Source organism: Achromobacter sp. SLBN-14, from assembly GCF_006715415.1.
Taxonomy (GTDB): domain Bacteria; phylum Pseudomonadota; class Gammaproteobacteria; order Burkholderiales; family Burkholderiaceae_B; genus Achromobacter; species Achromobacter mucicolens.
The window spans coordinates 398490-455695 of record NZ_VFNE01000001.1; the positions used below are offsets into that span (position 1 = coordinate 398490).

Genomic DNA, 57206 nt, shown 5'->3' on the forward strand with positions numbered 1-57206 from the left:
GGTCCCGGTGCGTGCGGCCATGCCCCCGAGCGCGCGGGCGACCAGGCTGATGCGATCGGCCACCTGAACCAGCAGCGCCTGATCTTCACCGGCCCGCAGCATGGCGCTGATCTGGGCATAGTGTTCGAAGCTGACGAGAAAAAAGGCGCCGCGCCGGGTCGTGCCCTGCGGCTGGCCCAGCCAGGCGCGCACGCGACGATGCAGCTCCTGCTGGCTAAGGAGGCCGGTCAGTTCATCCCGCGTCAGGCGTCGGCGCAGCGCGCGCTCGCGGCGGAAGAACAGCAGACTGATCGCTGCAAGTGCGCCCGCGAGCGTCAGGCACAGTGCGAGCAGGTAACTCTCACGCACGGAGCCCCCTATCCATAAGCCCCCGGCGTTGCGGCCCGACCACGGGCCCGGGGGCTGTAACATATTTTAAATTATGCATTGTTTTCGCAAAAAAACGCCACATTTCGGAGGCAACGCGCCCCTTTTATCCTGACTTTCCTTGGATCCTTGTTGCTCGCTTCGGGCATGGCGGCCCCCTGGAAGGCGATCGCCGGCCGGTTCTTTCGCCACGCCTCGGTCCATCTACGACACTGAAACCCGAAAAATTAATACGCAGTGTCTCAATAGTTCTCAACCGGTCCATTCTCACGAGCGAAATAATTACACACCTTGTCTGATATGACCGAGGATTTCGTAATATTCTGTGCGTTCTGTGACAACCTCTGTTTCCTGCATCCGCGTCGTTGACGGTCGTTTCGTAACGTGTGTCACGTTTGATATCCAGGTTTTTTTATCCCGCGCAGGCGCCCTTGCCGCCTGATGCCCGTTGAAGCCGCAGTGGACACCTGTCCGCGTCCGCTGCCGCGTATACCCAGACAGGGACTCGCAAGTACATGTCCACATTACGCCGGCTGCTTTTCTGCTCTGCCCTTCTGATCGGCTTCATCCTGCTCGGCGCGCAAGCCCTGGGGATGCTGGCGGCGCATCGCTATCTGAATACCCAGCTTGCCCAGCAAAGCGAATCGGGCGCCAACGCGCTCGCCTGGGCGCTGTCGCACAGCACGGGCAGCCATCGAGAGCAGATCGAACTTGCCGATCAGCTGTTTGGACAAGGCCTGTATTCGCTGGTCAATATCACGAACGAAGGAAACGCGATCCGCGTGGAGCGCCGCACTGGACCCGCAGCCGGCACCGGCCAAGAGTCCGACTGGCGCGCCGCGTGGCTGAACATGGAGGCGCCCGCCGTTTCGCGGCCCTTCGTCATTCCGGGCGGCCAGGCCAAGGGCGTCCTGACGGTGCAGGCCGATGCGCGGATGGCGCGCGACACCCTGTGGCAAGGTGGCGTGCGGGTGCTGGGCCTGGTGCTGGCGGCCGCCGCATTCTGGGCGCTCTTCGCGACGAACCTTGTCCGCTGGATCGAAGCCCGCACCTCCCGCGACATCTGCGAGCGCGTGCGCGCCCTGGCGCCGGGCGCGGACGCGCAGTTGACCGGTTCATGCGAAGTGCCGGGCGTGGACCAGGCGCTTGTCGATGCGCAACGCCGCGTCGCCGCCACGGTCGAGGAACAGAATGCCCGCATCGAATCGCTGCAAAGCGAGATCTACCGGGATCCCATCTCCCGCCTGTCCAACCGCAAGCATTTCGTCGACCAGTTCCGGCTGGCGCTGGCCGACAAATCCGATGAGGCCGGCGGCCATCTGCTCATGTTCCGCCAACGCGACCTGGCGCAGATCAACCGCCACCTGTCGCGCGCCTTCACCGACCAGTGGCTGCGCTCCTCGTCGGATCGCCTGCGCAAGCTGGTGCAGGAATTCGGCGGCCCCGGGACGCTGATTGCGCGCATCAGCGGATCGGATTTCGCCTTGCTGCTGCCGCGCACCTCGGCGCCGCAAGCCAGCGTGCTGGCCGAGCGCGTGCGCCGCGAACTGAGGTCGCTGCGCGTGCCCATGGACAAGTTCGGCTGGTGCCGCTGGGCGTTGGCCATGGCCGCATTCGCGCCGGGCGACAACATGAGCGACATCCTGGCCCGCCTGGACCACGCGCTCATGTGCGCCGAAAGCGCCGATGACGACCAGATCACCCCGGCGAGCCAGGCCGCCGACAGCACCCGCATCGGCGAATACAGCTGGCACGACGCGTTGATCACGGCGCTGGAGCAGCACCGGTTCTCGCTGTCGGCCCAACCCTTGCACGACCTGTCCGGCGCGCTGCTCCAGCACGAGGCCAGCCTGACGCTGCATGACCTGTCCGGCACCGATCCCGTGCCTGCCTCGATCTTCATGCCGCCCGCCGTGCGCCTGGGGCTGTCCGCCGAATGCGATATCCAGGCGATTCGCCTGGGCCTGGACTGGCTGTTCACGCATGAAGGCGCGCTGACCGTGCCGGTGTCGCTTGCCACGCTTGCTCAAGGATCGTTTTTCGGACGCCTGGAACGCATGCTGGCAGACCGGTCCACGCTGTCGAGCCGGCTGATCCTGGAAGTCGAAGCCGCGGGCCTCGTCGAACAAGGCGCCGACGTGCGCCAGCTCTGCGATATCGTCACCGGCGCCGGCGGGCGGGTCGGCGTATCGCGGCTGTCGCAGCAGTTTGGCGCCATGGAACACCTGCACGAATTCCCGGTTTCGTACGTGACGCTGAGCGGCAGCTTCATCAGCGGCCTGCTCCATAGTCCCGGCAGCCAGCATCTGGCCGCCACCGTCGTCGCCACCGCGATGACGCTCGGCATGTCGGTCCATGCCGCCGACGTGCCGGACGCCGCCACGCAGCTCATCTTGGAGGGAATCGGCGTCCGCGCGATAAGCGGCGCTGTCGTAAACTCCGCCCACGCGCAAGACCTCGCGCACGATCATCAATGGGTTCCTAGTTGACGGAAGGACTGTTTCTTCGCACCCGCTGGCATTGTCGCCACCTGCGCCCCAGCCGTCCCGGCGTGTTCCGGACATCCGTCTGGCCGGGATTCGGCCTGCTGCTATGCGCCCTTTTCTGGCCTGCCCATGCGCTTGCCTACGGACTGAATGCCGGCTACGACGGTCTGCACGCCGGCCTGACTGCGGGCGTCGCGATCGCCTGCGCGGTGACGTGCGGCGTGGCCTGGGCGCACACCCGCAACGCATTGTTCGCGGCGGGCATGATCTTCGCGCTGCTCGAAGGACTGTTCCGCTCCCTGCCCGAGCTGATGCCGCCCGGCGCGCTGCAGGCCGCGTCCTACGCCGCCTTGCTTGCCCTGACCGCGCCGCTGTTGCAGGGATCACGCCTTGCGGCCGGTCTGGGCGCCGCATGCCGGTGGATCAGCATCTTGTTGTCCGGGGTGGCCGCCCTGGCGCTGATCTTTGTGTACGAAACCGAATCCGGCGTGCTACCCGCCTCCATCGCCGGCGTGTGCGCCGCGCTCAGCGTGCCGCTGGCGATTTGGTTTCTGGCCAGCGCGATCCGGCAGCGCGCCGGCCGCCCGGCCAGCCTGACGCTGGCGCTTGCCTATGCCGTATCGGCCTGGGTTCTGGGACACGACGCCTGGCACGCCGGCGGCGCGGACGCCGCGGACGCCGGCATGGAAGTGCTGAGGCTGATGCTGGTGTCGGGCGCGCTGCTCTGGGTTGCCCTGGACGCCTCCAATACCGCCGCGTCCGCCCGCAAGACAGGCGCCGGCTCGGACGCCGAACATCTGGCGCAAGGCGAACTGCGGCTGGCGGAACTGGCCGGCGCGCTGGACGCGCAGCGGCAAATGAACGCACTGATCTCGCACGAGCTGCGCGCGCCGCTCGCCACCATCAGCGCCGCCGCGCAATCCCTGGACATGATTCTGTCGGACAGCGGCGAAACCGTGGACACGCGGCTGGCGCGCATTCACCGCTCGGTCGGAAGGATGACCGAACTGATGGACCAGTTGTTGAACCAGGACCGCCTCGAGGAACACGCCTGGAGCCCCCGCGGCGAACAGACCGACATGGCCGATCTGGTGCGCGACGTGGTGAACGCCATGCGGCCGGATACCGCGCACGCGCTGGTGCTTGAAGCGCAAGCGCCGCAACCGGTCTTTTGCGATCGGCCGCTCACCAGCGTGGTCGTACGCAACCTGATCCACAACGCCATCAAGTATTCGCCGGCCAACGAGCCCGTGCGGATCGAAACGGGGCACACGCGCATCGGCGAAACACCCATGACCTGGGCGGCCGTCGTGGACCGTGGGCCCGGCATCGGAGAAGAAGAACAGGCCCGAATCTTCGAGCCGCGCTTTCGGCGGTCCGCGCATCGCGAAACCCAAGGCATGGGGATCGGGCTGTATCTGGCCCGGCGCATCTGTCAAAGCCAGGGCGGATCACTGACGATGCAGAGCAAGGTGGGCGTGGGCACGCGCTTTGTCATCACCCTGCCCTCAAACGGCCCGACGGCCTAGACGCCGCCCGGGCGGCGGCCTGGATCAGGCCGCGAACACGTAGCCCTGGCCGCGCACCGACAACACCGGCAGCTTCAAGCCCGCGCTTTGCGCCTTGGCGCGCAGACGGCTCACCAGCACGTCGATACGCCGCAACTCAAACCCGCCCGGGCTGTCCGGCAGGAAGAGTTCGGCCAGCGCCTGGCGGCTGACGGCGCTGCCTGCGGCGTCCATCAACGCCACCAGGAACGTCCGTTCCTGCGCGCTCAGGTGCAGCGAGGCGCCGTCCGGCGCCACCAGAATCCATCCGCCGTCCTGCAACGACCAGTTCGTGTCCGCCGACGCGCGCGTTTCGGCATCGGCCGGCCGCGGCGCCTTGGCCAGACGCATGCGGCGCGCCAGGCTGCGAATGACGGAGCTTAGCTCCAAGAGGTCCACCGGCTTGGTCATGTAGACGTCGGCGCCGCCTTCCAGGCCGCGGACGCGGTCCTCAAGGGCGCTGCGGCCCGTCAGCATGACGATGCCCACGGGGCTCAGGGCTCGCAGGCGGGTCGCGACGGAAAAACCGTCTTCGCCGGGAAGATGGGCGTCCAGGATGACGATGTCGCAGGGCTGCTCTTGCAGCCGGCGGTAGAACGCGACCGCATTGTCGCAAGCAAACGCCACGCGAAAGCCATAGCCGCCCAGGCCCAACGCCAGTTCCTCGCGGAAATCGGCGTCGTCCTCAAGCAGACCAATACATAGCAAACCATCTGCACCAGGCATATTCAGAGTGCTTTACCTTGAAATTGTCGACGAAAACCCTGGAGCGCCCACGCAAGAAAAAATGCCCCCGAGCCGGCAATCTTACGACTTTTACAATAGAAACGAATGATTGCAGCGAAAAAAACGGCGATATTTCACCTTTTTACCCAGGCTTTTTCTTAATGCCGGGCTTCCAGCCAGATTAATGCCACCGACAATATCGCAAAATCGCCCTCAGGACGAACAGCTCACTTCGATTCCGCCGGCCCAATCCGGCGGCAAACCGGCGTAGCGTTCATAGCCATCCTGCGCCACATAGGGATTGCGCAGCAGTTTGATGAGGGTATCGATTTCGCTGGCATCGCCGGCCTTGGCCGCGCGAATCGCTTGTTCGGCCAAATGATTGCGCAGGACATACAGCGGATTGACGCCATTCATGGCGGCCGCCGTGTCCGCGGCCGACCTGTCCTGCCGGCCATGGCGGGAAATCAGCCGGTCAAGCCAGGCGCCGGCAGCGGGCCGATCAATAAATAAATCCTCAAATCCGCTGCGCTGGCCTTGTATCGCATCGGCCAGGCGCCGCCACGTCAGCGTGAAATCCGCCTGATTCGCGTCCATCAGTTTGAGCAGATCATCCAACAGCGCCTCGTCGTCGGGCTGCCAAGCCGCCAATCCCATCTTGGCGCCCATTTTGTCGTGGAAGGCGCGCGTGAAAATGGCTTCGTATTCATCCAGCACGGCACGCAACGCATCGGCGTCCTGCACCAGCATATGCAGGCTGCCGCCCAGCCGATACAGATTCCAAAGCGCCACGGAGGGTTGCCGGTTCCAGGAATAACGTCCTTCGGCATCCGAGTGGTTGCAGATATGCCCCAGCCGGAAACCGTCCATGAAACCAAACGGGCCGTAATCCAGCGTAAGTCCCAGGATGGACATATTGTCGGTATTCATGACGCCGTGGCAAAACCCGACGGCCTGCCAATCCGCCATCAGCAACGCCGTGCGCCGGGTGACTTCCCGCAGCAGATTCACATATGGCGCCGTCTCGGATGCGGGCTCGCCCGCCTGCACGTCGCGGCACTCGGGGTAGTAACGGTCAATCACATAATCGGCCAGCGTCTTGAGCAGGTCGGGCTGACGCCGCGACGACCAGTGCTCGAACGACCCGAACCGGACGAAACTGGGCGACATCCGGGTCACGATGGCTGCCGTCTCGACGGTCTCGCGCATGACCGGATCATCGGACACGACCAATGCCAGGGCGCGCGTGGTCGGCACGCCCAGCCCGAACATGGCCTCGCTGGCCAGGTACTCGCGCACCGACGATCGCAACACCGCTCGGCCGTCGCCCATCCGGGAATACGGCGTCATGCCGGAGCCCTTGAGCTGCAGTTCCCAGGCGCCCGCGGGCCCCTGGATTTCACCCAGCAGATGAGCCCGTCCGTCTCCCAATTGCCCCGCCCACACGCCGAACTGGTGGCCGCTATAGACGGCAGCCAGCGTATCGCCGCCCGGTAATGGCTGGGCGCCGGAAAAAACCTGCAGGAACTCGGGGGTGGTCAGCACCGACGGATCCAGGCCGATCAGGGCGGCGGCCTGCGAATTGGCGTGCAGCAGGCGGGGATTGTTCAGCCCCCGCGGCGCCAGCCGGGTGTAGAAGGTCTCGGGCAGGGCCGCAAACGAGTTGACGGCTTGCAGTTCGGACAGGGACAGGGCGGTCATGCGCGTTGCCTCCGGGCGGCGCGCTTGGCGGGCCGCACATAGAAAATGGCGCTGAGGAAAAACGTGGTGGACAGGATGATTTCGCCCCACGCCATCAGGACGGACAGCGGCGCCGGATCCGACATGGCGCGCACCACGCCTTCCATCAGATACAGCAGCGACAGCATGGCCGCCCACTGGTAGGTGTAGAGATTGCCGCGCACGATGCCGCGCAGCGGAAACGCCAGCGGCAAGGCTTTGAGCAGCATCCAGGAACCGCCCGGCCGCACAGGCGCCACCACGGTTTCCCAGGCGACGCACAGCACGATCAGGGCAAACAATGAAACCGAGGCCACGAGGCGCAGGCGGGGGTTGAGTTCGGGATTCATGCTGCTATTATCGCCTGATGAATCGCCCCGCCGAGCCCGCCGCCGCTACGCCGGCGGTCAAAGAACGACCAACCTCGCGCATTTCCCGGGTCGCGAGGACCGGACGCGTATTTCGTTTCGTCGTCCAGCGCGCCAACGAAGAAAAGCTGCTGCAGGTCGCCTCCAGCCTGACCTTCACCACCGTCCTCGCCATCGTTCCCATGCTTGCGGTGGTGCTGTCGCTATTCACGGCTTTTCCCGTGTTCCAGGAGTTCAGGGTCGCCCTCGAGGACTTCCTCACCACCAGCCTGATGCCGCCGTCCGTCTCGGACAACATCATGGACTACCTGAACCAGTTCGCGCACCAGGCCTCACGCCTGACCGCCATTGGCGGGGCATTCCTGCTGGTCACGTCCCTGCTGCTCATCATGACGATCGACCAGGCGTTCAATGACATCTGGCGCGTCTCGCGCCAGCGCCCCCTGCCGCAACGGGCGCTGGTGTACTGGGCGATCATCACGCTGGGCCCCGTGCTGGCCGGCGCCAGCCTGTGGGCCACCTCGTTCGTCGCGCGCGAATCGCTGGGGCTGATCAATGACGTGCCCGAAGTCATCAGCGTGGCCGTCTCGTTCATCCCCCTGGTGCTCACCGGCCTGGGCTTTGCGGCGCTCTTCGTCGTCGTGCCCAACCGCGAGGTGCTGTGGCGCGATGCGCTGATCGGAGGCTGCGTCACGGCCATCGTGCTGGAAATCATGAAGTCCGCGTTCGCCTTCTACCTGACTCGGTTTCCCACCTACACGGTCATCTACGGCGCCTTCGCCACCCTCCCGATCTTCCTGCTGTGGATTTACCTGTCCTGGCTGGCCGTCTTGCTGGGCGCAACGCTTGCCTCCAGCGCGCCGCTCATCCGGCTGGGCCGCTGGCACATCAATCGCTACCCCGGCGCTTCGTTCGTCGATGCGCTGGACGCCCTGCGCGCGCTGCGCCGAGCGCAGCTTTCCACGCCAGGCGGGGTGTCCGCCAGCTTGCTGGCCTCGGAGTTGCGGCTGCACCAGGACGAGCTCAACGAAGTCCTGGAAACGCTGAGCGCGATGGGGCTGGCCACCCGCAGCCCGGAAGACAACTGGATGCTGACGTGCGATGCGCGCGAGACCTCGCTGGCGCCGGTCGTGGATCGCTTCCTGCTGGACCGCAGCCAGCCGCGCGTGCGAAACGACCCCGACATCCTGCGCATCGCATCGTCCGTAAATTCGCCGCAAACCACGCCAACGCTGGAAGAACTCTGCGGAGAAGCGCAAAATACCGGAAATGGCGTCGCACCAGTGCTGCAACTGGAAGCGAACAAGAAATAGCAAAGCATAGGGCGCAGTCCGCCCCCAGGAGATACCGATGTTGAAGGTCAGTGAGATTTTGCGCGTCAAGGGCGATACGCTCTACACGGCGTCGCCGGACATGCCCGTGGCCCAGGCCGTGCAAACCATGAGCGAGCAGGATATCGGCTCCCTGGTCATCATGGAATTCGGCACGTTGACCGGCATGCTCACGTTCCGCGAAATCATTCGCCACATGCACGCGCATGGCGGCGCCGGCGATACCACCATCAGATCCATCATGGACGACGCGCCGGTCAGCGTTTCGCCCAACACCAGCGCCGACGAAGTCCAGCGCCTGATGCTGGAAAAACACGCCCGCTATATCCCCGTCATGGACGGTCCCACCCTGATGGGCGTCATTTCGTTCTACGACATGGCGCAGGCCATCGTGGCGGCCCAGCAATTCGAAAACAACATGCTGAAGGCCTACATCCGCGATTGGCCCGCCGAAAGCGCGGAACCGGCCCAGTCCTGAACCTGCCGGCGCCCTTGCGGCGCCGGCTGCGGATCTACATCCCGGCGGGCGCGGCCTCGCGCGTGGCATCACGCGCGCCCGGCGCATGACGCTGGCTGCGCCACGCGTCATAAATCAGTTCCGGATTATTCGCGGCCAGAAGGGCCGGATCCGACAGCATCCGCCGCCAGCGCCTTGCGCCCGACTGCCCATTCACCAGCCCCAGCATCGGACGCGTCATCACCCGCAGCGGCACGCCCTTGGCCACCTGCCGCGCGGCGTATTCCGTCATGGCATCCACCACCTGCGCATCGCTGGGCAGCCGCACCGACGGCCACAGCTGCATGGAAACCTCGGACAACACGCGCGGCGTATGCCAGGCGGCGCGGCCCAGCATCACGCCGTCAAAGGTTTCGGCCGCCTGTACCGACTGCCCGGCATCGGCCAGTCCGCCATTGAGCACGAACGTGCAATCCGGAAAATCACGCTTCAATTGCGCGACCACGTCGTAGCGCAGCGGCGGAATCTCGCGATTGTCCTTGGGCGACAAGCCCTTGAGCACCGCGTTGCGCGCATGCGCAATGAACACGCGGCAACCCGTGTCGTAGACCTTGCCGACAAAGTCGCGCACGAACTCGTAGGATTCGTCGTAGTCCAGCCCGAGGCGGTGCTTGACCGTGACTGGAATATCCACGGCGTCCTGCATGGCCTTCATGCAGTCGGCCACCAGCGCCGGCTCGGCCATCAGGCAGGCGCCAAACGCGCCCTTCTGCACGCGCTCGGACGGGCAGCCGCAATTCAGGTTGATTTCGTCATAGCCCCACTGCTTGCCAAGCTTGGCCGCATGCGCCAACGCATCGGGCTCGCTGCCGCCAAGCTGCAAGGCGACCGGATGCTCGGCTTCGTCAAAGTCCAGGTGGCGGGCCACATTGCCATGCAGCAGCGCACCGGTGGTGATCATTTCGGTGTACAGGCGGGCACGGGGCGCCAGCAGCCGGTGAAAGTACCGGCAATGGCGGTCGGTGACGTCGATCATCGGGGCGACGCAGAGCCGCCAGTCGGGGGAGTCCAAGAATCACTCTACAAAACAAGGGGATGCGGTATTTTACGGTGCTTGGCGACATTGTGCCCGCCGGGCCCGGGCACCCGTGACCGAATCGCTGCCGAAGGCCGCCCGCCATGTGGTCTAAAATTGCGGCGCCGCAACCCTGCACGCCTGTGCGCGCGTCCGTTCAACCCTCATACCGAAGATCCATGGCCGTATTCACCCCCGTATCCGATGACGACGCGCGCGCCCTGCTGGCGCATTTCGATCTGGGCGAGTTTGTCTCGCTTCGAGGCATTACGGCGGGTATCGAGAACACCAATTATTTCCTGCACACGACGCGTGGCGAATATGTCCTGACGCTGTTCGAGGTGCTGACGCACGCCCAACTGCCCTTCTACATAGAACTGATGTATCACCTGGCGGAACGCGGCATCCCGGTGCCGCAGCCGCAGACCCTGCGCGACGGCACCCGCCTGACCACCCTGCACGGCAAGCCTTGCGCCATCGTGTCGCGCCTGCCGGGCGGCTACGAGCCCGCCCCGGGGCCCGCCCACTGCGCGCTCGCCGGCGCCACGCTGGCCCGCGCCCACGTCGCGGCGCAGGACTTCCCGATCCACCAGCCCAACCTGCGCGGGCTTTCCTGGTGGCTGGAAACGGCGCCGAAGGTCATGCCCTTTCTCAGCCCGGCCCAGGCCGAGCTGCTGACCTCGGAACTGGCCGCGCAGCAGGCTGCCGTCAAGACGCCCGCCTGGCAGGCCCTGCAAAGCGGGCCGGCCCACTGCGACCTGTTCCGCGACAACGTCCTGTTTGCCGGCACGTTCGAGAATCCGCTCATGGGCGGCATCATCGACTTCTACTTCGCGGGCTGCGACACCTGGCTGTTCGACGTGGCAGTCAGCGTCAACGACTGGTGCATCGAGCGCGACACCGGCGAATTCATCCCGGAGCTGGTGCAGGCCTGGCTGGCCACCTACGCCTCGGTTCGCCCCTTCACCGACGCCGAGCGCGAAGTCTGGCCCCAGATGCTCAGGGCGGCAGCCTTGCGCTTCTGGCTGTCCCGGCTGTATGACTTCTTCCTGCCCCGCCCCGCGCAGACGCTCAAGCCGCACGACCCGCGCCACTTCGAAAGAGTGTTGCAAGCGCGCCACCGCTCGGAACTGCCCGTCTTGCCGTAATCGCTACGCCCCCCATAATGGGAATAGCGCCCCCTTTTTGAAAGATCTCCCCCTTCAGAGAGCCATGCAAGCAGCATTTCTACCCGCGACGTCCGGCTGGCTTTGGGTCCGCGACGGATTCCGCCTGTTCCGCAAGCAGCCCCTTGCCATGTTCACCTGGGCCATGGCCATCAGCCTGCTGGTCGTCTTCGCGTCGGCCACGCCGCCAGTCGGCCCGATGCTCGTCGTGGCCCTGATGCCCATCATCACGCTGATGACATTGTCCGCGTGCAAACATGTCGAGGCCGATCGCATCATGCTGCCCTCCATGTGGGGCAAGCCGCTGAAGCAGCCGGGCGTATTCCGCAAGCTCTTCCTGATGGGCGTGCTGTATGCCGGCCTTTGCCTGGTGATGGGCCTGGTCATCTTCCTGCCCTTCTCTGAGGCCATGATGGAAGGCATGCGCATCGCCTCCGTCGAAAAAAGCATGGAACCGATCCTGTCAGCCATGGCCGTGCCGCTGATGCTGTTTGCGATCTGCTACGTGGTGATCGCGGCGCTGTTCTGGCATGCACCCGTGCTGGTCGCCTGGCACGGCCTGCGCCTGACCCAGGCCCTGTTCTTCTCCGGCATTGCCTGCTGGCGCAACAAGCTGCCGTTCCTGGTCTACGGGGTCTGCTGGATCATGGTTTTTCTGTTCATCGATCTGTGCGCCGGGCTGCTGGTCGCCGTCGGCTTGTCGCCGCAGATGGCCGGCACGCTGCAGATTCCGTTCAACATTGCCGCCGGTGGCGTGCTTTACTGCAGCTTCTATCCGGCCTACACCTCCGTGTTCGGCATCAATAGTTCCAGCACGCATCTCGACAACGGCAACGGCGCGCAGGCATAACGCCACCCGCCACGGCGCAAGCGCCCGGCGCAATCGCACAACCCGGCCGTCCCGGCCGATGAACGCCACGTCGATGGCATAACGCATGCCGAAGGTATGCACCGCGGCACAGGGAATCAGCATCACCCCTGTGCGCGGCCCGGGCGGGGCCCGCCCCAGCAACCCGCGCATCCGCCCCCACCACCGCTTTACCGTCAACAGCCGCAAGCGTCCCTGGCGCAATCGCGCGGGGCGGCTCATTGCACGCTCTGCAGCAACTGCATCGCGATGGGAAACGCCAGCACGATGAACGTGCAAGGGAAAATGCAGCCGATCAACGGCAGCAGCATCTTCACCGGCGCCTGCATCGCCAGTTGCTCGGCCCGCGTATGGCGGTCGCTGCGGCACTGCGCCGCCTGCGCGCGCAAGACCGGCCCCAGGCTCGCTCCCAGTGCCTCGGCCTGCGCCAGGGCCGCCGCCCAATTGCGCGCCAATGGGCTGTTGCTGCGCTCGGCCAAGGTCTTGATCGCCGCGGTTCGGGAAACGCCGGCGCGCATCTCGGCCAGCGCATCCGCCAGTGCGTCGCGCAGCACGCCAGGCGGCCCGCTCTGCGCCGCCAAATGCAGCGCGCCCTGAACGCTCAGTCCGGCCTCGACGCACAACGTCATCATGTCGAACACGAAGGGCAAGTCGCGTTCGATGGCGCGGCGCCGCTGCGTGCCCAGGCCTTTCAACCACGCCGCCGGCGCCACCCCGGCGGCCAGCGCCGCCGCAGCCGTCCAGAGCACCCACGACGCGGAGCCGGGTGCAGCAAGCGCCACCGCCACGGCGCTGGCCACGCCACCGGCAGCGGCGGCCGCGCTACCGCACAACGCCGCGATGTGCGCATACCCGACTCCTGGCGGCAAGGCCGCCCGCTCTATTGCCCGGTTCAGCCACAGCCGCCAGCGCCAGGCGCAAAGGGGACCCGCCAACGGGGCCACCGCCACGATCCACGGCCATGCGGCGCGCCACCACCACGGCATCGCACGCTCTGCGTTCTGTTCCTGCCGCAGCAACGGACACAACAGCACCCACGCAAGCCAGGCCGTTCCCGCCGCCGTCGCCGCCATGCCCACATAAAGCCACATCCCGCCCCCTTTCAGATATCGATCCGCATGATCCGCCGGATCAGCAGCACGCCCGCCGCCTCCAGCACCGCCACGATGGCCAGGACACCCCATCCCATCGGCGTATGCCACAACAGACTCATGATGTCGGGCTCCAGCCGGTCCAGCACCGCCAGCAGCAGCAAGGGCAGCGCGCCCACGATCCAGGCTTGCAGCCGCCCCTGCGAGGTCAGCGCCAGCAGCTTCGCTTGCAATTGCAGGCGAGCCCGCAGTGTCTGCGCGATGCTCTCAAGGGCCTCGGCCAGGTTGCCGCCGGTTGTTGCCGCGATGCGCATGGCAGCCACCACCAGCGAGGTCGAATCGGCCGGCATCCTGGCCTGCAGGTTGCCAAGCGCAACCTCCCACGGCACGCCAAGCCGCTGTTCGCGCAGCATCAGGCCGAACTCCTGCGCCAGCGGCGCGCTGCTCTGCTCCACCACGTGGCGCAGGCCAGTCGTCATGGCCACGCCAGCCCGCAGCGCGGACGCCAGCATCAACAGCGCCATCGGTAATTGCGTTTCAAAGCGCCGCGCACGCCGACGCCGCAGTCCGTCAACGACCGACCTTGGCAGGCGCGAAGCCGCCAGCGCGAACAAGGCCGCGAGCAACGCGCTTCCGGTGGCCGAGAACGCGGCCGCCGCGGCGGCAACCCCGCAGATGATGGCGCCCGCCCACAGTTGGCGCGGGTCGATGAAGAGGAACACCTCGCTCAACCGCACGCCCGCATCCTGCGTGTAGACCTCGCGGTATCGCCGCAGCGCAGGCGCAAACCAGTTCTGTGCGCGCCACGCCAGCAACCCCGCGCACAGCATCGCGGCCGCCGCCGCAAGCCAGATCATGGCAAGCCCTGCGCAAAGGACGCAACGCCCGGCGCCTGGCCCGCCAAATCCGAAAACCAGGTGGCGTCCAGGCTCACGCCCTTATCGGCCCAATCGCGCGCAAAGCCGGGCAGCGCGCCGCATCCCCGAAATCCGTGGCTGCGGTCAAACCCAAACAAGTCCTGCAATTGGATGCGGCCGCTTTCCATGCCCGCCACTTCGACGATCGACGTGACCACGCGGCGACCGTCCGCCAGTCGTGCCTGCTGCACGACCACGTCCACGCTGGCGGCAATGTGCTCGCGGACCGCGGACAGCGGCAGGTCAAGCCCTGCCATGAGAATCATGGACTCCAGCCGGGCCAACGCATCGCGCGGAGAGTTGGCATGCAGCGTCGTCAGGGAACCTTCGTGGCCCGTGTTCATGGCCGTCAGCATGTCGAACGCCTCGGCGCCGCGGCATTCGCCCACGACGATACGGTCAGGCCGCATGCGCAGCGCGTTGCGCACCAGTTCGCGGATGTCGATTCGGCCTCTGCCTTCCTGGTTGGCCGGCCGGGCCTCCAGCGCAACGAGATGCGCATGGTTGAGCCGCAATTCCGCAGCGTCTTCGATCGTGACCACGCGCTCGCCGTCCGGAATCTCGTTCGACAGGATGTTCAGCAGCGTGGTCTTGCCCGCCCCCGTCCCCCCGGAAACGACCAGATTCTTGCGCATCCGTACGCACAGGGCCAGAAACTGCGACATCGCGTCGCTCAGCGCGCCCAGCGCAATCAGATCGGGCATCTGCGGCCGACGCTGCGGAAACTTGCGTATGGTCAGGCTGGCGCCCTTCATCGCCACCGGCGGAATGATGGCGTGGACCCGCGAGCCATCGGGCAGCCGCGCATCCACCATCGGCGAGCTTTCGTCGATGCGGCGCCCCAAGGGCGTGACGATCCGTTCGATTACCCAGCGCACCGACTGTTCGCTGGTGAATGCGGCTTGCTCCCGCCACAGGCGCCCCGCACGCTCGACATAGATTTCGTCGTAGCGGTTGACCATGATTTCCGTGATGTCGGGGGCCGCAAGCAAGGGTTCCAACGGCCCGAGCCCAACCGCCTCATCGAGCACCTCGCGGCACAGCGCCGCCTTGTCCGCATGGGGCGGAAGTTCGGCGTCCGTGGCAACGATCTGGACCAGAAGGCGCTCGGCTTCGGCACGAAGCATCCCGTCGCTCATCCCCGCCACGTCGCGCCGTCTCAGGTCCAGTGCGCTCAGCAGGGCCGCGTGAAGACGTCGACGGTCGTGCAGCCGATGCGGGGTGCAGGGCGGAACAACTGGCGGCGCAATGCCCCGGTCATCGCCCATCGACCGGATTTCCGGTTGAACCGGGTCTGATGACATCGCATCTGCACCGTCAAGAGGCGAGGCGGCCTCGGCTTTCCGCATCGACACGCGCAGCCTGCAAGGCCCGATCAGGATCTCGTCTTGAGGCTGTACCGGCGCATGCCGCACGATCCGCGCCCCATTCACCATCGTGCCTGCCAACGTGCCCAGGTCTTCCAGGACGATTTGATCCGCTTCGCACAGAAGCTGCGCGTGCTGACGCCCGACTCTCCAGGTGGGAATCCGCAATCCGCACTGAACGCCCCTTCCGATCAGCACCGGCGCGCGCAGCGTGAGCTGCTGCTGCGCGGCGTCCTCGAAGGTCAGTTCAATGGTCAGTTCAACGTTGAGCATCGCGCCCCTCCGGAAAAGTTGAATCGGCCTCGGCAGACGTCAGTCCCCACTGCGAACCCGCGCCCGAGTAGGGATCCCAACCGATCGCGTCCGAAGGAACCGCCGTCCCGAGGCGGGGAGGATCGGGAAACGCCGCCTGCAGCGTCTCTCGCCCGCGACGTATGCGATCGGCCATGGCGGGCTCTGCTTGCGACACGATCTTGGGCGTCACGAAGATCGCCAGTTCGGTCTCGCGGCGTTGATAGCGGGTTGAGGAAAACAACGCGCCCAGGATCGGAATGTTGCGCAGCCCCGGCAGACCGCTGACATCGGTGCCCTGCTCACGCGAAAGAAACCCGCCGATGACGAGCGTGTTGCCCGACCGCACGTTGAACTCGGTGGACGCGCGGCGCGTGCGCAGCGCCGGGCCGCCGGGAAGGCTTAGCGACGTATCGACCGAACTGGCCTCCACCTCGATCAAGGACCGGATGACCCCATTGCGATCGATCCGCGGCGTGATGTTCAGTGACACGCCGTAGGGCTTGAACAGCGTGGTGGGATTGCCCCGTGCATCCGTGGAGGCATAGGGCACTTCCCCGCCCGCGAGAAACGTCGCACTGGCGCCGCTGCGCGCCAGCAGCTGCGGTTGCGCAAGCATCACGGCTTCACCCGTTTGCGCCAGCGCGGCAATACGCGCCGAAAGCAGCGCATTGACGCCGAAGTAGCCCGCGGCCGACGCAACCGGCGCGGCCGTCTCGATGATCTGCTCGCCAGGACGTGTCATGCGGCTGCGCGATCCCCCATCCCAAGCGAGTCCCGCATTGAGGCCACCCTGCGTCATGCCATCCCAGCGCACGCCGAACTCCTGCAGCCGCGATGTGGGAATCTCGACCACCTGCACGTCCAGCAGCACCATGCGGTCCCATCCGACCTGACCCGTGAAATCCACGACGTCCGGATACCGGTCAACCAGCGCCGCAATGCGCGCGCGATCATCGTCGGACAAGTCATCGCCTTCGATGACGATGCGGCCGCCCACGTTCGAGCTGCGCGCCCCCGGGATCCGGGAGAGCAGACTCTGGACCTCCTCGCGCAGTTGTGGCGTGCCGGCAGGGACCACACGCAATTCGTAGGCTGCCACGCGATCGCGTCCTGCCCACACATGCACGGACGACACGCCTTCGGCTCGAGCAAACACCACGACCTCGCGCCCTTCCGCCGCCACGGCGCTGGCTACCTGACTGTTGCCGATCGCGACGCGCCGCACGCCGGGGTGCGGCAACACGCGCGTTTCGCCGACTTGCAGTTCCAGCGTCTGCGTGTTGGACCATGCAGGCAGGCTGCACAGGCACAGCACGATGGCGAGCAAGCTATGAATTCGGTTCATGGCCGCTCCGCGTCAAAGCCTGCCTGTGCATCCAGGCGATCACCGTAAACGATGGCGACACCGGGCAAGGTCTTGGGTTCGGCGTCCAGCCCCATAAGGGAAGCCAGATCGCTTTGTGCAGCGGGGTTTATGGACGCGGCGTCGTCGCGATGACGCAGCATTGCGGTCAGCACCCCAGCCTGCCGCGCGGCAATGAACCGCATGGCTTGGTCAGGCGTCGCGGCCAAGGTGATGTTGCCCGCGCCGTCGTCGCTCATGGCGGTCAGGACTCGCATGCTCTGCAGCACCGGGACGGTGAGTTCGCGTTGGCGATGATTGAACGTCACGTAGATATCGATGGCATCGCCGCCTTTGAGCATGTCTGCAAGACCGCCAAGGTCCGCCGCGTTGACCGTGAACGCGCGCTGCCCCGCTTCAAGCCGCGCGGCCAGCGAAGGCTGCGGCGGGTCGTAAGTCATGAAGCTTCTCAGCAAGGGGTCTCCAAGCGCCAGATCGGCAAGTAGCGTTGCGCCCAGCACGCTGCCCAGTTCCATCGGGTCGACGCTGGCGCCAGGCGCCCAGGGCTGCGGGATCTTGCGGACGGCCAGATGCACCTCTTCGAGCAATGTGCCGGCCGGCAGGTCATAGGCCGCCACAAGACGGCTGACCAGCGGCGTCTGCGCCTCGGCTTCCAGCGCCTGCACGCGCTGCTGGACGTGCTCGCGCACGGCCCATGCGGCGACCAGGCCCGCCAGCACCGCCAATCCATACACGCCAGTGCGACGCAACCGCTCGGCGCCGCGGATGATCCAGGGCTTCATGGCGCCCACCCAAGGGCTCGCAGCCCGCTGCCGCCCTCCACAGGCACCAGCCAAAGCTTCATCCGCTCCCGTTCACGCGCCCACCATTGGCCAGCGCCTGCGGAGGGCGCGCCTCGCCCCGCGGGGGCCGCTGACGCCGCCATCGCGGCCCCCTCACTATCCGGGTCGCCCTGCGGCCTCCATCCCGTCCGCCGCAACGCGGCATCAAGCAGTTCAGCCAGCTTTTGAGGCGGCAATGCGTACTGCCAGATCCGGTCGGAAACCTTGACGCCGGATTCCATCACGGCAACGTCCGACCTGACGCGCGCGCCCTTTGGCAGCCACCCCGGCAGATGCGCGGAGGGAGCCGCACGCACAGAAATCGCCGAGAGGCTGCCGACGGTGCGATCCGCGCCCGCGTTTTCCAATTGGGCCACCCAACGCTCATCGCCGACGCGGCCGGACAGGATGAGTTGCCCCGGCAGCACGTGCAGATCCGCCAAAGCAGGTTGCTGCGCGGCCAGCGTTCTGGCCAGGGCCGATGGGCTCTGGGGCGCATCGAACACCCACACTTGCGCGGGCATGCCGTGCAGCCACAACTGATCCGCCATGCGTTCTCGCAAGGCCCCTTCGGGGAGCCGCAGACCCCCCAGGGTGGACACGCCGCCTGATGCGCCCGCGCGTTCGGGCAACAGCATCAACGCACCGCACAGCCCGATGCCGACCGCAAGCAAGGCAGGACGGATTCGCATGCCCTGCCCTTCGCACACTTTTCGGACAAGGTTCATTTTCCGCCCTCCGCACGCCCGCCAAGCCGATCACCAGGCAGCACATCCCCCCACGCGGAAAGCCAATCCCGCGACAGCGCCGGCCGCCCCCACGGCGCCTCTGCCTGGCTGACGGGTCGCTGCATCCTTGCCGCCTCAGCCTGCGAGGTGCGGCTCGCTTGCAACCAGCCCGTTGGCGAAGCCCCAATACGGCGTTGCGCATCCGCGTCGCCATGCGCATAGCCCGCGCCGTCTGCCACGCTGAGGTGACGCGAGACCGGCAGTCCAAACATGACATTGCCCGGAGGCGGCAGCGAACGCACTTGCACGGACAGCAGACGCATTGCCGCGCCAAACCATTCATCCTGCAACGCGCTGCCCCCCGCAACGGAAGATCCAAGCCAGCGTTGCGCGCTGCCTTCCACGTCCATCCGCGCCGGCGCGCGAAGCGTCGCGACCGGCTGCCCCAACGCCGCCGCCATGGCGGCCTGACGACTAACCTGGGTCGTGCGCTGTGCCGAAAACTGCATCGCGCCGATATCCGAGACCGCCCACAGCAACACGGTCAAGAGCGGCAACGTCAATAGCGCCTCGACCATCGCCTGTCCTTGTTCGTTTGATCCGCGTTGCATCACGGCAACCTCCTGGCCAATGCTTCCTCTTGCGGCGTGACTGCGGAAAGGCGAGCCTGCCAATAGGGCCGGAAAAGCGTGGCGAGCTCCAGGCGCCCGTCGGCGCGCCGCTCCGGCCGGGAAAAGTAGGTCTCGGCAGCCGTGCTGACCGTGATGGCGCCCGTTCGGCCCAGTGCGGCATATCGGAACTGACCGATCGGCGCCGACACAGCGCTGCTGGCGTCCGTCGTTTGGACGACGGACGATTGCAGACCGACCGCCACGGCAAAACGCAAGGGATCGGCAAGACGCTTGGGCGCGACTTCCCGGTAGGCCGGCAAGCCGCCGCCGGGCCACCGGCGCACCCCAGCCATTGCGTATGAGTTCGCCATGGGGTTGTTGGCTCCGTCGAAGATGTTCCAGGACGTGGCGTGTTCCACCCATCGCCAGAAGTCTTCCTGCGAAAAGTCTGCGGGCGGATCTTCGACGAATTCCACGTCGTGGGGCGCACGGCTTTTATTGCCCTGGACGGTGCCCCACCCCATCGCGTATTCGCGGAAGTAGCAGCCAATCCAGCGGTTCGAGCGCAGGGCATGGTAGGACTGCGTGTCCAACGCGCCCCAATGGCCATCCGGCCCAAGCCAGGTCGAGCCGCGCCGCCGGAGTTCGTGCCGAAGCCACGGACACCGGGTGCTGACCACCCAAGGGTTGCGTAGCGTCGTGTTGCGGCGGTCCAGGAAACCATAGCGAGCCGCTGCGCTTTCAATAGCCGGCCGCAGGCCGGCCTTGCGTGTGGCGGCTTGGCGCTCCGTGAAACCCGGCCAGCCGTCCGTCAACACACGCAGACCCAGCGGCGAAGCCCCGGATGCTGCGTCCTGGCCAGTCTTGCCAAACTCGGGATAGTTGGCAGCCAGCACCTCGCGCATGACACGATCCCGAGACATGATGAAATCGCCGGCGATCGCTCGCGCCGCGGCTTCCAGCACCTGATGCACGACGCGATCATGCTGCGCGAACGCGCGCGCCAGACGGCTTTCGGCGTCCGGAGGGGCCTGCGCCCCTTGGTAGGCCGCGCCGGCAGCCGGCCCGAAAAGCATCGCGATCAGGCTGGCTGGCGGATTGCCGCGCCGACGCTGTGATTGCAACGCATCGAGGTATTGCGCCGACGCCCCTAGCGTCACCAGATGCGCCATCGCAACCTGATGCGCGATCTGGCTGCGATTCACGTAGGCGATGGCATTGAGCGCGCGCGCCTGCATGAGCGCACCGCTGTAGGCCGCCGCATCCGCGGCATGGGTCAGGCGGCTGCGCGCCTCGACGGTCTGGCCAACGTTGTACAGGACGACGAGCGATGCCGCGCCGGCGGCCGCGACCATCAAACCCAGCACCAGGGCCTGGCCCCGTTGTTGATCGTCGAGCATGGATGGCGGCGCGTTCAATTCGCGATCTCGGCGTTGCCGGTAAATGACTTGAGCGACCGCGCCTTGGTCTGGGCCGCCGCCTTTTGGGCCGCCTGCTGAGCCGCTTTGGATTGCGTGCTGCCGTCTTCGCCGGCAAGCTCGCGAGCCATGGCTGCCGTCTGCGAACGCACGACCTGTCCGAAGTACTGATATACCGCGATCGCCGCCACGGCGACCAGCGCGACGACAACGATGTACTCCGTCATCCCCTGTCCCAGTTGGCGCTTTCGATGCCCCCACATATCTGCTCTCCCGTGCATTGAACGTGGAGGCCAGTGTCGCCAGCGGGCGGCGGGCGGACAATTCGTGGATGCCGAGACGGACAAATCCGCGCACGCCCCCTTGACGCATGTGCATGCCTCGAAGGTCCTGCGCCAATGACGTTCCCACCCCTTTTTTGGCAAGGGTTTCCCCTATTGCCGGGCTGAAGTCCCAGCAGTAGATTGGAGTCGCCGGGCTGTCTGACACCCATCGCGTGCGAAGCCGGGCAGGAGCGCCTCAGACTCATCTTGAGCTGGGGCGCTCTTCCATTTGGAGCCGCGTTCCTAGTAGGTGCGTTCCTGGTCGCGGGTGCTCGTTTCCCTGCCGGTCACGGTTCCAACACGACGTTGCGACCTCAGCTGGCCCCTACCATTGCACGCGAAAGCCGATCATGCCGCCCACGGAGTGGTTGTCGCTCATGTTGTTGGTCGCGCCGGCCACGCTCAGGTTTCCATAAACCCCGTAGCGCCCATTGTTCCATTGGTAGGTCCCGCCAACGCCAAGTTCGGCCCACAGCCGCTCGTCCCGGCTTCGAAAAGACACGCCCGCCACGTTGACGTTCGTGCCATTCATGAACTCGTTGTACAGATTGGCAATGGCGTACACATGCGTTTGACCGGCCGCCCCTTGCGCAACGGAGCGTTCAGGTTCGTAATCGAGCGACACGCCCAGACGTCCGATCAGACTGTCGCCATCGTCAAGCCGCACCTTGGCGCCGAACGGGTCCGTAAAGCTGTCGAAGTCGACGCGAGACCGAATCAACTGCGCCTGCGGCGTCAGCGAAAAGCCCTTGCCGATGTCATGGCGATAGCCTGTCTCCACCGAGATGGCGACGCCGTTTCCATTGTTTCCTTTCACCTCATCGCGCGCGATCGTGCGCGACGAGATGTCGCTGTCGAACCACATGGCCTGCAATTGTCCGTCCACGTAGAACCCGCTGGCGCCGTACCACGTCAGGCTGGCGCCCACGCCCGTGCCAGTCGTGTCGATCTTGCCCCGGCCATACGGAGACGCGATATCGGCCGACGCGTTGCCATGCGAAAGATTGACGCCAGCCACCAGCATCGAACCATCGGGCTGGCGGTTTGCGACGACGTCAATGCCCGTTTGCAGCTTCCACAGGTCGATATCCCGGCTCGACTTCGTCGCCGACTGTGCCGGCCGCACCGAACTGGTGGCGCCTTGGATGCGAGCCCACCCTCCGAATTTGTCCCCGGCCGCGGGCTGACCGTCCGTCCGCCAGAACCGGTTTCCGACGCGTTGCTGCAACGTCGGCAACGTATTGAGGGAAGCGAGCACCTGGGGATACTGCTCATAAAGCGGTATGCCCGGCTGATAGCGTGGCCCCTCTTCGGGACTTCCGGGAATTTCCTCCACCGGCGCGCCCGGCCCGGGTTCGGGTTCGGGTTCGGGCTCTGGATCAGGTCCCGGCCCTGGCTCCGGTTCGGGAGCCGTCTCCGGTTCCTTGAATTCGGATACGAGATACCAGTGACCGTCCGTGGGCGTATTGCTGCCGCCGTGTTGCAGCGTGTACGCATACGCGCCGGCAATCACGGCTTGCTGACCGTTTTCGGCCCGATAATCGCCCCGAAGGTTGAACGCGCTCGCAGGCGACGCGCCGCCGACCTCAATGACGCGAATGCCATTTACCGTCTGCGCCCCGCTGCCATTCAGATTGGTGACCTTGACGGCGGTATTGCCCACGACATTGCCCGTCACAACCAGTTTGTCGGTAGACGACGCGTCATTGCCAAGCACCGTCTCCAGCTGCAACAGCGAACCGCTGCTGCCCGTGTAGTTCCCGCTGATGGTCAGCGTGCCCAACGAGGCCCCGGGCGATACGGTGCCTGCATTGACGACACTGCCCACCCGTCCGCGCCCTTCCAACGTACCGCCAGAGAGAATCTGCATCGCCGCGCCGGACAGGTCACGATTGACCTGCAGAATGCCCGCGCCGCCTATTTGCGCAGCGCCCGAGAAGTCCCCGTGGTCCGCATTCAGGATGGTGCGACCCGCCATCGCCTCCAACCGCCCGCCCCCGACCAATCCGGTATTGGAGCCTGCTGCATTGTTGGCACCGTTGTTGATCGTCGCGTCGAACACATAACCGGAAGACGTGTGATTGAAAATCACGCGGCTGTCGCCAGGGCCAAATGAAACACGCGGGGTTTCCAGCGTGCCAGGCGCGACCGGCGCAGCGCCCACATCGCTGCCGATGACAAGTTTGCCGATCCCGGAAGCTGTCGCCCCCATCACCGCGCCCGGGGCAATCACCTGCCCGCCATCCGAGATCGTCAAGCTGCCAGTGCCGAGCGAGCCAATCTGAATGGGTGATCCGGAAAGCCACCGGGAATTGGCTCCGCGGACCGTGACGTCTCCCTTGCCGCCAACGACGCCAATGGATCCCGAGCCCGTCGAAACGTAGCCCCCGTCCAAGATGTTCAAACGTCCCTCGCCCGACATCCCGATGTAGAGCAGCTGGTTGTTGATCCATTGCGATCCGGCGCCAGTGATGTTCACAACGCCTACGCCGTCGTCGAATTCCCCGAGAACGGCGCGCTGACTCTGGACCACGCCACCGCTGGCAACCGTCAGTGTCCCTGCCGCGCTCCAGCCGACATTCAGCGTGCTCAGGCTGTTGGCGGACACCTCCCATCGCGCGTTTGGGCCGGTCACCGATACCACCCCGGCGCCACCGAAAACACCTCCCAGGTAAGCATCCGGGCTATTCACCAGACCGCCACTCAACACGTTCAGCGTGCCGGCTCCCGTATTTCCAACCAAGAGGGGGCCGTTCGTGTTCCAAGGCGAAGCCTGAGTTCCGGGAACGGATACCGTCTGCCCGCTCTCGATCGTGATCTGAGCGACCGATACCCAAGGAAATGCCAGGAGGGGGAGCAGCGACGAACGAGACAGTACGCCCGACGGCAGAGCGTTGTTTTTCATGAAACTTCCTCCGATCGAGCTTCGGTATCAGCACATGCCAAACATCAGACGGGGCGGGATGGGCCCTCCCCTCATCGCCCACAGCCACGAGCGGTTTCGAGGATTATTGGGGAATAGTCCTTTTGGATGAGGAAGTGTTACGCGGGGTTACCAATCAGGAATGGCACCGCGGCGCGGCTCGCGCAGCCTCACGCCCAACCGTGGCCTGGAAATGAAAACAGCCGCCATTGCCGGCGGCTGCGGTACCTGAGTGTCGTGACGCTGCCAGCCGCTGCCCACGCATCCCGGCGGACAGTTTTCTCCTGGCACCTGCTCTCCGGAAACAAAAAAACCGCCCGGAGGCGGCCGTCTGCGGCATAGCGTCGGCGTCAAAGTGTGACGTCAATCACTTTAGTGTGATTCATGCAATGCGCGTTGATCTTGTACAGGAAGATCAGATACCCGATGCCGAAAGTGACGATAGAGATAATCGCCCAGATGACGATATTTCCGATAATGCTGGCCAGATCGATGGTGCATTGCAGGCGGCCAACACGGCGTCCAGAATCATCGAGCACCGAAGTGCGGCTGATGATGAAACGCTGCATGTAATACGGAAACACGAAAAGCGCTAGGCCCAACGTGACGATACTCAGGAGGATCCAGATAATCCCGTGGCCGATGATGTCTCCGACGGTGAGATCCGACTTCAATTTCAACTGCTTCATGGTGTGCAACTTCCTGCGGCTTATATAACAGCCTTAGTTTTTACCATTTTTTTGCAGTTGTTTCAAAAAGAGACTTCAATGTACTCAGGCAAAGCCGAAGGATCGGCACGCCAGTGCGCCTCGGCTCCTACTTGTCCAAGGCGCAAGAGCCAGGGAGATTTGCCCCACTTCCCCCTGCGCGGCCTTTCTCGTGGCGTCTCGCTCGCGCGGCTCAAGCGTCCGGCTGCGGGGCACATGGCTCAACAACTCCAGCATACTGGGGCCACCTGCGCTTTCACAACCTGCGACACAGCACAGCGAGCCAGATGATCAACGCCAAGGTCGACCTATACACCGTGGGCGCCGTGATGGGGCACAAGTCAGCAGCCAGCGCCAAGCGCTACGCGCACTTGGCCACCGAAGCCATCAAAACGGCGCACAGCCAGATTGGCAAAAAAACCCACACACAAAAGAAAACGCGGGCTGCATGAACTTCATGCAAACCCGCGTCATTCTTGGTAGGCCCCCCGAGAGTCGAACTCGGCACCAACGGATTATGAGTCCGCTGCTCTAACCAGGCATGAGCTAGAGGCCCAGGAAATTTACTGCCCTTCCAGGAAGCTCTTCAGCTTGTCGGCCCGGCTGGGGTGACGCAGCTTGCGCAGCGCTTTAGCCTCTATTTGGCGGATGCGCTCGCGCGTGACGTCGAATTGCTTGCCCACTTCTTCCAGGGTCTGGTCGGTGCTCATTTCGATGCCGAAACGCATGCGCAGGACCTTGGCTTCACGCGGGGTGAGAGAGTCTAGCACTTCCTTGACGACATCGCGCATCGAACCATGCAGCGCCGCATCCGAAGGCGCCAGCGTGGACGTGTCTTCGATGAAATCGCCCAGGTGCGAATCGTCGTCGTCACCGATGGGCGTTTCCATGGAGATCGGTTCCTTGGCGATCTTCAGGATCTTGCGGATCTTGTCCTCAGGCATGTCCATCTTTTGCGCCAGGGTCGCGGGATCCGGCTCGGCGCCGGTTTCCTGCAGGATCTGGCGGCTAATGCGGTTCATCTTGTTGATCGTTTCGATCATGTGAACAGGAATACGGATGGTGCGCGCCTGGTCGGCGATGGAACGCGTGATGGCCTGACGGATCCACCACGTTGCGTAGGTCGAGAACTTGTAGCCGCGGCGGTATTCGAACTTGTCCACGGCCTTCATCAGGCCGATGTTGCCTTCCTGGATGAGGTCGAGGAACTGCAGGCCACGGTTCGTGTACTTCTTGGCGATCGAGATCACCAGACGCAGGTTGGCCTCGGTCATTTCGCGCTTGGCCTTGCGGGCCTTGGCTTCGCCGGTGGCCATGCGCTTGTTGACGTCCTTCAGGTCCTTCAGCGGCAGCACGACGCGCGTTTGCAGGTCGATCAGCTTTTGCTGCAGTTCCTGCACGGCGGGAATCTGGCGCTCCAGCGTTTCGGCGTACGGATGGCCGGCGGCCACTTCGTCGACGACCCACTGCAGGTTGGTTTCGTTACCGGGGAACACCTTGATGAAGTGCAGGCGCGGCATGCCGGCACGGTCCACACACGTGTGCAGGACAGCGCGCTCAAGCTGACGCACTTCTTCAACCTGGTTGCGCAGCGTGTCGGCCAGCTTTTCCACCATCTTGGCGGTGAAGCGGATGCCCATCAGTTCGTTCTGGATCGATTCCTGGGCGCGCACGTAGATGTCCGACTTGTAGCCGTCCTTCTCGTACGACAGGCGCATCTTGTCGAACTGCTTGCCCACTTCGTCGAACTTGGCCAGCGCCTTGACGCGCAGGTCTTCCAGCTGCTTGCTGGACATGCCGCCGGCGGGGCCGTCATCGCTTTCGTCTTCATCGGCGGTGACGCCGGCGCCGGCGTATTCTTCGCCGTCTTCCGGATCGACCAGGCCGTCGACGACTTCGTCGATCTGCGCCTGTCCCTCACGCACGCGCGTGATGTGGGCCAGGATTTCGTTGATGGTGGTCGGGCAGGCCGAGATGGCCATGACCATGTGCTTCAGGCCGTCTTCGATACGCTTGGCGATCTCGATTTCGCCTTCGCGGGTCAGCAGCTCGACCGAGCCCATTTCGCGCATGTACATGCGGACCGGGTCGGTGGTGCGGCCGAAATCGGAGTCCACGGTGGTGAGCGCGGCTTCGGCTTCGTCTTCGACGTCGTCGTCGTTGGACGCAACCGGCGCGTTCTCGCTCATCAGCAGGGTTTCGGCGTCGGGGGCCTGGTCATAGACCGCGATACCCATGTCGCTGAACGTGCTGATGATGCCGTCGATGGCTTCGGCATCGACCAGGTCGTCGGGCAGATGGTCGTTGATTTCGCCGTACGTCAGGTAGCCGCGATCCTTGCCCAGCTTGATCAGCTGCTTCAGGCGATTGCGGCGCGCTTCGTATTCTTCCGGCGTGACGGGGCCACGGGCGATCAGGTCCTTGGGATCGGCCTTGCCGCGCTTGCCGCCGCGCTTGGGCGGCTTCAGATCGGGCAGGACTTCGCCTTCGCCGTCCATCGGATCGTCGAAACCGTCGGAGTCGTTGTTGGCGTTCTTGGCGGGGCGGCCCGGACGGCGGCCGCTCGGCGCGGGACGCGCGCTGCCGACTAGGTCGGCCAGTTTGTCTTCGGCTTTCTTGGCGCGGGCCTTCGTCACCTTTTCGGGCTTGTCCGCGGCAACTGCCGTTTTGGCCGCCTTTTTGGCGGCCGTCTTGGCGGCGGGCTTGGCGACCTTCACCGCCGTCTTGGCGGGCGCTTTTTCCGCGGCCATGCTGACGGCGCGTTTGGCCGCCACAGCCTTGGTTTCGGCCGCATCAATTGCAGAGGAGGATTTGCCGGTGGATTTGGTCATAGTCGCTTCCGTGGTCGTCGCAACCCGTTCGGGCTTGTTGCACCGCATAACGCCGCGCCGGATACGGATCCGGTGCGGCATGGAATACGGGTAAATCTGGTGGATCGGCGAAGATCACGCGGCTGCGTTGTTCGCAGCACCGGCTCTTGCGAGCCCGTCTGGCGACGTCTCCGGTTCTTGACCGTTCTGACGCCCGACGTTCATGACCTCATTCAACAGCGGGTTCCGGACGTTGGGGGGGCTGCCTGCCTATAAATAGGCTTTGCTCGCTTATCGGGCCATTGCCCCAAGCAGCTACGTATACACAGCACCCAAACCACTCACGCCACGCGGAGTTACCGCCGCTGAACTGCTTTTGATCCACCGCTCAGCTATATTAATTAACGATGTAACAATTTTGACGCACGCGTCCCGTTTCTAACCTTTTTTAGTGGTTAGCGATGCCGCCTGGGCTCAATAACCGGGATGCCCGAGCTTCAGGCCGCTCTCGTCAAATTGGTACATAAATCATTAGATTCCCGCTTCCGGAATAGATTCCAGTTGCTGGACTTCGTGTCACGTTCCTGCTCTTGCTGCATCGATCTGGCGAACAATCCGCCACCAATCGACCTTGAATTTCCAGCGATCATGCAACAGTCGGGCACAGCTGGCAATGGCGGCATCCGCGCTTGGCCAAACTGCGCCGGCCCTGCGCTGGCCTCACAGGCCCCCGCATGAGCGGAAAACCTTTGATTTTAGCGTATTTAGCGTATCCCGGCACCTTTCAGCACGGTCATGCGGCGGGAGAGCTCAAGATACCGCTTGCGAGCCTCTTCCGAAGCCAGTCCGGAAGCCGCCAGCTTGGCCATTTCATTTTTCGCCGAATCGAACTCGATCCGCCGCAACGCATCGTCCCATTCCGTCTGCGGGTCGGGCAGGTCTTCCTGCGCCAGGATGTCCGCCCGCAGCCCCTTCAATACGGTTGCAAGGTCCGAGTCCGGCTCCGCAGCCTCCAGCAAGGCGCCGACATGGCGCGCGCCGCTGGATTGCGCCAGCATGATCAGGTCTCGTACCAATCCTAGATGGGGGCCATGGTCGATGACTTCAAGCTGCTGATCGCCCATGGAGTCGACCAGCTCGGGATGCGCGAGCAGCAGGCTCAAGAGCCGCTTGGCCAGCGACGGCATGGTGCGGCGCCCCTCGAAGCCGCCAACATCGTTGTCGCGCCGGCCTTTCCAGTTGCCCTTGCCGCCCTTCCAATCACCCTTACCCTTCCAGTCGCTCTTGCCTTTCCAATCGCTCTTGCCCTTCCATTCCTGCTTGGCGCCTGGCTGCCAGCCCGCAGATCCGCCACCAGACTCTTCGCCATGCGAGGCGTACTGGCCGTAATCGTCGGACTCGTCGGCCGGAATGTCGTGGAAGTCGTGGTTGCCGTAGTCGTAGCCCATGTCCGGCGGACCGCCGTCGTGGCTCGGCTCGCCGCCCGGTGCCATGCCGGACTCGACACCGCCCGACGCGGGCCGCGCGGCCGGCGCAAATGGCTTGGCAGGCTGTTGCGCCAGAACCTGCGCCATTTCCTCGGGCGTCAATTGCACCAGCTTGGCCATTTCCCGTTCGATCTGCACGCGCAACGCGCACTCGGGGATCGTTGCCAGCAGCGGCTTGGCCTCGTGCAGACAACTGGCGCGCCCTTCGGCCTCGGTCATGTTGTGACGCGACGCCAATTCGTCCAACAGGAAGCGCGACAGCGCCACGGCGTCGCCCAGACACGCGCGGAACGCTTCGGCGCCCAATTCGCGCACATACGAATCGGGATCATGCTCCGCCGGCAGGAAGAGGAACCGGATCGCGATGTCATCCCGAAGCACCGGCAGACAGGCCTGCAGCGCGCGCCAGGCGGCGCGCCGGCCGGCCTTGTCGCCATCAAAGCTGAAGATGACCTTGTCGCTGGCGCGCAAGAGCTTCTTGACGTGATCCGGCGTGGTGGCGGTGCCGAGCGTGGCAACGGCATTGGCAATGCCCTGCTGCGCCAAGCCGACCACGTCCATGTAGCCCTCGACGACAATCACCTGGCCTTCCTGACGGATGGCCTGGCGTGCCTCCCACAACCCATAGAGTTCCTGCCCCTTCGAAAACAGGGGAGTTTCAGGAGAGTTCAGGTACTTGGGTTCGCCTTTGCCGATGATCCGGCCGCCAAACCCGATGAGGCTTCCCCGCGCATTGCGGATCGGAAACATCACCCGTTCGCGAAAGCGATCGTAGCGCCGCCCGTCCTCGGATTCGATGACGAGGCCGGACTCCACCAACGTGGGGTCCTCGTAGTTCGGAAACACCTGGGACAGACCGTGCCGGTCCGTGCCTGACCAGCCCAGGCCGAAATGCGCGGCGATCTCGCCCGTCAGGCCGCGCTGCTTCAAATAGCGGACGGCGGCGGGCGAAGCGCGCAACAGTTTCAGGTAATGGGCTTGGGCAGCGTCCAGCACCTGGGTGTGCCGGGATTCCTCGGCCTTGCGGCGCGCGGACTCCTGCTGCTGGCGGGGACTGCGGTTTTCTTCGGGGACCGTCATTCCCGCCGACGCCGCAAGCGTACGCACGGCGTCGGGGAAACTGGCGCCCGTATGTTCCATCAGGAAGGTGATGGCGCTGCCATGCGCTCCACAACCGAAGCAGTGATAGAACTGCTTGGTGGGGCTGACAGTGAACGAGGGGCTTTTTTCGTTATGAAAGGGGCACAGGCCAAGCAAGTTGGCCCCACCCTTTCGCAACTGCACATATCGCCCGACAACGTCGACGACGTCGACTCGGGCGAGCAAATCCTGGATGAATGATTCTGGAATCAATAGATTCGGGAATCAGAAATCAATACAGGCGCGGGGGCAGTTGTTGGCTACGGATGCGCTTGTAGTGGCGCTTCACGGCGGCGGCATGCTTGCGCTTGCGCTCGGCGGTGGGCTTCTCATAGAACTCGCGCGAGCGCAGTTCGGTGAGCAAACCGGTCTTTTCGATGGTGCGCTTGAAGCGGCGCAGAGCGGCTTCAAACGGTTCGTTTTCCTTCAGTCGAACGATAGGCATAAAGTAATTGGCCTGCTTGTAGGGTAACAAAGTTGATGACAAACCTGGCTTGCTTTTCCAGCAACGCTGCGCGGACCCAGGTACGCGAAGACGGCCTCTGGCGATAAGACCTGCAAACCGCCAATAGGCAAGTACCGCGAACTGTGAACCTTCAAAGCGCAACCCGGGCATGCGTTCACCCGGGTTTGAGCTGGCTGTTTCCGTTACCCAAAGACTACCCAAAGAGTAACAAGCCAAGTTCGGTTTAGCGATAACCAGCGATTCTAGCATGGTCAACGACGGTTTGACTACTGCCAGGGACAGTCCGCGCCCTGGGCCCCGCCCTTTTCCTGCCTGCTATCAGCTCTGGGAACCCTTGCGGATCCAGGCTTCCAGTTGATGGGGACGCAAGCTGTCGTAGTCTTCGAAAGGCTGGTGAATCCAGGGATTCGTGGGCAGCTTCTCGACGTAATAGTCGGGCGTTGCCAGGGAATGCCCCTTCCACCACAGCACGGCGCTGCGCAATTCGGTGATGTCGGCGAACTGGCTCTTCAGGTGATCGAAGACCTTATTGAAGGTCTTGCCGGTATCGACCATGTCGTCCACCAGCAACACCCGGCCGGACAGCGTGCCGCGGGTGATGGTGATGAACTGGGCGATGTCCATGTCGCCTTGCTTGGTGCCAGCCGCCTCGCGATAGCTGCTGGTGGCAAGAATGCCCAGCGGCACGTCAAAAATACGCGACATGACGTCACCCACGCGCATACCGCCGCGCGCCAGGCAAAGAATCTTGTCAAACTTCCAGCCCGACTGGTGCACCTGCAAAGTAAGGCGCTCGATCAAGCGGTTGTAATCGTCCCACGTTACCCACAGGTGGCTATCGTCACTGGTCGGCGTGCTCATAGGCAAGCATCTCCTGCACAAAAATACGAAAAGGCCGCCGCCGGTATGACCGGCGGCGGCCTTGGGAATAATAACCCGATGTCAGCCCTTCAGGGGATGACGCAAAACAATGGTCTCGTTGCGGTCCGGACCGGTGGACACCAGGTCGATCGGCACGCCGCAGACTTCGGCGACACGCTCCAGATAACGGCGCGCGGCGGCGGGCAGCTTGGCGTATTCGGTGATGCCGACGGTGGATTCGCTCCAGCCGGGCAGCTCTTCGAGCACCGGTTGCGCTTGCGCAACGGCGTGCGCGCCGTAGGGCAGCACGTCGCGGAATTCACCGTTGACGCGGTAGCCGACGCCCAACTGGATGGTTTCCAGACCGTCCAGCACGTCCAGCTTGGTGATGCACAGGCCGGAAATACCGTTCAGGCGGACCGAGCGCTTCAGCGCGGCGCCGTCGAACCAGCCGCAACGGCGCGGACGGCCCGTGACCGAACCGAATTCCTTGCCGATGGTGGCCAAACGGGTGCCGATCTCGTCGACCAGTTCCGTGGGGAACGGGCCCGAGCCGACGCGCGTGGTGTACGCCTTGGTGATGCCCAGGACGTAATCCAGTTGCTGGGGGCCGACGCCGGCGCCTGCCGAGGCCGCGCCCGCAACGCAGTTGCTGCTGGTGACGAAGGGATAAGTGCCGTGATCGACGTCCAGCAGCGCGCCTTGCGCGCCTTCGAACAGGAGGCGCTTACCTTCCTGCTGCATGGCGTACAGGTTGCTGGAGACGTCCTTGACCATCGGGGCGATGGCCGGAGCCAAGGCCATGGCCTGATCGCGCACTTCGTTGGCCGAGACCGCTTCGGCGCCCAGGTACTGGGTCAGCACGAAGTTGTGGTAATCCAGCACTTCGGCGAGCTTTTCGTCAAAGAGCGCCGGATTGAAGAGGTCTTGCACGCGCAGGGCGCGGCGGGCGACCTTGTCTTCGTAGGCCGGGCCGATGCCACGGCCCGTCGTGCCGATCTTGCCCTCGCCCTTGCGCGCTTCGCGCGCCTTGTCGATGGCGACGTGGTACGGCAGGATCAGCGGGCAGATCTCGGAGATCTGCAGGCGCGAACGCACGTCCAGGCCGGCGGCCTCAAGCTCTTCGATTTCCTTGAGCAGGGCTTCCGGGGACAGCACGACGCCATTGCCGATGAAGCAGGTGACACCGGGGTGCATGATGCCCGACGGGATCAGGCGAAGAATCGTCTTCTTGCCGTTGATCCACAGCGTATGGCCGGCATTGTGACCGCCTTGGAAGCGGACCACGCCCTGGACGGATTCCGCCAGCCAGTCGACGATCTTGCCCTTGCCCTCGTCACCCCATTGGGTGCCGATTACGACTACGTTCTTGCTCATGATACGAATCAATTTCGAGTTTCTCGGGAAATCCGGAAATCTCCCCGCGGCCCCCTCGTTTCCGAGAGGGAGTTAGTCACAGCGTTTTGACCGTCCAGACGCCATCCTGCAGCGCCAGCTCGCGATCGCAAACGAATTCGTCCTGATCCTGCTCGTGACCGGGCAATACCTGAACGACGATTTCCCCTGACCGGCGCAAGCGGCGAACCGCCTCGGTCAGAGCGGGGGCCTGCCCCCAGGGCGCGCGAACCGCTCGCGCCCTTTCCGCCGGCGGCAGACCCGCCGCCAGCTTGCGTAAATCAAGACTGAAGCCCGTTGCCGGACGCGACCGGCCAAACGCGTGGCTGACGTCATCGTAGCGGCCACCGCTGACCAACGCGTCGTGCCAGCCTTCAGCGTACAGCGCAAACTTGACGCCCGAGTGGTAAGCGTAACCACCGACGTCGGCCAGATCGACGCTGAAAGACACGTTGGGCATGGCGTCGACCACTGCCTGAAGAGCATCGAGCGCCTCGGCGATACCCGGCAGCGCCGGCAGGTCACGACGGGCGATCTTCAGCACGTCCTGACCACCGTACAGCGTGGGCAGCAATTGCAGCGCCTTCAGCGTTTCCGGACGGATGCCGGGCGCGCGCGCCGCCAGCTCGCCCAGTCCGGGCACGTCTTTGTCGCGCATCAGCCGGATCGCGTCCTGCGCCAGCTCGGCAGCCGCCGGATCCGACTTCAGGACCGCGCGCAGCACACCGGGGTGATTCAGATCCAGGCGCGGATTGCGAACGCCGGCGATGGCAACGGTTTCCAGCACCAGCTGGATGATTTCCAGATCGGCTTCGAATCCGGCATGGCCGTAGATTTCGGCGCCGATCTGCAGCAACTCGCGGCTCGACAGCAAGTCCGAGGGACGGGCATGCAGCACATTGCCGCAATAGCACAGGCGGGTGACGCCCGCGCGGTTGAGCAAGTGCGCGTCAATGCGCGTGACCTGGGGAGTCATGTCCGCGCGCACGCCCAGCGTGCGGCCCGAAAGCTGGTCAATCAGCTTGCAGGTGCGCAGATCCAGATCGCTGCCGGTGCCCGACAGCAATGAATCGATGTACTCGACCAGGGGCGGCGCGACCAGCTCGAACCCGTATGTACGGTAAAGATCGAGAAGTTCGCGGCGCAGTTCCTCGATGCGCCTGGCCTCTGCCGGAAGTACGTCGGCGAGGCTTTCGGGCAGCAGCCAGTTACCCATGAATGTGTTTACCTGAATAACGCCAAGTGATGCGTGGGCGTCGCCCAAACGAAAAGCGGCTGAGGGGCGTAAGCCCGCTCAGCCGCTGCGGAATGTTTTATAGCTTACGCGGTATTGTACATGGTTCAGCGGCAAGCGCCACCCGGGGGACGGGCATGTCCAGTGCCCCGCGGCGTCCCCGATACCCGTAAGGGAGCATCCCGCCAGAAGCAGAAAAGCCCCTCGGGTACCCGAGGGGCTTTTTCGTTTGTGCCGGCTGCTGCCGGTTACTTGGCCGGCACGGTGACCGGAGCCAGGGCGGCGCCCGCCGGATCCTTCATGAACTGGAAGAAGCTGGAGCTGGGGTCCACCACCAGCACGTCACCCGGCTTGGAGAACGACGCGCGATAGGCTTCCAGGCTCTTGTAGTACGTATAGAAGTCCGGATTCTTGCCATAAGCCTGGGCGTAGATGGCTGCCGCAGCGGCGTCGCCCTCACCCATGATGCCCTGGGCTTTGGCGTATGCCTGAGCCACGATGACCTCGCGCTGGCGGTCGGCCTCGGCGCGGATCTTCTCGCCTTCGGCAGCGCCGATCGAGCGCAGCTCGTTCGCCACGCGAGTACGCTCGGCTTCCATGCGGCGGTACACCGACTCGGAAATTTCCGGCGCGAACTCGATGCGGCGCAGACGCACGTCAACGATCTGCACGCCCAGCGGCTCGGCGCGCTTGGCGACGTTGTCCAGGATTTCCGTCATGATCTTGTCGCGTTCGGTCGAGACCACGTCGCGCACCGTACGCACGTTGACCGATGCGTTCAGGGCGTCGCGGATCTGGGCTTGCAGACGCTCTTGCGCCGCACGCTCGTTGCCGCCGAACGTCACGTAGAACAGACGGGGATCCGCAATGCGCCACTTGACGTACGAGTCGATCAGCAGGTTCTTCTTTTCGGAAGTCTGGATGCGCTCGGCTTCGTTGGTTTCGATGGTCAGAATGCGCTTGTCGAGCGTGACGACATTCTGGAAGGGCGGCGGAACCTTGAAGTACAGGCCAGGTTCACTGATGACGCGGCGGACCTCACCCAGCGAGAACACCAGGGCATAGTCGCGCTCGCGGACCACGAAAACGCTGGAGGAAAGGAGGGCCAGCACGATGAGCAGGCCGACCAGGATGGGCATAAGACGATTCATGTTCAGGACTCCTCCGGATTAGCGCGACATACGGTCGCGGGGCAGCGTGTTGCTATTGCTGCTGCCGGAAGGCTGCGGCACCGGCGCGGCCGAACCGCGCGAAGGCTGCTGGACAGGCGGGTTGGCCACCGGCGAGCCGGAGCTGCCGATGTTCGACTTGCCTGCGTCCTGAGCGGCGAGATGCATGATCTTGTCCAAGGGCAGATACAACATGTTGTTGTTGCTCTTGGTGTCGACCATGACCTTGCTGGCGCGGGTGAAGATGTCCTGCATGCTTTCCAGGTACATGCGCTGGCGCATGACTTGGGGAGACTTTTCGTATTCGCCCAGGATGCTGGTAAAGCGCGAGGTATTACCTTGCGCATCGCCCACGACCTTGGCCTTGTAGCCTTCGGCCTGCTCCGTCATGCGCGAAGCCTGACCGCTGGCCAGCGGCACGACCTGGTTGGCATAGGCCTGGCCTTCGTTGATCTGGCGCTCGCGATCCTGACCGGCCTTCACGGCGTCATCGAACGCGGCCTGGACCTGCTCGGGCGGCTGCACGTTCTGGATGGCGACGGTGCTGACCTGCACGCCCGTCTTGTAGCGGTCGAGGATCTGCTGCATCAGCGCCTGAACCTGCGAGGCCACCGTCGTACGGCCTTCGTACAGCACGAAGTCCATCGACTGCTTGCCCACGACTTCGCGCATGGCGGTTTCCGACGCCTGGCGCACGGATTCGTCCGGGTCGCGCGTCTTGAAGAGATAGTCGGGCGCGCCGTCCGCACGCAGGCGGTACTGGACGACGAACTGCATATCGACGATGTTCTCGTCCGTCGTGAGCATCAGCGCTTCGGGCAGAACCTTGTTGCGCGCGCCGCCACGGAAACCGACTTCGAACGTGCGCAGTTGCGACACGTTGACGATTTCATGGCTTTGAATGGGATAAGGCAGGCGCCACTGGAAACCGGCTTGCGACGTGCTCTTGTATTTGCCGAACTGAGTCACGACCGCGACCTGGCCTTCTTGCACGATGTAGAAGCCGCTGGCCAGCCAGATGCCTGCCGCCACCAGGGCAATGACGCCCAGGCCGATGCGTGTGCCCCGCGGGGATGGCGGCGTCATGCCACCACGATTGCCGGGCCGGTTGTTGCCGCCCCCGCCCTTGCGCCCGAACAGGTTCCCGATGCGATTATTGAAATCGCGCCAGACCTCGTCCAGGTCGGGAGGGCCGTCTCCATTGCCTTGGGGCCGCTTGGGCGGCGGCTCGGAGCCATTGTTGTTTCCGCGACCCCAGCCGGGGTCATTCAGATTGAAGAGTTTGATAATTCGCGGCATTGTTTCCCACAATCTGTCCGGTTTCCGCAATTGCCCCGCGCAACGCATCCAAACCGGCGCGCTCGGTGGCGCTTACAAATACTCGCGCAATCGTACCATGTGCATCGCGCTCCACCCGCGGGTCCAGGCCCGCCCGGTCGATCTTGTTGTATACCAGAATGGTTGGAATCGCTGCAGCGCCTATTTCGGCGAGGACCTTGTTGACTTCGAAAATCTGCTCATCCCGCTGCGGGCTGGCCGAGTCCACCACATGCAGGAGCAGATCCGCGTGCACGGTCTCTTCGAGCGTGGCGCGGAAGGCGGCAATCAGGTTATGCGGCAGGTCGCGGATGAAGCCCACAGTGTCCGACACCACCACCGATCCGGCGCCTTCGATCCAGATGCGGCGGGTCGTCGTGTCCAGCGTGGCGAACAACTGGTCGGCCGCGTAGGCGTCCGCGCGGGTCAGCGCGTTGAACAGCGTCGACTTGCCGGCGTTGGTGTAACCCACCAGCGACACCGACAACGCACCGCCCCGCGCGCGGGCGCGCCGCTGGGTGATGCGCTGGCGTTCGACCTTGTCGAGCCGTTCACGCAGCGTCTTGACCTTGGCGCCGATCATGCGGCGGTCCATTTCAAGCTGGGATTCACCCGGCCCGCGCATCCCGATGCCGCCGCGCTGCCGTTCCAGGTGACTCCACATGCGCGTCAGGCGCGTGGCCAGATGCTGAAGCTGGGCCAGTTCGACCTGCAGCTTGCCTTCGTGGCTCTTTGCGCGCAGCGCGAAGATGTCCAGGATGAGCGCAACGCGATCCACGACGCGCAGATTGAAGGCGCGTTCGAGGTTGCGCTGCTGGGCTGGCGAAAGCGGCTGGTCGAAAAGGATGATGTCGGCAAGCAGCGCCTGCGCCATCGCGACGCCCTCGTCGGCCTTGCCGGAGCCGATGAAGAACTTGGCGTCGGGACGATCGCGGCGGGCCGTCAGGGTGCCGACGATTTCGGCGCCCGCGCCCTTGGCCAGCATGGCAAATTCCTCGGCGTGTGCCGTGAAGTCCGGATCACCCAGATCCACGCTGATGATCAGAGCGCGCATACATGCACCATATTCGAGCCAAAGCGAAAATGCCCGCCGACGAGAACCGTCTGGCGGGCAATAAAAGGTAAAGCTGGAGCGAGATTACTCAGCAGGGACTTCCACTTGAAAGTTGACGGCGCGCGCGGGAACGACGGTGGAAATGGCGTGCTTGTAAACCATTTGGGTGACCGTATTGCGCAGCAGCACCACGTATTGGTCGAAGGATTCGATTTGCCCTTGAAGCTTGATGCCGTTCACGAGGTAGATCGACACGGGCACATGATCCTTGCGCAGCGTGTTGAGGAACGGATCTTGCAGAGTTTGCCCTTTATTGCTCATTGGCCAGGCTCCATTTGTTTGTTATTGAGTAAAGACGCGCTTTTTGTACTGGTGGTGCACGCCGAAACACGTACTCTACAGGGTTTTCCCGGCCCGTGCCACTTGGCCGGGAAGCAAAAATGAGACCAGAGTTTTCCAGCTGAAATGCCTCTGAAAATCACGCCGTCAGGATGCTCTGGAGCGCTTGCAGAAGCAGGTCGCACTGGGCTTCGGTACCCACCGTGATGCGCAGGAATTGATCGATCCGTGCATGACGGAAATGACGCACGATGATGCTGCGCTCGCGCAGGGCGGCGGCAAGCGTCGCGGCGTCCTTTGACTGATGGCGCGCGAACACGAAGTTCGCCGCTGAAGGAAGCACCTCGAAGCCCAGCGCCTGCAACCCTGCGGTCATGCGGGACCGCGTATCGATCACGGCTTTGCGGGTCTGCTCAAAGTACTCCGTATCTTCCAGCGCCGCTACTGCGCCGGCGGATGCCAAACGATCGATGGGGTAGGAGTTGAAACTGTTCTTTACCCGCTCAAGCCCGTCGATCAGCGCGGCGCTGCCCACTGCAAAGCCCACCCGCAGGCCCGCAAGCGAACGCGACTTCGAAAGGGTCTGCACCACCAGCAGGTTGTCGTAGCGCGAGACGAGCGGGATCACCGATTCGGCGCCGAAATCCACATACGCCTCGTCCACGACAACGACGGTGCCGGGATTGCCGGCCACGATGCGTTCGACCTCGGCGGCGCTGAGCGCCCGGCCGGTGGGCGCGTTGGGATTCGGGAAGATGATGGCGCCCGCCTGACCGTGGCGCGCGGGCAGGTAGTCTTCGACGTCGATGCAAAAGTCCGCGGTGAGCGGCATCGTTTCGAATTCGATGCCGTACAGGCCGCAGTACACGGGATAGAAGCTGTACGTGATGTCCGGAAAGCGCAGCGGGCGGTCATGCTTGAGCAGGGCCAGAAACGCATGCGCCAGGACCTCGTCCGACCCATTGCCCACGAACACCTGCTGCGGCTGCGCGCCGACCGCGGCGGCGATGGCCTCGCGCAGGCGGTCCGAGGAAGGGTCCGGATAGAGCTTGAGCGTATCGTCGCAAGCGGCGCGGATCGCATCGAGCACCTTGGGCGACGGCCCGTAAGGGTGCTCGTTGGTGTTCAGCTTGACCAGATTCTGAAGCTTGGGCTGCTCGCCCGGCACATAGGGACTGAGCGTCCCGACAACGGGACTCCAGAAGCGGCTCATGGATCAGCTTTCCTGCGCGTAAGGGTTGTGCGAGGACTTGAATTCGATACGCAGCGGCGTGCCGGCCAAGTCAAATGCATTGCGGAAACGCGTTTCGAGGTAGCGGCGGTACGAATCGGGAATGGCGTCCAGGGCGTTGCCGTGAATGACGACCAGCGGCGGGTTCTGTCCGCCCTGGTGCGCGTAGCGCATCTTGGGACGGAAGATGCCCTTGCGCGGAGGCGGCTGCTGTTCGACAGCGGCCTGCAGCTCGCGCGTGAGCTTGGGCGTGGACAGTTTGGCAAAGGCCGCGGCATGGGCGGCATTGATGGACTTGAGCAGGGGCTTGATGCCCTGCCCGCGCAGCGCCGAGATCGTGTGCACGCGCGCGAACGACAGGAAGCGCAGCTTGCGGTTGAACTCACGCTCGATGCGTTCCTTTTCTTCGCCGTCCAGGCCGTCCCACTTGTTGACGGCCACGACTACGGCTCGGCCGGTTTCCAGCACGAACCCGGCGATGTGCGCGTCCTGCTCGGAGATTTCGGTTTGCGCGTCGAGCATGAGCAGCACGACGTTGCTGGCCTCGATGGCCTGCAAGGTCTTGATGACGGAGAACTTTTCGACCGCCTCGAACACCTTGCCGCGCTTGCGCAGCCCGGCCGTGTCGATCAGCGTGTAACGGCGCCCATCGCGCTCGAAATCGATTTCGATGGCGTCGCGCGTCGTGCCCGGCATGTCGAACGCGATCACGCGCTCTTCGCCCATGAGCGTATTGATGAGCGTGGACTTGCCTACATTGGGACGGCCCACGATCGCCAGCTTGATGCGGTGATCGTGCTCGCCTTCTTCGGCCGGTTCTTCTTCGGCGGGCGGCTCGGCCAGATCCTTGAGCGCCAGCTCGATGAGATCCACGATGCCGTCGCCGTGCGCCGCCGAAATGGGATACGGCTGGCCCAGGCCAAGTTCATGGAATTCGGCGATGGCGGGGCCAAGGCCCATGCCTTCGGCCTTGTTCACCGCCAGCAGCACGCGCTGCTGGCCGGACTTGCGCAGCAGTTGCGCGATCTCGTGATCGTGCGCATTGATGCCAGAGCGCGCATCCACCAGGAACACGACGACGTCCGCCTCGGCGATGGCCTGGCGGGTCTGCCGGGCCATTTCCAGCAGGATGCCGTCCTTGGCCACGGGCTCGAAGCCGCCGGTATCGATGGCGATGAACGGAATATCGCCCACCCTGCCCTCGCCGTAATGGCGATCGCGGGTCAGGCCGGAATAATCGGCCACCAGCGCGGCGCGCGATCGCGTCAGGCGGTTGAAAAGGGTCGATTTCCCCACATTGGGGCGGCCGACCAGGGCAACGACAGGCTTGAAAGACACGGTAAAAGGCTTTTTTTATAAGTTTCAGTTGGCGCCGATCATGACGAGATTGCCATTGCCCGTCTGGACCAGCACACCTTGGGGCGTCGTCTGCGGCGGTGACACGACTGCGCCGCCGCCCACCGACAGGCGCGCCATCAGGCTGCCATCGCTGCGCGACAGGAAGTGCACGTAACCATCCAGATCGCCGACAGCCAGCGCTCCCCCAAGCATAGCCGGAGCCGTGAGCTGGCGGTTCTTCAGAGCGCTCTGTTTCCAGACATTGCCCCCGTTATCGAGCGCAAACGCGTTGACCACGCTGTTCTGGTCGGCGGCATAAGCGAAGCGGTCATCGAGCGTGAGGCCACTGACGCTGGAGAAATCCTTGGTCCAGAGCGGACGGCCACCGGCGGTGACGTCAAAGCAGACGATGCGTCCCTGATAAGCAACCGCGCACAGCAGGTTGCCCGCGATCCGGGGCGCGCCCACCACGTCGGTCAGACGCTCCAGGTCGCTGGCGCCGCGCGGCGTGGCCACGGTGCCTTCCCATTGCACGTTGCCGCTATTGGAGGCGATGGCCATGATCTTGCCGCCGGGCAGGCCCGTGATGACGAGGCCTTCGGCCAGGACCATTTGCGAGACGCTGCGCAAGGCGAGCGACGGGCCGGGACGCTGCACGCTCCAGACGCGCTCGCCGCTGTTCGCGTCGAAAGCCTGGATGCGGTAGTCGCCGCTGCGCACGACGACGATGCCGTAGCCGACGACCGGCGGAATCGTGACGTCGCTGGTGGCGCGGACCTTCCACTTCACCTTGCCGGTGTCGTCGAAGGCGATGACGTCGCCGTTGGGCGAAGCGACCGCAGTGGTGGTGCCGTCGCTGCCGGCGCCCGCCGACAGCTTGCCTTCGGCCTTGGCCTTCCAGATGACGCGGCCGCTTTGCAGGTCGAACTTGCCGACCGAGCCGTCGGGCGTGGCGGCATAGATGGCATCGCCCAGCACGGTGGGCGCGAAGCCCAGGCCCGAGCCGCTGCCGATGGACGTGGACCAGACCTGGCGCACGGACATGCCGGCCTTGTATTCGGTCAGGGGCGCCGGATCGTAGCGGCCGTCGTCATGGGAGAACAAGCCGCATCCGCCCAGGGCAAGCAGGCTTGCCAAGAGGACGGCGCCGCGCCACGTACGGCCAGGTGCAAATTTACGCATTACAGTCACGCTCCGCTCAAGGCATCCAGTTTCAGTTGCACAACCTGGGTCAACGGATTGGCCGCACCCAGGCCATCGATGGCGCTCTGCCAGGCCGCGCGCGCTTCCTCGCGCTTGCCTTGCGCAGCCAGCACGTCGCCGCGGCGGTCAGCGAACAAGGCGGCGAAGGCGGCCGGCGGATTGTTCAGCTGCGCCAGCGCGGCGTCGTATTGCTTCTGGTCCAGCATCATGCCGGCCAGGCGCAGGCGCGCCACGGCTTGCATGGAGGGGTTCTTGTTCTGACCGGCCAGCCATTCGAGCTGTTCGCGGGCGCCGGCGTCATCCTTCTGCGCCTGCAGGGCCTGCGCGGCCACCAGAGCGCCACGCGCGGCGTAGCCGGTGTTGGGATACTTTTCGCGCAGCGTCGAGGCTGCGGTCTTGATACGCACCGAGGAATCGGCGCCACCCAGGCGGGCCGCGTCTTCCAGCGCTTCGAAGTAGCCCATTGCCTGGTTGGCCTGGTGCGATTCGTACGCCTTCCAGCCCCACCAGCCGCCCCAGGCCAGGAGCACTGCCGTCGCCAGCGTCAGCAGAAGCGTGCCATAGCGGGCCCACCACGCCTTGATCGCGTCGAGTTTTTCCTGTTCTTCAAGATCGTATGCCATGCGTTAACCCTTGTTGTTCAATGCGTCGGCCAGCTTCGCCAGCGGAACCTGTTGCTGCGCCGAGTCGCCCTGCCCTTCTGCGCGCAGGAACTTGACGCTGGCGGTCTGCGACGCCACTTCGTCGGCGCCAAGGATAACCGCAACGCGGGCGCCGCTGGCGTCCGCGCGCTTGAATTGGGACTTGAAGCCCGCCGATCCGGCATGCACGATGACCGACAGGCCCGCGTCACGCAGGTCTTCGCCGACCCGCGCGGCCAGGCGCTGCGCGTCCTCGCCCTGGTGCACGACGTACACGTCGCACTCGGCCGGCGCGGCGATTTCGACGCTTTGCTCCCACAGATCGAGCAGGCGCTCCATGCCGATGGCAAAGCCCACGGCTGGCGCCGGCTTGCCGCCCAGCAGTTCGACCAGGCCGTCGTAGCGGCCGCCGCCGCAGACCGTGCCCTGGGAACCCAGGCGGTCCGTGACCCATTCGAAGACGGTCAGGTTGTAGTAGTCCAGGCCGCGGACCAGACGGGGATTCAAACGGTATTCGATGCCGGCGTCGGTCAGGCGCTGGCACACGCCGTCAAAGTGCGCGCGGGACTCTTCGCCCAGGAAGTCGAACAGGCGCGGCGCGCTGTCGGCCATTTCCTGCATGGCGGGGTTCTTCGTGTCCAGCACGCGCAGCGGATTGCTGTACATGCGGCGCTGGCCGTCTTCGTCGAGGATGTCGCGGTGCTTTTCCAGATGCTGGATCAGGGCGGCGCGGTGCGCGGCGCGCTCGGCCGGCTGGCCCAGCGAATTCAGTTCAAGGCGCACGTCCTTCAGGCCCAGCAGCTTCCAGAGGCGGCCCAGCATGACGATGAGTTCCGCGTCCACGTCGGGACCGGCAAAGCCCAGCGCTTCGACGTCGATCTGGTGGAACTGGCGGTAGCGGCCGCGCTGCGGGCGCTCGTGACGGAAGACGGGACCGATGGAGTAGACGCGTTGCGGGCGATCGTAGAGCAGGTTGTGTTCGATCGAGGCACGCACGATCCCGGCGGTCATCTCGGGGCGCATCGTGAGCGATTCGCCGTTGAGCGCGTCGGTGAACGTATACATCTCTTTTTCGACGATGTCGGTGACTTCGCCGATGCCGCGTGCAAACAGGCGCGTATGCTCAAGCACGGGCGTACGCACATTGCGGTAGCCATAGCCGCGCAGCCAGCCGCGCACGATTTCCTCGAATTGCTCCCAGCGGGCGCTTGCCCCCGGCAACAGGTCATTCATGCCGCGGATGGCGGCGACTTTCTGGAAAGCTTGAGTCATCTTGATCATGCCGTCGGCGCGCCCGAGAAGCGCGCCAATGGCTACACCCTTACTTTAGTGAGAGGCGAGCGCGCCATACCGGCGCGCAACGTATTCTTCAACGATGGCCTGGAACTCTTCGGCGATATGGTCGCCCTTGAGCGTCACCGTGCGCTCGCCGTCGACGAACACCGGCGCGGCCGGCACTTCGCCGGTACCCGGCAGGCTGATGCCGATGTCGGCATGACGGCTTTCGCCCGGCCCATTGACCACACAGCCCATCACCGCGACGTTCATCGATTCGACGCCGGGATACTGCGTGCGCCACACCGGCATCTGCCGGCGCAGGAACGACTGGATGCTGTCGGCAAGTTCCTGGAAGAACGTGCTGCTGGTGCGGCCGCAACCGGGGCAGGCGACGACCATGGGCGTGAATGCGCGCAGTCCCATGGTCTGCAGGATTTCCTGCGCGACGATGGCCTCGCGGCTGCGCTCTCCGCCCGGTTCGGGGGTGAGCGAAATGCGGATGGTGTCGCCGATGCCCTGCTGCAGCAGCACGGCAAGCGCCGCGGTCGAGGCCACGATGCCCTTGCTGCCCATGCCGGCTTCGGTCAGGCCCAGATGCAGCGGATAGTCGCAGCGGGCGGACAAATCGCGGTAGACGGCGATGAGATCCTGCACGTGGCTGACCTTGCACGACAGGATGATTGCGTCGCGCCGCAGGCCGAGTTCCTCGGCGCGCTGGGCATTGCTGATAGCCGACACGACCAGCGCGTCGCGCATGACGGCCTGCGCTTCCCAGGGCTGGGCGCGGCGGCTGTTTTCGTCCATCTTGCGCGCCATGAGCTCGTGGTCGAGGCTGCCCCAGTTGACGCCGATGCGCACGGGCTTGTCATAGCGGCAGGCAACTTCGATCATTTGCGCGAAGTTGTCGTCGCGGCGCTTGCCGCCCCCCATGTTGCCGGGGTTGATGCGGTACTTGGACAGCGCCTGGGCGCATTCCGGGAACTGCGTCAGCAGCTTGTGGCCGTTGTAGTGGAAGTCTCCCACCAGCGGCACGTTCACGCCCATGCGGTCGAGCTGCTCGCGGATGGCGACGACCTCGCGGGCGGCCTCGGGTGTGTTCACGGTGATGCGCACGAGCTCGGAGCCGGCCTGCGCCAGCTCCTTGACCTGGATCGCGGTGGCGATGGCGTCCGCGGTGTCGGTGTTGGTCATGGACTGAACCACGACCGGGGCGTCTCCGCCCACCGTCACGACACGATCGCTCCACTTCACCGCGACGGAACGCGTGGCGCGGCGCGCTGCGGCTCCCACCGAGGGAGGCGGCGCGTCCTGGCAAGGCAGAGAAGAATCTTGCATCGGTTGGAACCGGGTTACTTGGTCGGCTTCGGCAGCCAGTCGGCGGGCAGCCACTGCTGCGGCAGCCAACCTTGCCAGAAGGCATACGCCACGCCGGCGGCAAGCACCAGCACGATGGCGATCAGCCAGCCCCACGACGACGTGGACGAGCGGTCGTCGTCGGCGCTGGATTGGGGAATGGAATGCGCGGAATGCAGCGAGCTGGGGCTGAGCTTGGCCGGGCCGGTGGCGCGGGCCTTGGGATCGAGCGAGTCGACGATGGCCTGGGCATCGGCGCCAAGCAGCCGCGCATAGTTGCGCACGAGGCCGCGCAAGGAAACGCCGGTGGGCAGGTTGTCCCACTGCTCGTTTTCAAGGGCTTCGATCTGCTTGGTGGAAAACTTGATGCGGCTGGAGACTTCGTCGAGCGACCAGCCCTTGGCCAGGCGCAAGCCGCGCAAGGCGGCGCCCACGCTGCCCACCGCGCCGGCGGACGAGTCGGAAACTGCAGAAGCGAAATCCTGCGTCATGCGTGCACCTGTTTAATTGGTATGGTCTGGCGCTGGGCGGCATTGCGCTCGGTGATCCGAGTGCGGTCCCGCACCTCTCCGGCCAGTTGGCCGCAAGCCGCATCGATGTCGTCGCCCCGGGTCTTGCGGACCGTGGTGATGATGCCGGCGTCCATCAGACGCTGGGCAAACACCTTCACCCGCGCCGAGGCCGAGCGCTTCAGGCCGGAGGCGGGGAATGGGTTGAACGGTATGAGGTTCAGCTTGCAGCGCACCTGGCGTGCAATGTGGATCAATTCCTTGGCGTGCTGGTCGGTGTCGTTGATGCCGTCCAGCATGCAGTATTCGAACGTGATGAAGTCGCGGGGCGCAAACGCCAGGTAGCGTTCGCAGGCGGCCAGCAGCTCCTTCAGCGGGTACTTCTTGTTCAGCGGCACGAGCTCGTCGCGCAGCGCGTCGTTGGGCGCGTGCAGCGAAACGGCCAGCGCCACGGGACAGTCTTGCGACAGGCGGTCCATCATGGGCACGACGCCGGAGGTGGACACCGTAACGCGGCGGCGCGACAGGCCGTACGCGTTGTCGTCGAGCATCAGGCGCAGCGCGGGCAGGACCTGGTCGTAATTGAGCAGGGGTTCGCCCATGCCCATCATGACGACGTTGCTGATGACGCGGGTGTCTTCGGTGGCGCGGGCGCTTTCAAGGCGGGCCGTGCCGATGTCGGCCTCCAGCACGCGCTTGGCCCACCACAGCTGGCCGATGATTTCGCTGGTCTTCAGGTTGCGGTTGAAGCCCTGGTGCCCTGTCGAGCAGAAACGGCAGTTCACCACGCAGCCAGCCTGGCTGGAGATGCACAGCGTGCCACGGTCGTCTTCAGGGATGAAGACGGTTTCGATGGCGTTGCCCTGCCCCACATCGAACAGCCACTTGCGGGTGCCGTCGGTCGAGCGTTGCTCGATGTTGACGGGCAATGCCTCGATGCGGCAATGCGTGGCAAGCTGGCTGCGGAAATCGCGGGCCAGGTCGGTCATGGCGTCGAACGAATCGGCGCCGCGCTGGTGCATCCAGCGCTGCAGCTGGCGGGCGCGAAACGGCTTGCCGCCCCACTGCCCGACCAGTTCGGACAGGGCGGAGCCGTCCAGCCCCAGCAGATTGATTCGTTCGACGGATTCCATAACCAGGTAAAACTAAAGCGCTTTCAACAACTTAAGCCAAAAATTAACGGCTGTGGATGTTGATTTCGGGGAAGAAGAAAGCCACTTCGACAGCGGCCGTTTCCGGCGCGTCGGAGCCGTGGACGGCGTTGGCGTCGATGCTGTCGGCGAAGTCGGCGCGAATGGTGCCGGCTTCAGCCTTCTTGGGGTCCGTGGCGCCCATCAGGTCGCGGTTCTTCTGGATGGCGTCTTCGCCTTCCAGGACTTGCACGAACACGGGGCCCGAGACCATGAAGTCGACCAGGTCCTTGAAGAAGGGACGGGCGGCGTGCACAGCGTAGAAACGCTCGGCGTCGGCGCGCGACAGTTGGGTCAGGCGGGCGGCGATGACCTTCAGGCCGGCTTGCTCGAAACGGGCGACGATCTGGCCGATCACGTTCTTGGCGACGGCGTCGGGCTTGATGATCGAGAGGGTGCGTTGAATGGACATAAAGGACTCCGAAAACTGATTTCTGACGGGTTTCTAGTTAATTGCCTGGTGGGGCTCTGTGCTTGCCGATGCCGCGCTGGGGTGCCACCCTTGGGTGCCACATCAAGCGCCATCGCGCCGTTGGCACGCAGGAGATCCGAAACGAATGGGTGTCTCGGGCCGCCCTGAACCACCGACCAAGACAGGATTCGACACTGCCGACCTGTCGGACGCATCCTGGAATGCCAGCGGGATTCCGGCTGCGCGCCAATCCAATGATTCAACGCGCATTTCCGAAGGAATCCTCAATGAATTCAGGGACTTCTAAAAGGTTTACAGTAACCCGGTATTCTAACACGCTGAGAAGACCGCATTACATCTTAAAATGAGCGGTTTGCTGCCCGCTTCCTACCCGGGCGCCCCTGTCTGCCGGAACTTAGTAATGACTCAAGCTGCTCCCCCGAACGCCGCGCCCATCGCCGGCGAAACCCCGGAACTCTCCAAGAGCTTCGAACCCTCCGAACTGGAATCCCGCTGGTATGCCGAGTGGGACAAGCGCGGCTACTTCGCCGCGGGCCAGCACGTGAAAACGGGGACGGAAAGCCAGCCCTACGTCATCCAGTTCCCGCCGCCCAACGTGACCGGCACCCTGCACATGGGCCACGCGTTCAACCAGACCATCATGGACGGCCTGGTGCGCTACCACCGCATGTCGGGCGACGACACCGTGTTCATTCCCGGCACCGACCACGCCGGCATCGCCACGCAGATCGTCGTTGAAAGACAGCTCGACGCGCAAAAGGTTTCGCGCCACGACCTGGGCCGCGAGAAGTTCGTCGAGAAGGTGTGGGAATGGAAGGAGAAGTCCGGCAGCGCCATCACCGGACAGGTGCGCCGCCTGGGTGCCTCGGCCGACTGGCCGCGCGAATACTTCACCATGGACGACCGCATGTCGCGCGGCGTGGTGGAAACGTTTGTCCGGCTGCATAAACAGGGACTGATCTACCGCGGCAAGCGCCTGGTCAACTGGGATCCCAAGCTGCTCACGGCCGTGTCCGACCTGGAAGTGCAGTCCGAAGAGACCGATGGCCACATGTGGCACATCCTCTACCCGTTCGTCGACGGTCCGCAGACCATCGTCGACAAGGACGGCCAGACCGTCACCCTGCGCGGCATGACCATCGCCACGACGCGCCCGGAAACCATGCTGGCCGACGGCGCGCTGTGCGTGCATCCCGACGATCCCCGCTACAAGCATCTGGTGGGCAAGCAAGTCGAGCTGCCGCTTTGCGACCGCAACATTCCCATCATTGCCGACGATTTCGTCGACCCTGAATTCGGCACGGGCTGCGTGAAGATCACGGGCGCCCATGACTTCAACGACTACGCCTGCGCGATGCGCCACGATCTGCCGCTGATCGTGATCTTCACGCTGGACGCGCACATCAACGAAAACGGTCCCAAGCAATTCCAGGGCATGGAACGCTACGAGGCCCGCAAGGCGGTCGTTGCGCAGCTGGAAGCCGAGGGCTATCTGGTCAAGGTCGAGCCGCACAAGATGATGCAGCCCAAGGGCGACCGCACCGGCGTCGTGCTCGAGCCGATGCTGACCGACCAGTGGTTCGTCGCCATGAGCAAGCCCGCGCCGGAAGGCACGCTGAACCCGGGCAAGAGCATCACCGAAGTCGCGCTGGAAGTCGTGGCCGACGGCCGCATCCAGTTCTATCCGGACAACTGGACCACCATCTACAATCAGTGGCTCAACAACATCCAGGATTGGTGCATTTCGCGCCAGCTGTGGTGGGGTCACCAGATTCCGGCCTGGTACTCGGAAGACGGCCAGGTGTTCGTGGCGCACGACGAAGCGGGCGCAATCGAGCAGGCGCGCGCCGCTGGCGTCACGGGCCCGCTCACGCGCGATCCCGACGTCCTGGACACGTGGTTCTCGTCGGGCCTCGTGCCCTTCACGACGCTGGGCTGGCCGGAAAACACGCCGGACCTGCAGCGCTACCTGCCCTCCAGCGTCCTGGTCACGGGCTTTGACATCATCTTCTTCTGGGTGGCGCGCATGGTCATGCTGACCACGCACCTGACCGGCCAGATCCCGTTCAAGCACGTTTACGTGCACGGCCTCATCCGCGACGCCGACGGCCAGAAGATGAGCAAGTCCAAGGGCAACACGCTGGACCCGGTGGACCTGATCGACGGCATCGACCTGGACGGCCTGGTGGCCAAGCGCACCTACGGCCTGATGAATCCGAAACAGGCCGGCGCCATCGAAAAGGCCACGCGCCGCCAGTACCCCGACGGCATCCCCGCCTATGGCACCGATGCGCTGCGCTTCACGATGGCGGCCTACGCCACCCTGGGCCGCAACATCAACTTCGACCTGAAGCGTTGCGAGGGTTACCGCAATTTCTGCAACAAGCTCTGGAACGCCACACGCTTCGTGCTGATGAACACCGAAGGCCATGACCTGTCGGTGCCAGACGAAGGCGAACTGTCCTTTGTCGACCGCTGGATCGTCAGCCAGATGCAGACGCTGGAAGCCGACGTCGCGCGCGGGTTTGCCGACTACCGTTTCGACAACATCGCCAACGCAATCTACCGCTACGTCTGGGACGAATACTGCGACTGGTATTTGGAACTGGCCAAGGTGCAGATCCAGACCGGCACGCCGGCCCAGCAGCTTGGCACCCGCCGCACGCTGATCCGCGTTCTGGAATGCGTGCTGCGCCTGGCGCATCCGATCATTCCGTTCATCACGGAAGAGCTGTGGCAGAAGGTGTCGGTCGTGGCCGGCAAGCGCAAGGAAGGCGTGGCCGACAGCGTCAGCGTGCAGCCCTACCCCAAGGCCAATCCGGCTGCGGTGGATGCCGCCGCCGAAGCCGATGTGGCCGAACTGAAGGCGCAAGTCGAGGCCGTGCGCGCCCTGCGCGGCGAGATGAGCCTGTCGCCCGCCCAGAAGGTGCCGCTGTGCGCGCAGGGCGATGCGCCCATGCTGACCCGCAACGCGCCCTACCTGGCTGCGCTGGCCAAGCTGAGCCAGGTTGACGTGCTGGACGTGCTGCCCGACGCGGGCGCGCCGGTGCAGGTCGTCGGCGCCAGCCGCCTGATGCTGCACGTCGAGATCGACGTCGCCGCCGAGCGCGTGCGTCTGGACAAGGAAATCGCCCGCCTCTCCGGCGAGATCGCCAAGGCCCAGGGCAAACTGTCCAACGCCAGCTTCGTCGAGCGCGCGCCCGCCGCCGTCGTGGAACAGGAAAAGGCCCGCATGGCGCAGTTCGGCGAAACCCTGCAGAAGGTGCAGGAGCAGCGCGCCAAGCTCGGCAACTGATCCTCGCGCCGCCCCAGAAACCCCGGACACTGTTCCGGGGTTTTTTTGTTTGGGGACAGCCGGGATTCAGACCCCGCCGTCCGTCATCCGGTACCAGCTGACCACCGCATTGACGTACAGGCGGCGCAGCGGATAAAGCGGAAATGGCTTGATGGCCGACAGCGGCACGGGCAGCGCATTGGCATCGCCCGTGACCACGTACTGCGCCATTGCGGCCCCCATGCAGGTCTGCAAGCCGACGCCGCGGCCCTGGCAGCCGATGTCCACCAGCAGCCCGGGCTGCGGTTCATGCAGATGCGGCAGATAGTCGCGCGTGACGGCCACCCTGCCGCACCAGCGGAACTCGAACGGCGTGCCGGCCACCTGCGGGAACATCTTGACCATCACGCGCTCCAGATGCGCCCAATCCGCCTCGCCCTTGGGCTCGCGAAACGGGCCCCGGCCGCCCATCAGCAAGCGGCCCTGATGATCCAGACGAAAGTACAGCAGCAGGTTGCGCGTGTCGGACGTGACGTGTCCCTCGGGAAATATCCCGGCACGGATGCGGTCGGGCAGCGGCACGGTCGCCACCTGAAACGTGTTGGCGTCGATGATGGACGGCTTGAGGCCGGGCCACAGGCCGCCGCCATAGGCATTGGTGCACATCACCACGCGATCGGCGCTGACCGACGGCCCGCGCGCCGTGGACACCGTCCACTTGCCGCCGTCGCGCGCCAGGCCCGTGACGGGCGTATCGGTGTGCAGGGTCGCGCCCGCGTTCAGCGCGGCGCGCGCCAGGCCGCGCGCATAGCTCAGCGGCTGCACCGCGCCCGCCCGCCGGTCCACCCATCCGCCCAGATACTTGTCCGTGCCGATAAGCCGGGCGACCTGCGCCCGATCCAGCGGTTGCGCGTCCACGCCCAGCCGCGCCCATTGCGCCGCGCGGCCTTGCGCGACACGCAGCGCGTCGGGCGTGTGCGCGCCCTGGATCCACCCCTTGCGCACGCGCGGCACGTCCATCGCGTGGCGCTCGATCAGGTCGAAGACCGCGTCCGCCGTCCCGCCGGCGAACCGTGTCAACCGCTCGCCGCGCTCGGGGCCGAACATCGCAACCAGATCGTCAGGGTCGTATTTCAAGCCCGGAATGACCTGCCCGCCATTGCGGCCCGAGCCGCCAAAGCCGATCTCGCGCGCCTCCAAAAGCACGACCTTGACGCCACGCTCGGCCAGGTGCAACGCAGTGGACAGGCCGGCGTAGCCGCCGCCGATCACGGCGACGTCGGCCTGCGTGGACGCGTCAAGCGGCCCGGTGGGCGGCGGCGGCGCTGCGGTGGCCGCCCATAGTGACGGGGAAAGCGGAAACGGCGCTGGCTGCATGAGACGTCCTTACATGGGGTGCAACACACGCCGCAGGAAGTCCTGCGTGCGCGGATGCTGCGGATGATTCAGCACTTCGCGGGCGGCGCCCTGCTCCACCATGACGCCGCCGTCAAAGAACATGACACGGTCGGCGACCTCGCGCGCAAAGCTCATTTCGTGCGTCACGACGACCATCGTCATGCCGGCCTCGGCCAGCTTGCGCATGACGCCCAGCACGTCGCCAACCAATTCGGGATCGAGCGCCGAGGTGGGCTCGTCAAACAGGATCGCCTTCGGTCTCATTGCCAGCGCGCGCGCAATCGCCACGCGTTGCTGCTGACCGCCCGACAACTGGTTCGGATGCGCGTTTTCCTTGTCCGCCAGGCCGACGCTGGCCAGCAGCTCGCGGCCGCGCTCCACCGCCTGGGCGCGCGGCTCTTTCTTGACGAAGATCGGGCCCTCGATGACGTTTTCCAGCGCTGTGCGATGCGGAAACAGGTTGAAGCGCTGGAACACCATCGCGACCTGCGTGCGGATCGACACGATGGAAGGCGAATCGCAATCGACCAGCTCGCCGTCGACCGTGATACGGCCGGCGTTGTAGCGTTCCAGTCCGTTGATGCACCGCAGGATGGTCGACTTGCCCGAGCCGGATGGCCCCACGACACACACGACCTCGCCCTGCTCGACCTCGGCGTCGATGCCCTTGAGGACTTCAAGCGGCCCAAAGCTTTTCCTCACGCCTTGCAGGCTGATCATTTGGTTGCGCTCCGTTTTTCCAGATGCCGCACCAGCAGGATGAGCGGCACGCACATCACCAGGTACATCAGCGCGACCAGCGTGAACACCGTGGCGTTCTTGAACGTCGACACGGCGATGAGCTTTCCTTGCAACGCCAGTTCGGCAACGGTGATGGTGGATGCCTGCGACGAGTCCTTGAGCATCATGATCATGATGTTGCCGTAAGGCGGCAGGACGATCTTCACGGCCTGCGGCAGCACGACGCGGCGCATCGTCAGCCCCCAGCCCATGCCCATGGCCATGGCCGCCTCGATCTGGCCGCGATCGATCGCCTGGATGCCGGCACGGAAATTCTCGGCCTGGTAGGCCGAATACGCGACGCCCAGGCCGATGATCGCTGCCTGCACCGCGCTCAGCGACACGCCCATGTCCGGCATCACGAAGTAGATGTAGAAGAGCAGCACGATGATGGGAATGCCGCGCAGCAGATTGACCAGGCCGGCGCTAAAGCCCGACAGGTATTTGTTGCCCGACACCCGCATCAACGCCCAGACCAGCCCCAGCACCGTCGACAGCGCCAGCGAGCCCAGCGTGACCAGGATCGTGAGCTTGGCGCCCTCCAGCAGTATCGGCATGAACTCTGCCGCGTCCTTCATGAATTGCATCATGCGTCCACCACCCCCAGAAGACTGCCCGCGTCGCGCTCCGGATGCGCGGCGTCCGCCGGCGGGTTTGATCGCGCCGGCGGGATTTTTAACGAATGTTTGCGCGACGAAAGTCCGGCCGGCCTTACGCGCCGCCCAGGCCCCACTTCTTCAGGATGGCGTCGATGGCGCCGTCGGCCTTCAGCTTGGCCAGCGCCTTGTTGATGCGATCAAGCAGCTCGGTGTCTTCCTTGCGCGTGGCCAGCCCCAGGCTGCCCATGATCGTGGGCTGATAGGACTGCGCCATCTTCAGATTGGGGTAGTTGCCTTGCGACAGCACATACGCGGCAATGGGGTAGTCCATGAAGCCGCCCTGGATCCGGCCGGCGTTTGCGTCGCGCATCATGTCGGGCGGATTGTCGTAGAGCTTCACCTCCTTGAAGACGCCGCTCTTCTGGATGGGCTCGACGAAGGCAGTGCCCACCTGCACACCGACCGTCATGCCCTTCATGTCGGCGAACGACTTGTACTCCTTGTTGTCGCTCTTGAGCACCATCAGGCCTTCGCCATAGCGATAGACGGGCTCCGAGAAGCTCACCACCTGCTGGCGCTGAGGCGTGATGAACATTGCCGCCGACACGATGTCGATGCGCTTGGACGTCAGCGAGCCGATCAGCGCGGAAAACGCCATCGGCTCGATCTGCACCGAGAATCCGGCCTCCTTGCCGACCGCTTTCACAATGTCGACCATCACGCCCTCGATGCTGTTCGTCTTGGTATCGAGAAACGTGAACGGGCTGCCGGTGGGCGTGGATCCCACCTTCAATACCGTCTGGGCTTGGGCGCCCGCCGCCATGGACAATGCTGCGAATACAGAGACAACCAGGGTCTTGAATTTCATGACATATCCTCATCGTGGCAAAGAAGGCCGGGCCGCGCCTGGCGCGCCCGGTGGCGGCCCGCTCCCCTCGCGTGCCGCCGCATGGGTGCTGCGCGCTCAGGGCGCTTGTGACGTGTCGTCCTCCGCGGCTTGAGTGATGTTGGAGATGGCCCAGATGACCTCGGTCGTCTGGGACCCCGGATTGCACCAGCGGCGCGGCGTGCTGCTGTCATAGCAGAAGCTGTCGCCCTCCTGCAGGCGCAGGACGCGGTCGCCGACCCACAACTCCAGCACGCCCTTGAGCACCACGCCAATCTGCTCGCCCTGCCCGGTCACGAAGAGCTCGCTGCCGGTGGAGCCACCGGGCGCGATGGAGGCGCGGCACAGATCCATGCTGCGGCAGGCGGCGGGCGTGTACATCTCTTTGCAGATGCCCTTTTCCTTGAGGTCGATGTAGCGATGCGTGCCCGCGCGGGCCACGCGCCCATCTTCCTCGCCGCCCGTGTGCTCGGCGTTGCGCAGCAGGGCATTGACCGACACGCGAAACTCGCGCGCCAGGAGATGAAGGACTTTGACGGAGGCCGAGCTCAGCCCTCTTTCGATCTGGCTCAGCAGGCCCAGCGACATGCCGCAAGCCTGGGCGACGTCAGCGAGCGACCGTCCCTGCTGCTTGCGCAGCTGACGCAGTTGCTGGCCCAGCCACAGGTCGACGGCCGACTCCGGCCTGTCCGCCCGGGCGGGTGACGACGGTGCTGCACTGGCACGACGAACGGCGGCTGAGCGGCTCATATGAAAATTTCATGTGCGTGTAATTTTCAATACTAAGGAGCAGCGAAAACGCCCACAATCTAGGACCTTCCCTAGCGTTGTGGGCGTTGCAGATGGGCCGCGATGACCGTCAGGCGGCGTCCGAGGGATCGGACGGCTTGCGCGGCCGGCGACGCCGGGATGATCCCGGCTCGGCGGGCAGCGGCGTTCCGGCCAGCTCGGCCAGATATCGCTCGTCAAGCTTGCTGAGCCAGCCTTTCTCGCGCGCGGACGCGATGAGTTCAGGCCGGCGCGCCGCGGTCAATGCCAATGAACGCTCGCGCCGCCAGCGCGCGATATTGGCGTGATGACCGCTCAACAGGGCCGCCGGCACCGTTTCGCCTTCGTACACTTCGGGACGTGTGTAATGCGGGCTGTCCAACAGGCCGGACAACGTGTCATTGAAGGAGTCCTGCAGCGCGGAATCCCCATCGTTGAGCACGCCGGGCAAAAGGCGCACCGCGGCATCGATCACGGCGAGCGCCGCGATCTCGCCGCCAGACAAGACGAAGTCGCCAAGCGAAATCTCTTGCGTGACGCAGCGATCGATGAAGCGCTGGTCCACGCCTTCGTAGCGTCCGCAAATGAGAATGAGGCCATCGCTGGCGGCCAATGCCTCGGCGCCAGCCTGGTCATAGCGCCGGCCCACCGGGGCCAGCAACGCCACCGGGGCGGGACCAAGCCCCTGTCCGGCGCGCGCCTGCTGGGCGGCGTTGACGGCGGCTTCCAGAGGCCCCGCCATCATGACCATGCCGGGACCGCCGCCGTAGGGGCGGTCGTCGACGGTGCGATGGACGTCATGCGTGAAATCGCGCGGATTCCAGGCATGCAGCTGCCACCGGCCCTGGGCATGGGCCCGGCCGGTGACCCCGAGGTCGCGCACCACCCCGAACATTTCGGGAAATAGCGTAACGACGTCGATACGCATCAAAAATCCGCGGGCCAGTCGCTGTCGATACGGCGCGCGGCCAGATCGACGGCATGGATGTGCGCGCGTACGAACGGAACAAGCATTTCGGCGGGCCGGCCCTTGGCGTTCAGGAGGGGTTCGGGATTCTCGCCCTCGCCCTTCTGCAGCAGGACCTTCAACACGGCATGCGCGCCGTTGTCGAGGACCTCGCTTACCACGCCGATTCGCGTGGGTTCGCCGCTGGCGCTGGAGTACAGCGCGCAACCAATGAGATCGACCCAGTAGTATTCGTCTTCCTCGGGCGCGGGGAACGAACCGCGCGGCGCTTGCACGGAATGTCCGCGCAGCGCTTCGGCCTGATCGCGATCTGTGATGCCCTGCAGTTGCGCCACGACGGTGGCTCCCTGCGAACGGGCTTGCAAGATCTTGAATGCGACAGGCGCAGACGCGACAGCGCCCCGCGCCAATTCAGGCACAGGGCGAGTCAACCACCATTGAGACGCTGAGAGCAGCACTTCGGCGTTGGCCGAATGCGGCTGCACTTTAACCCAGCCTTTCACACCGTAGGCTGCAGTGATGCGGCCCAGCTCGACCAAATCCGTAGGCGCCGCGTTGGAGGTTGCGGCATCAGGCATTTATCGTGCTCTTTATCGGCTTGGATAGCGATGAAGCAGCTAGGAATGTCAGCTTGCAAGCGCGAGGGCTTTCAGCGTGGAAAAACTAGCCGCTCAGAATTCAGCTAAAGAATTTCAGCTAAGGATGTGCGACGCGGGCAATTAGGCCGCGGCGGAAACCTTGGCCGAGTATTCCTTGACCAGACGCTCGACGGCGGGCGACAGTTGCGCGCCGGTGCCGGTCCAGTACTGCACGCGATCCAGCGCAATGCGCAGGTTTTCCGTGCCTTCGCTAGCCACGGGGTTGTAAAAACCCACGCGTTCGATAAAGCGGCCGTCGCGACGGTTACGCGAATCGGTGGCCACCAGGTTGTAGAACGGACGCTTCTTGGACCCACCGCGGGCCAGGCGAATCACCACCATAGGTAATCCCTTGAATTAGTTGTGAAAAACGGGAAATTCTAGCACTGAAAGGAGCCTGCTGGCAAATGCGAGTGCCGAAATCTGTGATGTGGCGCGATTTGTATCCTAAAACACCACATCCGGGTATTCTACAAGCTCGAGCCCAGCCCTGCTGCGGCTCTATCTGCAGGCGCGCCGCGCGGTGGTTGCGTCCGGCGTTGCGCCGGAGGGCTCTGTCCACCCGTCATGCCGCCCCCGGCCCGTGCCTGCAGCCTGTCTCGTTGTCATGCGTTTGAGCAGTTGGTGCGTCTGAAGAGCAATCTGATTGGAGAGATCGGATTCATGTCGACCCGCGCAAAACTCTACGCCCTGCCCTTGCCGGCCTCCCCGCAACGACAGCCTTCCCCTGCCTTCCTGCCCCCTCAGCGCCCGGCCACCCCGATCGGGGCGGCTGC

At 64.6% G+C, this 57206-nt stretch carries 51 protein-coding genes, 1 tRNA gene and 1 pseudogene (1 of these 53 only partly in view); 8 read left to right on the forward strand and 45 right to left on the reverse strand.

Going from position 1 to position 57206, the window contains the following annotated elements; genetic code table 11:
* Nucleotides 1-348: the beginning of a bifunctional diguanylate cyclase/phosphodiesterase gene (locus FBY20_RS01810; protein ID WP_056315772.1), read on the reverse strand. It extends 1035 nt beyond the left edge of the window; only the first 348 of its 1383 coding nucleotides appear in the window; its start codon is at nucleotides 346-348; its stop codon lies beyond the left edge, outside the window.
* Between the two features lie 533 nt (nucleotides 349-881).
* Here FBY20_RS01810 and FBY20_RS01815 point away from each other — a divergent pair.
* Nucleotides 882-2855 (forward strand): EAL domain-containing protein, encoded by a 1974-nt coding sequence (locus FBY20_RS01815; RefSeq protein WP_082586162.1) that lies wholly within the window; start codon nucleotides 882-884, stop codon nucleotides 2853-2855.
* A 62-nt stretch (nucleotides 2856-2917) separates the two neighbouring features.
* Nucleotides 2918-4381, forward strand: coding sequence for a sensor histidine kinase KdpD (locus tag FBY20_RS01820; protein ID WP_254595435.1), 1464 nt, complete (start codon nucleotides 2918-2920; stop codon nucleotides 4379-4381).
* A gap of 24 nt (nucleotides 4382-4405) precedes the next feature.
* Here the strand turns inward: FBY20_RS01820 and FBY20_RS01825 are convergent, their stop codons facing one another.
* The 3 genes from FBY20_RS01825 to FBY20_RS01835 all read right to left on the reverse strand — a co-directional run bounded on the left by FBY20_RS01825 (nucleotide 4406) and on the right by FBY20_RS01835 (nucleotide 7194).
* Nucleotides 4406-5125: a response regulator transcription factor gene (locus FBY20_RS01825; protein WP_043518814.1), complete on the reverse strand. Its 720-nt coding sequence runs from the start codon at nucleotides 5123-5125 to the stop codon at nucleotides 4406-4408.
* Nucleotides 5126-5338: 213 nt separating this feature from the next.
* Complete coding sequence (locus FBY20_RS01830) at nucleotides 5339-6826, reverse strand: YdiU family protein (RefSeq protein WP_142049637.1); 1488 nt, start codon at nucleotides 6824-6826, stop codon at nucleotides 5339-5341.
* Nucleotides 6823-7194 (reverse strand): DUF2069 domain-containing protein, encoded by a 372-nt coding sequence (locus FBY20_RS01835; RefSeq protein ID WP_056315766.1) that lies wholly within the window; start codon nucleotides 7192-7194, stop codon nucleotides 6823-6825. The genes FBY20_RS01830 and FBY20_RS01835 overlap by 4 nt, the downstream gene beginning before the upstream one ends.
* 17 nt (nucleotides 7195-7211) lie before the next feature.
* On the opposite strand from FBY20_RS01835, the gene FBY20_RS01840 reads away from it, so the two are divergent.
* Together FBY20_RS01840 and FBY20_RS01845 are read left to right on the forward strand one after the other, a co-directional pair.
* A complete protein-coding gene (locus tag FBY20_RS01840; RefSeq protein WP_056315765.1) occupies nucleotides 7212-8525 on the forward strand; it encodes a YihY family inner membrane protein in 1314 nt (437 codons plus the stop codon).
* A 37-nt stretch (nucleotides 8526-8562) separates the two neighbouring features.
* Nucleotides 8563-9021, forward strand: coding sequence for a CBS domain-containing protein (locus FBY20_RS01845; protein WP_056315762.1), 459 nt, complete (start codon nucleotides 8563-8565; stop codon nucleotides 9019-9021).
* A 34-nt stretch (nucleotides 9022-9055) separates the two neighbouring features.
* Here FBY20_RS01845 and dusA read toward each other — a convergent pair whose 3' ends face one another.
* A complete protein-coding gene (gene dusA / locus FBY20_RS01850; protein ID WP_056315760.1) occupies nucleotides 9056-10036 on the reverse strand; it encodes a tRNA dihydrouridine(20/20a) synthase DusA in 981 nt (326 codons plus the stop codon).
* A gap of 218 nt (nucleotides 10037-10254) precedes the next feature.
* Here dusA and FBY20_RS01855 point away from each other — a divergent pair, with 218 nt between their 5' ends.
* A complete protein-coding gene (locus FBY20_RS01855) occupies nucleotides 10255-11223 on the forward strand; it encodes a homoserine kinase (protein WP_142049640.1) in 969 nt (322 codons plus the stop codon).
* Between the two features lie 64 nt (nucleotides 11224-11287).
* The gene (locus tag FBY20_RS27880; protein WP_254595436.1) at nucleotides 11288-12091 is read left to right on the forward strand and encodes a BPSS1780 family membrane protein; all 804 of its coding nucleotides are present in this window, start codon (nucleotides 11288-11290) and stop codon (nucleotides 12089-12091) included.
* Nucleotides 12092-12097: 6 nt separating this feature from the next.
* Here the strand turns inward: FBY20_RS27880 and FBY20_RS28080 are convergent.
* The 12 genes and pseudogenes from FBY20_RS28080 to FBY20_RS01915 form a co-directional block, all read right to left on the reverse strand.
* Nucleotides 12098-12331, reverse strand: a pseudogene (locus tag FBY20_RS28080) (DUF192 domain-containing protein); the annotation flags it as partial.
* The gene (locus FBY20_RS01865) at nucleotides 12328-13200 is read right to left on the reverse strand and encodes a type II secretion system F family protein (protein WP_142049647.1); all 873 of its coding nucleotides are present in this window, start codon (nucleotides 13198-13200) and stop codon (nucleotides 12328-12330) included. The gene FBY20_RS01865 and the pseudogene FBY20_RS28080, both read right to left, overlap by 4 nt.
* A gap of 11 nt (nucleotides 13201-13211) precedes the next feature.
* Nucleotides 13212-14057, reverse strand: coding sequence for a type II secretion system F family protein (locus tag FBY20_RS01870; RefSeq protein WP_142049650.1), 846 nt, complete (start codon nucleotides 14055-14057; stop codon nucleotides 13212-13214).
* A complete protein-coding gene (locus FBY20_RS01875) occupies nucleotides 14054-15757 on the reverse strand; it encodes an ATPase, T2SS/T4P/T4SS family (protein WP_142049653.1) in 1704 nt (567 codons plus the stop codon). The genes FBY20_RS01870 and FBY20_RS01875 overlap by 4 nt, the downstream gene beginning before the upstream one ends.
* Nucleotides 15744-17123 carry a type II and III secretion system protein family protein gene (locus FBY20_RS01880; protein WP_142049656.1) on the reverse strand — a complete coding sequence of 460 codons (1380 nt, stop codon included), beginning with the start codon at nucleotides 17121-17123 and terminating at the stop codon, nucleotides 15744-15746. The genes FBY20_RS01875 and FBY20_RS01880 overlap by 14 nt, the downstream gene beginning before the upstream one ends.
* Nucleotides 17120-17923 (reverse strand): Flp pilus assembly protein CpaB, encoded by an 804-nt coding sequence (gene cpaB, locus FBY20_RS01885; protein ID WP_142049659.1) that lies wholly within the window; start codon nucleotides 17921-17923, stop codon nucleotides 17120-17122. The genes FBY20_RS01880 and cpaB overlap by 4 nt, the downstream gene beginning before the upstream one ends.
* The gene (locus FBY20_RS01890; RefSeq protein WP_056315741.1) at nucleotides 17920-18690 is read right to left on the reverse strand and encodes a hypothetical protein; all 771 of its coding nucleotides are present in this window, start codon (nucleotides 18688-18690) and stop codon (nucleotides 17920-17922) included. The genes cpaB and FBY20_RS01890 overlap by 4 nt, the downstream gene beginning before the upstream one ends.
* Nucleotides 18687-19268, reverse strand: coding sequence for a pilus assembly protein (locus FBY20_RS01895; protein WP_255452206.1), 582 nt, complete (start codon nucleotides 19266-19268; stop codon nucleotides 18687-18689). The genes FBY20_RS01890 and FBY20_RS01895 overlap by 4 nt, the downstream gene beginning before the upstream one ends.
* A 32-nt stretch (nucleotides 19269-19300) precedes the next feature.
* A complete protein-coding gene (locus tag FBY20_RS01900; protein WP_142049665.1) occupies nucleotides 19301-20701 on the reverse strand; it encodes a hypothetical protein in 1401 nt (466 codons plus the stop codon).
* A gap of 14 nt (nucleotides 20702-20715) precedes the next feature.
* Entirely contained in the window at nucleotides 20716-20982 is a 267-nt protein-coding gene (locus FBY20_RS01905) for a hypothetical protein (RefSeq protein WP_056315734.1), read from the reverse strand.
* A 385-nt stretch (nucleotides 20983-21367) separates the two neighbouring features.
* Nucleotides 21368-23947, reverse strand: a complete 2580-nt coding sequence (locus FBY20_RS01910; RefSeq protein WP_142049668.1) for an autotransporter outer membrane beta-barrel domain-containing protein — start codon at nucleotides 23945-23947, stop codon at nucleotides 21368-21370.
* Between the two features lie 368 nt (nucleotides 23948-24315).
* A complete protein-coding gene (locus tag FBY20_RS01915) occupies nucleotides 24316-24654 on the reverse strand; it encodes a DUF6693 family protein (RefSeq protein WP_056315730.1) in 339 nt (112 codons plus the stop codon).
* Between the two features lie 113 nt (nucleotides 24655-24767).
* Here FBY20_RS01915 and FBY20_RS28085 point away from each other — a divergent pair, with 113 nt between their 5' ends.
* Nucleotides 24768-25124, forward strand: coding sequence for a tyrosine-type recombinase/integrase (locus FBY20_RS28085; RefSeq protein ID WP_346529006.1), 357 nt, complete (start codon nucleotides 24768-24770; stop codon nucleotides 25122-25124).
* Nucleotides 25125-25149: 25 nt separating this feature from the next.
* Here FBY20_RS28085 and FBY20_RS01925 read toward each other — a convergent pair.
* The 20 genes from FBY20_RS01925 to ndk form a co-directional block, all read right to left on the reverse strand.
* Nucleotides 25150-25228, reverse strand: a tRNA-Ile gene (locus tag FBY20_RS01925).
* A 7-nt stretch (nucleotides 25229-25235) separates the two neighbouring features.
* Nucleotides 25236-27503, reverse strand: a complete 2268-nt coding sequence (rpoD, locus tag FBY20_RS01930; RefSeq protein WP_056315728.1) for an RNA polymerase sigma factor RpoD — start codon at nucleotides 27501-27503, stop codon at nucleotides 25236-25238.
* 743 nt (nucleotides 27504-28246) lie between these two features.
* The gene (gene dnaG / locus FBY20_RS01935) at nucleotides 28247-30322 is read right to left on the reverse strand and encodes a DNA primase (RefSeq protein ID WP_142049675.1); all 2076 of its coding nucleotides are present in this window, start codon (nucleotides 30320-30322) and stop codon (nucleotides 28247-28249) included.
* A 19-nt stretch (nucleotides 30323-30341) separates the two neighbouring features.
* Nucleotides 30342-30554, reverse strand: coding sequence for a 30S ribosomal protein S21 (gene rpsU, locus FBY20_RS01940; protein ID WP_006218592.1), 213 nt, complete (start codon nucleotides 30552-30554; stop codon nucleotides 30342-30344).
* Nucleotides 30555-30893: 339 nt separating this feature from the next.
* Nucleotides 30894-31436: a phosphoribosyltransferase gene (locus FBY20_RS01945; protein ID WP_056315724.1), complete on the reverse strand. Its 543-nt coding sequence runs from the start codon at nucleotides 31434-31436 to the stop codon at nucleotides 30894-30896.
* An 81-nt stretch (nucleotides 31437-31517) separates the two neighbouring features.
* Nucleotides 31518-32813, reverse strand: coding sequence for an adenylosuccinate synthase (locus FBY20_RS01950; protein ID WP_056315722.1), 1296 nt, complete (start codon nucleotides 32811-32813; stop codon nucleotides 31518-31520).
* Nucleotides 32814-32889: 76 nt separating this feature from the next.
* Nucleotides 32890-34047: an ATP phosphoribosyltransferase regulatory subunit gene (locus tag FBY20_RS01955; RefSeq protein WP_056315719.1), complete on the reverse strand. Its 1158-nt coding sequence runs from the start codon at nucleotides 34045-34047 to the stop codon at nucleotides 32890-32892.
* 266 nt (nucleotides 34048-34313) lie between these two features.
* A complete protein-coding gene (gene hflC, locus FBY20_RS01960) occupies nucleotides 34314-35216 on the reverse strand; it encodes a protease modulator HflC (RefSeq protein WP_056315716.1) in 903 nt (300 codons plus the stop codon).
* 18 nt (nucleotides 35217-35234) lie between these two features.
* Nucleotides 35235-36533, reverse strand: a complete 1299-nt coding sequence (gene hflK / locus FBY20_RS01965) for an FtsH protease activity modulator HflK (RefSeq protein WP_056315713.1) — start codon at nucleotides 36531-36533, stop codon at nucleotides 35235-35237.
* A complete protein-coding gene (gene hflX, locus FBY20_RS01970) occupies nucleotides 36499-37605 on the reverse strand; it encodes a GTPase HflX (protein ID WP_062842027.1) in 1107 nt (368 codons plus the stop codon). The genes hflK and hflX overlap by 35 nt, the downstream gene beginning before the upstream one ends.
* A gap of 84 nt (nucleotides 37606-37689) precedes the next feature.
* Nucleotides 37690-37926 (reverse strand): RNA chaperone Hfq, encoded by a 237-nt coding sequence (gene hfq / locus FBY20_RS01975; protein ID WP_006218585.1) that lies wholly within the window; start codon nucleotides 37924-37926, stop codon nucleotides 37690-37692.
* A gap of 157 nt (nucleotides 37927-38083) precedes the next feature.
* Nucleotides 38084-39157 carry a histidinol-phosphate transaminase gene (gene hisC, locus FBY20_RS01980; protein WP_142049678.1) on the reverse strand — a complete coding sequence of 358 codons (1074 nt, stop codon included), beginning with the start codon at nucleotides 39155-39157 and terminating at the stop codon, nucleotides 38084-38086.
* Between the two features lie 3 nt (nucleotides 39158-39160).
* Nucleotides 39161-40513: a ribosome biogenesis GTPase Der gene (der, locus tag FBY20_RS01985; protein WP_142049681.1), complete on the reverse strand. Its 1353-nt coding sequence runs from the start codon at nucleotides 40511-40513 to the stop codon at nucleotides 39161-39163.
* A 24-nt stretch (nucleotides 40514-40537) separates the two neighbouring features.
* Nucleotides 40538-41695, reverse strand: coding sequence for an outer membrane protein assembly factor BamB (gene bamB / locus FBY20_RS01990; RefSeq protein WP_056315705.1), 1158 nt, complete (start codon nucleotides 41693-41695; stop codon nucleotides 40538-40540).
* Between the two features lie 5 nt (nucleotides 41696-41700).
* On the reverse strand, nucleotides 41701-42339 hold the full coding sequence (locus FBY20_RS01995) for a tetratricopeptide repeat protein (protein WP_056315703.1): 639 nt from the start codon (nucleotides 42337-42339) through the stop codon (nucleotides 41701-41703).
* 3 nt (nucleotides 42340-42342) lie between these two features.
* Nucleotides 42343-43629, reverse strand: coding sequence for a histidine--tRNA ligase (gene hisS / locus FBY20_RS02000; protein ID WP_142049684.1), 1287 nt, complete (start codon nucleotides 43627-43629; stop codon nucleotides 42343-42345).
* A gap of 54 nt (nucleotides 43630-43683) precedes the next feature.
* Nucleotides 43684-44970 carry a flavodoxin-dependent (E)-4-hydroxy-3-methylbut-2-enyl-diphosphate synthase gene (gene ispG, locus FBY20_RS02005; protein ID WP_142049687.1) on the reverse strand — a complete coding sequence of 429 codons (1287 nt, stop codon included), beginning with the start codon at nucleotides 44968-44970 and terminating at the stop codon, nucleotides 43684-43686.
* 14 nt (nucleotides 44971-44984) lie between these two features.
* A complete protein-coding gene (locus tag FBY20_RS02010; RefSeq protein ID WP_056315695.1) occupies nucleotides 44985-45479 on the reverse strand; it encodes a RodZ family helix-turn-helix domain-containing protein in 495 nt (164 codons plus the stop codon).
* Entirely contained in the window at nucleotides 45476-46630 is a 1155-nt protein-coding gene (rlmN, locus tag FBY20_RS02015; RefSeq protein WP_056315692.1) for a 23S rRNA (adenine(2503)-C(2))-methyltransferase RlmN, read from the reverse strand. The genes FBY20_RS02010 and rlmN overlap by 4 nt, the downstream gene beginning before the upstream one ends.
* A 43-nt stretch (nucleotides 46631-46673) precedes the next feature.
* Nucleotides 46674-47099, reverse strand: a complete 426-nt coding sequence (gene ndk, locus FBY20_RS02020) for a nucleoside-diphosphate kinase (protein ID WP_056315689.1) — start codon at nucleotides 47097-47099, stop codon at nucleotides 46674-46676.
* A 421-nt stretch (nucleotides 47100-47520) separates the two neighbouring features.
* Here ndk and FBY20_RS02025 point away from each other — a divergent pair, with 421 nt between their 5' ends.
* Nucleotides 47521-50415, forward strand: coding sequence for a valine--tRNA ligase (locus FBY20_RS02025; protein ID WP_056315688.1), 2895 nt, complete (start codon nucleotides 47521-47523; stop codon nucleotides 50413-50415).
* A gap of 66 nt (nucleotides 50416-50481) precedes the next feature.
* On the opposite strand, the gene FBY20_RS02030 is transcribed toward FBY20_RS02025, so the two are convergent.
* The 8 genes from FBY20_RS02030 to rpsP all read right to left on the reverse strand — a co-directional run bounded on the left by FBY20_RS02030 (nucleotide 50482) and on the right by rpsP (nucleotide 56772).
* Nucleotides 50482-51771: an FAD-binding oxidoreductase gene (locus FBY20_RS02030; RefSeq protein WP_056315685.1), complete on the reverse strand. Its 1290-nt coding sequence runs from the start codon at nucleotides 51769-51771 to the stop codon at nucleotides 50482-50484.
* 9 nt (nucleotides 51772-51780) lie between these two features.
* Entirely contained in the window at nucleotides 51781-52512 is a 732-nt protein-coding gene (locus FBY20_RS02035) for an amino acid ABC transporter ATP-binding protein (RefSeq protein ID WP_056315684.1), read from the reverse strand.
* The gene (locus FBY20_RS02040) at nucleotides 52509-53162 is read right to left on the reverse strand and encodes an amino acid ABC transporter permease (RefSeq protein ID WP_062842033.1); all 654 of its coding nucleotides are present in this window, start codon (nucleotides 53160-53162) and stop codon (nucleotides 52509-52511) included. Before FBY20_RS02040 ends, FBY20_RS02035 begins: the two co-directional genes overlap by 4 nt.
* 121 nt (nucleotides 53163-53283) lie before the next feature.
* Nucleotides 53284-54039 (reverse strand): ABC transporter substrate-binding protein, encoded by a 756-nt coding sequence (locus tag FBY20_RS02045; RefSeq protein WP_056315679.1) that lies wholly within the window; start codon nucleotides 54037-54039, stop codon nucleotides 53284-53286.
* A 96-nt stretch (nucleotides 54040-54135) separates the two neighbouring features.
* Nucleotides 54136-54807 (reverse strand): helix-turn-helix domain-containing protein, encoded by a 672-nt coding sequence (locus tag FBY20_RS02050; protein ID WP_142049690.1) that lies wholly within the window; start codon nucleotides 54805-54807, stop codon nucleotides 54136-54138.
* Between the two features lie 109 nt (nucleotides 54808-54916).
* Nucleotides 54917-55753, reverse strand: coding sequence for a tRNA (guanosine(37)-N1)-methyltransferase TrmD (gene trmD / locus FBY20_RS02055; RefSeq protein WP_142049693.1), 837 nt, complete (start codon nucleotides 55751-55753; stop codon nucleotides 54917-54919).
* On the reverse strand, nucleotides 55753-56370 hold the full coding sequence (gene rimM / locus FBY20_RS02060; protein WP_142049696.1) for a ribosome maturation factor RimM: 618 nt from the start codon (nucleotides 56368-56370) through the stop codon (nucleotides 55753-55755). The genes trmD and rimM overlap by 1 nt, the downstream gene beginning before the upstream one ends.
* Nucleotides 56371-56511: 141 nt before the next feature.
* Nucleotides 56512-56772, reverse strand: a complete 261-nt coding sequence (gene rpsP / locus FBY20_RS02065; protein ID WP_008165084.1) for a 30S ribosomal protein S16 — start codon at nucleotides 56770-56772, stop codon at nucleotides 56512-56514.
* Nucleotides 56773-57206 lie beyond the last annotated feature (434 nt).

Coding starts and splice junctions, on each gene's coding strand:
- FBY20_RS01815 (WP_082586162.1), top strand. CDS start 882: ATGTCCACATTACGCCGGCTGCTTTTCTGCTCTGCCCTTCTGATCGGC.
- FBY20_RS01825 (WP_043518814.1), bottom strand. CDS start 5,125: ATGCCTGGTGCAGATGGTTTGCTATGTATTGGTCTGCTTGAGGACGAC.
- FBY20_RS01830 (WP_142049637.1), bottom strand. CDS start 6,826: ATGACCGCCCTGTCCCTGTCCGAACTGCAAGCCGTCAACTCGTTTGCG.
- FBY20_RS01835 (WP_056315766.1), bottom strand. CDS start 7,194: ATGAATCCCGAACTCAACCCCCGCCTGCGCCTCGTGGCCTCGGTTTCA.
- FBY20_RS01840 (WP_056315765.1), top strand. CDS start 7,212: ATGAATCGCCCCGCCGAGCCCGCCGCCGCTACGCCGGCGGTCAAAGAA.
- FBY20_RS01845 (WP_056315762.1), top strand. CDS start 8,563: ATGTTGAAGGTCAGTGAGATTTTGCGCGTCAAGGGCGATACGCTCTAC.
- dusA (WP_056315760.1), bottom strand. CDS start 10,036: ATGATCGACGTCACCGACCGCCATTGCCGGTACTTTCACCGGCTGCTG.
- FBY20_RS01855 (WP_142049640.1), top strand. CDS start 10,255: ATGGCCGTATTCACCCCCGTATCCGATGACGACGCGCGCGCCCTGCTG.
- FBY20_RS27880 (WP_254595436.1), top strand. CDS start 11,288: ATGCAAGCAGCATTTCTACCCGCGACGTCCGGCTGGCTTTGGGTCCGC.
- FBY20_RS01865 (WP_142049647.1), bottom strand. CDS start 13,200: ATGTGGCTTTATGTGGGCATGGCGGCGACGGCGGCGGGAACGGCCTGG.
- FBY20_RS01870 (WP_142049650.1), bottom strand. CDS start 14,057: ATGATCTGGCTTGCGGCGGCGGCCGCGATGCTGTGCGCGGGGTTGCTG.
- FBY20_RS01875 (WP_142049653.1), bottom strand. CDS start 15,757: ATGCTCAACGTTGAACTGACCATTGAACTGACCTTCGAGGACGCCGCG.
- FBY20_RS01880 (WP_142049656.1), bottom strand. CDS start 17,123: ATGAACCGAATTCATAGCTTGCTCGCCATCGTGCTGTGCCTGTGCAGC.
- cpaB (WP_142049659.1), bottom strand. CDS start 17,923: ATGAAGCCCTGGATCATCCGCGGCGCCGAGCGGTTGCGTCGCACTGGC.
- FBY20_RS01890 (WP_056315741.1), bottom strand. CDS start 18,690: ATGAACCTTGTCCGAAAAGTGTGCGAAGGGCAGGGCATGCGAATCCGT.
- FBY20_RS01895 (WP_255452206.1), bottom strand. CDS start 19,268: ATGGTCGAGGCGCTATTGACGTTGCCGCTCTTGACCGTGTTGCTGTGG.
- FBY20_RS01900 (WP_142049665.1), bottom strand. CDS start 20,701: ATGCTCGACGATCAACAACGGGGCCAGGCCCTGGTGCTGGGTTTGATG.
- FBY20_RS01905 (WP_056315734.1), bottom strand. CDS start 20,982: ATGTGGGGGCATCGAAAGCGCCAACTGGGACAGGGGATGACGGAGTAC.
- FBY20_RS01910 (WP_142049668.1), bottom strand. CDS start 23,947: ATGAAAAACAACGCTCTGCCGTCGGGCGTACTGTCTCGTTCGTCGCTG.
- FBY20_RS01915 (WP_056315730.1), bottom strand. CDS start 24,654: ATGAAGCAGTTGAAATTGAAGTCGGATCTCACCGTCGGAGACATCATC.
- rpoD (WP_056315728.1), bottom strand. CDS start 27,503: ATGACCAAATCCACCGGCAAATCCTCCTCTGCAATTGATGCGGCCGAA.
- rpsU (WP_006218592.1), bottom strand. CDS start 30,554: ATGCCTATCGTTCGACTGAAGGAAAACGAACCGTTTGAAGCCGCTCTG.
- FBY20_RS01945 (WP_056315724.1), bottom strand. CDS start 31,436: ATGAGCACGCCGACCAGTGACGATAGCCACCTGTGGGTAACGTGGGAC.
- FBY20_RS01950 (WP_056315722.1), bottom strand. CDS start 32,813: ATGAGCAAGAACGTAGTCGTAATCGGCACCCAATGGGGTGACGAGGGC.
- FBY20_RS01955 (WP_056315719.1), bottom strand. CDS start 34,047: ATGGGTAACTGGCTGCTGCCCGAAAGCCTCGCCGACGTACTTCCGGCA.
- hflC (WP_056315716.1), bottom strand. CDS start 35,216: ATGAATCGTCTTATGCCCATCCTGGTCGGCCTGCTCATCGTGCTGGCC.
- hflK (WP_056315713.1), bottom strand. CDS start 36,533: ATGCCGCGAATTATCAAACTCTTCAATCTGAATGACCCCGGCTGGGGT.
- hflX (WP_062842027.1), bottom strand. CDS start 37,605: ATGCGCGCTCTGATCATCAGCGTGGATCTGGGTGATCCGGACTTCACG.
- hfq (WP_006218585.1), bottom strand. CDS start 37,926: ATGAGCAATAAAGGGCAAACTCTGCAAGATCCGTTCCTCAACACGCTG.
- hisC (WP_142049678.1), bottom strand. CDS start 39,157: ATGAGCCGCTTCTGGAGTCCCGTTGTCGGGACGCTCAGTCCCTATGTG.
- bamB (WP_056315705.1), bottom strand. CDS start 41,695: ATGCGTAAATTTGCACCTGGCCGTACGTGGCGCGGCGCCGTCCTCTTG.
- FBY20_RS01995 (WP_056315703.1), bottom strand. CDS start 42,339: ATGGCATACGATCTTGAAGAACAGGAAAAACTCGACGCGATCAAGGCG.
- hisS (WP_142049684.1), bottom strand. CDS start 43,629: ATGACTCAAGCTTTCCAGAAAGTCGCCGCCATCCGCGGCATGAATGAC.
- ispG (WP_142049687.1), bottom strand. CDS start 44,970: ATGCAAGATTCTTCTCTGCCTTGCCAGGACGCGCCGCCTCCCTCGGTG.
- FBY20_RS02010 (WP_056315695.1), bottom strand. CDS start 45,479: ATGACGCAGGATTTCGCTTCTGCAGTTTCCGACTCGTCCGCCGGCGCG.
- rlmN (WP_056315692.1), bottom strand. CDS start 46,630: ATGGAATCCGTCGAACGAATCAATCTGCTGGGGCTGGACGGCTCCGCC.
- ndk (WP_056315689.1), bottom strand. CDS start 47,099: ATGTCCATTCAACGCACCCTCTCGATCATCAAGCCCGACGCCGTCGCC.
- FBY20_RS02025 (WP_056315688.1), top strand. CDS start 47,521: ATGACTCAAGCTGCTCCCCCGAACGCCGCGCCCATCGCCGGCGAAACC.
- FBY20_RS02030 (WP_056315685.1), bottom strand. CDS start 51,771: ATGCAGCCAGCGCCGTTTCCGCTTTCCCCGTCACTATGGGCGGCCACC.
- FBY20_RS02035 (WP_056315684.1), bottom strand. CDS start 52,512: ATGATCAGCCTGCAAGGCGTGAGGAAAAGCTTTGGGCCGCTTGAAGTC.
- FBY20_RS02040 (WP_062842033.1), bottom strand. CDS start 53,162: ATGATGCAATTCATGAAGGACGCGGCAGAGTTCATGCCGATACTGCTG.
- FBY20_RS02045 (WP_056315679.1), bottom strand. CDS start 54,039: ATGAAATTCAAGACCCTGGTTGTCTCTGTATTCGCAGCATTGTCCATG.
- FBY20_RS02050 (WP_142049690.1), bottom strand. CDS start 54,807: ATGAGCCGCTCAGCCGCCGTTCGTCGTGCCAGTGCAGCACCGTCGTCA.
- trmD (WP_142049693.1), bottom strand. CDS start 55,753: ATGCGTATCGACGTCGTTACGCTATTTCCCGAAATGTTCGGGGTGGTG.
- rimM (WP_142049696.1), bottom strand. CDS start 56,370: ATGCCTGATGCCGCAACCTCCAACGCGGCGCCTACGGATTTGGTCGAG.
- rpsP (WP_008165084.1), bottom strand. CDS start 56,772: ATGGTGGTGATTCGCCTGGCCCGCGGTGGGTCCAAGAAGCGTCCGTTC.